The sequence below is a fragment of the Sphaerisporangium flaviroseum genome, from assembly GCF_039537005.1.
Lineage (GTDB): Bacteria > Actinomycetota > Actinomycetes > Streptosporangiales > Streptosporangiaceae > Sphaerisporangium > Sphaerisporangium flaviroseum.
On the sequence record NZ_BAAAZR010000043.1, the window covers coordinates 56,469 to 113,604 of the forward strand.

Here is a 57,136-nt window from a genome sequence, read left to right on the forward strand (position 1 = left end):
GCGTCGCCGGGTACGCCATCTCCAACGACGTCTCCGAGCGGGAGTTCCAGCTGGAGCGCGGCGGCCAGTGGGACAAGGGCAAGTCGTGTGAAACGTTCAACCCGCTCGGTCCGTGGCTCGTCACCGCGGACGAGGTGCCCGACCCGCAGAACCTCGGCCTCAGGCTCTGGGTCAACGGCGAGCTCCGGCAGAACGGCGACACCAAGAACATGATCTTCGGAGTCGTGGAGGTCGTGCGGTACCTGAGCCAGTTCATGGTCCTCGAACCCGGTGACCTCATCAACACCGGCACGCCCGCGGGCGTGGCCCTCGGCATGCCCGGCCAGCCGTACCTGCGGCACGGCGACGTGCTGGAGCTGGAGATCGACGGCCTGGGACGGCAGTGCCAGACCGTGGGACAGGCATGAGCCGCCGGCCACTGATCACCGCGCTGGAGACCCACGACATCCGGTTCCCCACCTCCAGGGAGCTCGACGGGTCCGACGCGATGAACCCCGACCCCGACTACTCCGCCGCGTACGTGATCCTGCGGACCGACGCCGCGATCGAGGGGCACGGATTCGCGTTCACCATCGGCCGGGGCAACGACGTCCAGACGGCGGCGATCAAGGCACTCGCCCCGTTCGTCGTGGGCCGGCGGCTGGACGACCTCGGCGCGCTCTACAAGGAGATGGTCCACGACTCCCAGCTCCGCTGGCTCGGCCCGGAGAAGGGCGTCATGCACATGGCGATCTCCGCGGTGGTCAACGCGCTGTGGGACCTCAAGGCCAAGATCGAGGGCAAACCTCTCTGGCTGCTCCTGGGCGAGATGGCCCCCGAGGAGATCGTCTCGCTCGTCGACTTCCGCTACCTCAGCGACGCGATCACTCAGCGAGAGGCGCTCGACATCCTGCGGCGGGCCGAGCCGGGGCGCGCGGAGCGGATCGCCCGCCTCAGGTCCGGCGGCTACGCCGCCTACACCACCTCGCCCGGCTGGCTCGGTTACGACGACGACAAGCTGCGCCGCCTGTGCAAGGAGGCCATGGATCTGGGGTTCACCCAGATCAAGCTGAAGGTCGGAGCCGACCTGCGGGACGACAGGCGCCGGATGCGCATCGCCCGGGAGGTCTGCGGGCCGGGCTTCCGCATCGCGATCGACGCCAACCAGCGCTGGGACGTCGGTTCGGCCATCGAGTGGGTCAACGAGCTCAAGGAGTTCGAACCGTACTGGGTCGAGGAGCCGACCAGCCCCGACGACGTGCTCGGCCACGCGGTCATCGCCCGGGCGCTCGCGCCGATCAAGGTGGCGACCGGCGAGCACGTCCAGAACCGCGTGGTGTTCAAGCAGATGCTGCAGGCGGGCTCGCTGTCGATCCTCCAGATCGACTCCGCCCGCGTCGGCGGCGTCAACGAGAACATCGCGATCCTGCTGCTCGCCGCCAAGTTCGGCGTGCCGGTCTGCCCGCACGCGGGCGGCGTCGGCCTGTGCGAGCTGGTGCAGCACCTGGCGATGTTCGACTACGTCGCGGTCAGCGGCAGCGCCCAGGACCGGGTGATCGAGTACGTCGACCACCTGCACGAGCACTTCGTCGACCCGGTGGTGATCGAGAACGGCCGCTACCAGGCCCCGGAGGCACCCGGTTTCAGCGCCGCCATGCGGCCCGAGTCGATCGCCGAGTACGCCTATCCCGGCGGCCCCGTCTGGCTCGGCGCCGGCAGCGAAGCGCTGGAGTCGCTGTGAAGCCGGGGAAAGAGATGGGAGAAGGACATGGGTGAGTTCGACGGCCTCGCCGCGCTGGTCACCGGCGGCGGGTCCGGCATCGGCCTCGCGACCGCCACACTGCTCGCCGGGCGCGGCGCCAGGGTGGCGTGCCTGGACCTCAACCCCCCGGGCGACCCCTTCTTCGGCGTTAAGGCCGACGTCACCGACGACGGCGCGGTCCGTACGGCCGTCGCCGCGGCGGCGGAGCGCCTGGGCGGCATCGACATCCTGGTGAACAACGCCGGCATCGGCGCCGCGGGCACGATCGAGCAGAACGCCGACGAGGAATGGTTCCGCGTCCTGGACGTCAACCTGCTGGGCATGGTCCGGGTCGCGCGGGCGGCCCTGCCGTACCTGCGCGCGTCCGGCCACGCGGCCATCGTCAACACCGGCTCGATCGCGGCCACGGCGGGCCTGCCCAACCGTGCGCTCTACAGCGCGTCCAAGGGTGCGATCGTGTCGCTCACGCTGGCCATGGCGATCGACCACGTCGCCGAGGGGATCCGGGTCAACTGCGTCAGCCCCGGCACCGCCGACACCCCCTGGGTCCAGCGGTTGCTCGCCGCCGCGCCGGACCCCGACGCCGAACGTCACGCGCTGGAACGGCGCCAGCCCATGGGCCGGCTCGTGAGCGCCGAGGAGGTCGCCGCCGCCATCGCCTACCTGGCGAGCCCTCTGTCCGCGAGCACGACGGGCACCGTGCTGGCCGTCGACGGAGGCATGCACGGCCTCCGCCCGCGCCCTGAGTCCTAGGGCACGCGGCTCGGCAGACGAGACACAGCCGGACGCTCGAACGAGCGTCCACCACCCCCCGAATATCCGTTGAATTGAGGCGACACATGAAAATAGGTTCCTCGGCCACCTGCGTGGCCCTGGTCGCGGTGACCCTGACGCTTTCCGCCTGTGGGTCCTCCACGTCGACGACCCCCTCGGCCTCGGCCGGAGGCTCCTCGGCTCCCGCGGCCGGAGGCGGCAAGGTCGGCATCGACTTCCCCCGCGCCGACTCCGACTTCTGGAACTCCTACAACAAGTACGTGCCGCAGTTCGCAGGCGAGCTGGGCATCGACCTGATGCCGCCGACCAACTCCCAGAACGACGTCGCGAGGCTGGTGTCCAACACCCAGGCGCTGGTGAGCCAGGGCGCCAAGGCCATCGTCATGGCCCCGCAGGACACCGGGGCCATCGCGACCACCCTGGACCAGTTCGCGAGCAAGAACATCCCCGTCGTGACCGTGGACACCCGGCCCGACAAGGGCAAGACGTTCATGGTGGTCCGCGCGGACAACCGGGCGTACGGCGAGAAGGCCTGCAAGTTCCTCGGCGACAAGCTGAAGGGCAAGGGCAAGGTCGTCGAGTTCCAGGGGTCGCTGTCGTCGGTCAACGGCCGGGACCGCTCGGAGGCGTTCGCCGAGTGCATGAAGGCGAACTATCCGGGGATCACGGTCTTCGCCGAGCCGACCGAGTGGGAGGGCACCAAGGCCTCCGCCGCGCTCCAGACCCGGCTCACCCAGCACCCGGACATCAACGGCATCTACATGCAGGCGGGCGGCGTGTTCCTGGCGCCCACCATCCAGCTGCTGAAGTCCAAGAACCTCCTGGTACCGCCGACCGACCCCAAGCACATCTTCATCGTCTCCAACGACGGCATCCCGCAGGAGTTCCAGGCCATCCGTGACGGCCAGATCGACGCCACGGTGTCCCAGCCCGCCGACCTGTACGCGAAGTGGGCGCTGTCGTACGCCAAGGCGGCACTGGAGGGCAAGACCTTCGCCCCCGGCAAGACCGACCACGACAGCACCATCGTGGACGTCGGCGGCGGACGCCTTGAGGACCAGCTCGCCGCGCCGCTGGTGACCAAGGAGAACGTCGACGACCCCAACCTCTGGGGCAACCAGGTCAAGTGATGCCCGAATCCGCCACCCCGGCCGTCGAGGCCCGGAGCGTCACCAAACGCTTCGGGCCCACGACGGCGCTCGACGACGCGGGGATCGTCATCAGTGAGGGCGAGACGCACGCGCTGGTCGGCCGCAACGGGGCAGGGAAGTCGACGCTGGTGTCGATCCTCACCGGCCTCCAGCGCCCCGACCAGGGCGAGGTGCTCTTCGCGGGCCGTCCCGCGCCCTCGGTCGCCGACCGCGACGGCTGGCGGCGGCAGGTCGCCTGCGTCTACCAGAAGTCCACGATCATCCCGGCGCTCACCGTCGCGGAGAACCTGTTCCTCAACCGCCAATCGGGCCACGGCCCGATCAACTGGCGCTCGCTGCGGGCACGCGCCCGCGACGTGCTCGACCAGTACGGCGTGGACGTCGACGCGGGCCGCCTCGCCGGCGACCTGGACGTCGAGCAGCGCCAGCTCCTGGAGATCGCCCGGGCGCTGTCGTTCGGCGCGCGGTTCATCATCCTCGACGAGCCGACCGCCCGGCTGGACGGCCCGGCCATCGAGCGGCTCTTCGAACGGATGCGGGCGCTGCGGTCCCAGGGGGTGACGATGATGTTCATCTCGCACCACCTGGAGGAGGTGTACCAGGTGTGCCAGTCCGTCACGGTCTTCCGCGACGCCCGGCACATCCTCACCAGCGCGGTCGAGGACCTGCCGCACGAGGAACTGGTCTCGGCCATGACCGGGGAGGCCGCCGCGGGCTACCAGGCCCGGTCCCGCACGACCGCCACGGACGCGGCGGTCGTGCTGAGCGCGGAGAACCTCTCCCTGGCCGGCCGCTACCAGGACGTGGACCTCGCCGTCCGCGCCGGGGAGATCGTCGGGCTCGCCGGGTCGGGCAGCAGCGGCAAGATCGGTCTTGCGGAGACCCTGGTCGGCCTGCACGCCGCCGACAGCGGCACGGTGCGCGTGAACGGCGACCGGCCCCGACCCGGCGACGTCTCCTCGGCGCTGCGCGCGGGCCTGGGCTTCGTGCCACAGGACCGGCACAAGGAGGGCTTCGTCCCACTGCTGTCGGTCGCCGAGAACGCGACCCTGCCGATCGCCCACAAGCTGGGCCGGTTCGGCGCGGTGTCCCCGGTCTTGCGGCGCGCGAGAGCCGAGCGGATGATCGAGGACCTGGCCATCAAGACCACCGGACCGTCCCAGCCCGTGGGGGACCTGTCCGGCGGGAACGCGCAGAAGGTCGTCATGGCGCGCGCGCTCGCCGACGATCCCACGGCGCTCGTCGTGATCAACCCGACCTCGGGAGTGGATGTGCGAGCCAAGCAGGCGCTGCTCGGTGCGGTCGAGGACGCCGCCGAACGCGGCGCCGGAGCCGTGCTCGTCTCCGACGAGCTGGACGATCTACGCATCTGCGACCGGGTCGTCGTGATGTTCCACGGCCGGATCGTCAAGGAAGTGCCACGCGGCTGGGCGGACGCCGAGCTCGTGGCGGTCATGGAAGGTGTCGACGCACGATGACGGAAACGACCGTGGCCTCCCCGGGCACCCCGGGCGGCTCGCCCGGCCCCCGGGACACGACGCGGGGGGAGGGCTCCGGCCTCCGGCTCGCGCGGTTCCGCGACCTCGCCCTGGTCCCGGCCATCCTCCTGCTGATGGTCGTGGGCGCGCTGCTCGAACCGGCCTTCCTCAGCGGTGACAACCTGACCAACGTCCTCCAGCAGCAGACCGAGCTGTCGCTGCTGGTGCTGGCCGAGGCGATGATCCTGATCGCGGGGAAGTTCGACCTGTCACTGGAGTCGACCGTGGGGCTCGCCCCCGCGCTGGGTGTCGGCCTGGTCATCCCGATCGCCTCCAACGGCATCGGCACCGACCTGCCCGTGGCGCTGGGCATCCCGATCTGCCTGCTGATCGGCGTGATGATCGGAGCGTTCAACGGGCTGCTGATCCTGCGGTTCAAGCTGTCGGCGTTCATCGTGACGCTGGGCATGCTGATCGTGCTGCGCGGCCTGCAGATCGGCTTCACCGGCGGCCAGAACCTGTTCGCGCTGCCCGAGTCGTTCCTCTACCTGGGCAACGCCCGCTGGCTGGGGCTGCCCGCCTCCATCTGGATCTGCGCCGTCGCGTACGCGGCGGGCATCGTCGTCCTCGGGTACTTCCGGCACGGCCGGTCGATCTACGCGATCGGCGGCAACGTCGACGCGGCCCGTGCGGCCGGTGTGCGCACCGACCGCGTCGTGTGGGCGGTGTTCATGATCGGTGGGTTCCTCGCCGCGCTGGCGGGGCTGCTGATGACCGGCCGGCTCGGCTCGGTGGCGGCGGCCCAGGGCGATGGCATGATCTTCACGGTGTTCGCGGCGGCGGTCATCGGCGGGGTCAGCCTCGACGGCGGCAAGGGCACGCTGTTCGGCGCGCTCTGCGGCGTGCTGGTGCTCGGCCTGATCAACAACATCCTCACGCTGGCCGGTGTGTCCGCGCAGTGGATCCAGGCCATCTACGGAGGCATCATCCTCATCGCGCTCATGCTCGCCCGGGTCACCAGCGGGAAGGCGCAGGACTAGCGGCCGTACCGGCCTTCGAGCAAGGATGCGAGGCACCACCTGATGCAGCGGATCGCCCTGCGCACCCGGCTGAGGCCGGGGGCCGAGGAGACCTACGACAAGGAGCACGCGGTCATCCCCGCCGACCTGGAGGCCGAGATGCGCGAGGCCGGGGTCCACACCTGGAAGATCTGGCGCGACGGCCTCGACCTGTTCCACTACGTCGAGGTGGACGACTACGCCGCCCTTCAGGACAGGCTGAGGGGCAGCGCCGCCAACCAGGCGTGGCAGCTCCAGATGAACCGTCTCCTCGACGGGGACTTCGATCCGGCCGCCACCGGCCTGCGTATGGTCTGGGAGATGGGCGACCCCGGCCAGGGGCGAGCTCCGACGACGAAGGAGAAGTGAGTGCAGAACGGGATCGTGGGGCGGGGCGCGCGGGTGACCGGGTTCGGATTCGGCGCCGCGCCGATCGGCAACCTGTTCTCGGCGATCACCGATGAGCAGGCGGCAGAGACGGTTGAGGCGGCGTGGGCGGCCGGGATCCGCTACTTCGACACCGCCCCGCACTACGGCCTCGGGCTCTCCGAACGCCGGCTCGGCGCCGTGCTCCGCGACCGGCCCCGTGACTCCTACACCCTGTCCACCAAGGTGGGCCGGCTGCTGGTGCCCTCTTCCGGAGGCGGGCGTGACGACCAGGGCTTCGACGTGCCCGCGTCCACCCGCAGGGTCTGGGACTTCTCCCGGGACGGGGTGCGCCGCTCGATCGAGGAGAGCCTCGAACGTCTGGGGCTGGAGTCGGTCGACATCGTCCTGATCCACGACCCCGACGACCACTGGGCGGAGGCGGCCGGCGAGGCGTATCCGGCGCTGGCCGAGCTCCGCGACCAGGGAGTTGTCAAGGCGGTCGGCGTCGGCATGAACCAGTGGGAGATGCTCGCCGGCTTCGTCAAGGAGACCGACGTGGACCTGGTGATGCTCGCCGGGCGCTACACCCTGCTCGACCAGTCGGGCGCGGCCGAGTTGCTTCCCCTCTGCGCCGAGCGTGGCGTGTCGGTGTTCGCGGCAGGAGTGTTCAACAGCGGGCTGCTCGCCACGCATGACGCGACCGGAACGTACAACTACGGCCCCGCTCCCGAGCCTCTGGTCGAACGGGCGCGGCGTATCGCGGCGGTGTGCGAGCGGTACGGCGTCACGCTCCCGCAGGCGGCGCTGGCCTTCCCCGCGCGGCACCCGGCCGTGGTGTCCGTGGTCGCAGGCGCCCGATCCGCCGGGGAGGTCGAGCGCAACGCCGCGCTGGCCGCGGCCCCGGTGCCCGGCGAGCTCTGGACGGCCCTCGCCGACGAGTCTTTGATCGTCTCCGGCTGATCGCCGCCCCGACGTACTCGCCGATTCCGATTCCGACACCGAGCTGGAGAGTCCTCGATGATCGATGCGCATCACCACCTGTGGGACCTGTCGCGCCGGGAGTACCCGTGGATGGCGGGAGAGGCGCTGGCGCCGCTGCGCAGGCCGTATGGAGTCGAGGACCTGCGACGGGAGACGGCGGCAGCGGGCGTCGAGCGCACGGTGCTGGTCCAGACGGTGTGCTCGGTCGAGGAGACCGAGGAGTTCCTCGCGACCGCGGCCGCCTCTGACGGGCTGGTGGCGGGGGTCGTCGGATGGGTCGATCTCACCGCCGCCGACGTGGCGGACGAGATCCTGCGGCTGCGCACCATGCCGGGCGGAGAGCTGCTGGTGGGCATCCGGCACCCGGTGCAGGACGAGGCGGACCCGGAGTGGCTCTCCCGGCCGGACGTGCGGCACGGCGTCCGCGCCGTCGGCCAGGCCGGCCTCGCCTTCGACCTGCTGGTCCTCACGCCCCAGCTTCCGGCGGCGCGCAAGCTGGCCGGGGACCTGACGGGCGTGCGCTTCGTCCTGGACCACGCGGCCAAGCCCCCGATCGCCTCGGACGTCGTCGAACCGTGGGCGAGCGAGATCACGGCCCTGTCCGAGTCGCCCAACGTGGTCTGCAAGCTCTCCGGCCTGGTCACCGAGGCGGTGTGGACGGACTGGGACGCGCCACGCATAGCGCCGTACGGGGACCACGTCCTCACCTGTTTCGGCGCGGAGCGGGTGATGTTCGGATCCGACTGGCCTGTATGCGAGCTGGCCGCCTCCTACGGCCAGGTGGTGGACCTCGCCCACCGGCTCACCTCGGGGCTCACCGAGTCGGAGCGCGAGCAGGTGTTCACCACCACCGCCCAGACGGCGTACGGCCTGAACACTCTTGCCCCCTGAGTCAGCTCATATCTGACATATACCTTTTGTGCACTCCAGCTGGGCGAGAATATCTTCTTCCCCGATATCGAGTGCCGCACCATCGCCTTTGGGAAATGATTGGCCAAGGAATTCGGCATTCTCTATGGGGATGGCGAACTGGCTGGTCGCTGCCTCGTTCCGGGTGTGCGACAAATCAGGCATTTGGCTGGTGATGGGCGTAAGTTGCGCACTCTTAGCGGCATATTGGCCGGATTCATCCCCGTGCCGGGTATATCCGCAAATGTTGGAAGAGGAGTTAATTCGTTGAAGGCAAGGGAGATGCCATGCTGGCGGTGCGCACAGGTCTGACGGCCATGCTCATGCCGTTCACACTGCTCCATCCGGGAGCCACGTCCACGACGCCGCTGTCCGTGCCGATCCGGCACGGCGCCGATCCGGTGCTCGCACTGGGGCGCTTCGTGAGCTACGTGCCCGGGCAGGCGGCCGTCACCTACGACCCGAAACTCGTCCCCGCCGGAGCCGCGGCCGCCGTCGCGTACCTTCCTGTCGGCGAGAAGCAGGCGAACGTACAGCTACGGGTGAGCGGGCTGCTGCCCAACCGCAAGTACGGCGCCCACGTGCACACCAACAGGTGCGGGCCCAAGCCGGAGGACGCGGGGCCGCACTACCAGCACCAGAAGGACCCCGTGACGCCCTCCACGAATCCCAAGTACGCCAATCCCCGCAACGAGGTCTGGCTCGACTTCACGACCGACGCTCGCGGCAACGGGTTCGCCCAGGCCACGCAGGACTGGAAGTTCGGCGACCGGCACCCGCACTCGGTGATCATCCACACCGAGCACACCCATACCGGAGAGGGCCACGCCGGCACCGCGGGCGCGCGGCTCGCCTGCGTCAACGTCGACTTCTAAGGCGGGCCGCCCGCGGCGCACTGGTCAGGAGGCTCGGGCCGCCGTGCCCGAGTACCGGGCCGTCCTGCCTTCGGACGCGGTGACCTGGAACTCCACCTGGTCGAAGCCGCGTGGGAAGAGCCACACCATGCCGGGGTGGCACTGGTCGCCGCGCACCTCGTCGAGCCGGAAGGTCAGCGTCGAGGGCTTCCCGGTCGTCACCTTGATCATCCGCGCCCTACAGTGCAGGTCCGCGCCCCACCTCATGGTGCCCGGTCCGGCGGTGTCGGCGAGGTGCATCTCCACGGGGAACACCCGCCCGGCGGTCGGGTGCTCCGCGGTGCCGGTCCATCTCCCGGCGTACGAGAACGCCGGGGAGGGGCTCTTCGGCGAGGGGTCGCCGGCCGAAGACCACCACAGCCCGGTGGCGACGGCTCCGGCGGTCAGGACGGCGACCCCGGCCACGACGGCGTGCCACCACCGGGACGACCGCCGTGCCGGTTGGGTCTCCACGTCATCCTGTGCGCCTCGGGCGGCATTGGGCGAGGTGACGGTGGCCACGCCGCCACGATCCTGCGTGTCCGGAGTGAAGGTGAGCGTCGAGGGTCCGTCCTCGTCGTCCTCGTCGTCGTCCTCGTCGTCGTCCGGGTCGAGAGTGAGCGTCGTGGGGTCGTCGTCGTGGTCGGCCGGTGGTCCGAAGGTGAGCGTCGACGGGCCGTGGTGCGGGTCGAGTGTCAGCGTCGTGGGGTCCTCGTGCTCGTGACCGGCTCGCGGTTCGAAGGTGAGCGTCGACGGGCCGTCGTCCTCGCCGGCCGGGGATCCGGCGGCCAGGGTGGCGCCGGTTTCCAGTACCTCGCCGGGCGAGGTCGCCGGAAGGGCCACCGCGCCCTGTCCGATGAGCCGCCGCAGCGCCTCCTCGGCGCTCGGCCTCTCCGCCGGGTCGTCGGCCAGGCAGGCCACCACGATGTCGCGCAGCAGCCCGGTGAGCCGGTCGAGATCGGCCTCGCCGAAAAGGATCCGGCCCAGGGTCGCCTCGAAGGACCCGGCGGCGTAGGCGTGCCGGCCGCTGGCGGCGAAGGCCACGGTCAGACCCCAGCCGAACATGTCAGCCGCCGGTCCGGCGCGCTCGCCCTTGAGCTGTTCGGGAGACAGATAGGCCGGTGTGCCCACGGGCACCCTGCCCGTGGTGGACGTGATGTCCATCATCCGGGAGATGCCGAAGTCGATGACGCGCGGACCGTCGGGCCCCAGCAGCACGTTGGCCGGCTTGAAGTCGCGGTGCACGACCCCCGCGCCGTGGATGGCCGCCAGCGCGGTGGCCGTCCCGACCGCGAGACGGTCGAGAGAGCCGCCCGTGCGGGGACCCTCCGTCGTGATGTGCTCCTGGAGCGAGACGCCCTCGACGTACTCGCTGACGATGTAGGGGCGGTCACCGTCGAGGTCGGCATCCAGCACCTGGGCGGTGCAGAAGGGCGCGACCCGCCGTACCGCCTCGACCTCCCCGACGAAACGGCGGCGAGCCCTCTCCTCGTCCAGCCGTGAGTGCATCAGCTTCACCGCGACGTGGGCGCCGGCGGGGGAGACGCCGAGGAACACCACTCCCTGACCGCCACGGCCCAGACGCCCGATCAGCCGATAGCCGCCGAGTTGCTCGGGGTCTTCGGCGCGAAGGGGTGCGGCGGCCGGGGGAGACATGTGCCCATCCCTACCATGACCGCGACCACTCTGTGGGACGGTCGCGAGTGCTGACGGCGGCGGCCCCGGGCGGTGGCTTCGCGTCAGACCGGTTGGTCATGCGGTGTTTCCGGCGCGGGGATGGGCGCCGCGGCGGCTCTCGTACGGGTACGCGTGGCCAGCGTCGCCAGGCCTACCAGGACGATCGCGCCTCCGAGCAGCTCGCCCGCGCTGGGAATCTCGCCGAGCCACACGCGCGCCGCGGCCATGCCGACGATGGGGACCAGCAGGGTGAAGGGCGCCACCGTGGAGGTGGGGTAGCGGCGCATTAACGCGTTCCACGCGCCGAAGCCCACGAATGTGGAGAGCACGACGACATACGCCAGCGCGGCCACCGACCCGGGGTGGAACGTCGTGAAAGCCGTGGCGATCCGGTCCTGGCCCTCGATCACGGCCGAGAGCGCCAGCAGCGGCAGCGGTGGCACCAGGCTGGACCACACCAGCAGGCCGAGGCCGCCCGGCGCCTGCGCCCGCCGGATGCAGACGTTCGCCACGCCCCAGGAGGCCGCGGCGCCGATGGCGAGCAGCAGGGGGAACAGCGGCACCTGCGACCCCCGGCCCATGGCGATCACCAGGATCCCGGCCGAGGCGACGGCGACGCCGAGGACCTGGCGGCGGCCCGGCCGCTCGCCGAGCGCCACGGCGGCGATGCCCAGCGTGAAGATCACCTGAGCCTGCAGCACCAGGGAGCTCAGCCCGGCCGGCATTCCGAGGTGCATCGCGGTGAAGAGCAGGCCGAACTGCCCGGCGCCGAGGAACAGCCCCACCGCGATGATCCATCGGGCCGGTATCGCCGGACGGGGGACCAGGAACACCGCGGGAAGGGCGACGAGCGTGAAACGCAACGCCGCGAACAGCAGCGGGGGAAAGTGCTGGAGCCCGATCTCGATGACGACGAAGTTGACGCCCCATATGACGGCGACGGCCAGGGCGATGAACGAATGCAGGGGACGCACGGGTCCGAGTCTTGACGAACCCCGATCTTACAGTCCAGCTATTTCTTCTAACCGGTACTTGTTAGCTGTGCTACATCCTGTTCACGTCGTCTCCTTGCTCATCATGTCCGGCTTGCCCGACGCATGGCGTCGGTCTGTCGTGATCGACGGAACATCCAGCCTGAGCCAGAGTGATGCCATTCTGAGCCAATATGGCTTGCCGATGGCATCACCGTGTGCCAGAGTGATGCCATGGAACTGACCCCATATGTGGCTTCCCTCGGTCGCGAGCTGCTGACCGCCGTCGAGACCGGTGATGGTGACGCCAGTGCGCTGATCGAGCGGTTGACCGTGTCGATGGAGTCGGCGATCCGGCTCACCCTGCTCGAGGCGTTGTCGGCGGCCGCCGACGAGATCACCCGAGAGCTGGCTCCCGGTTCGGTCCAGGTGCACCTGCGCGGACGTGACCCGAGCTTCGTCGTGACGGTTCGCCAGGCGGAGCAGCCAATCGAGGACACCCCGGAGCCGGGCGCGGTGTCGGCCGATGACGCCGTGGCGAGCTTCGAGGACGGCCCGGTGGCACGGATCAACGTCCGCCTCCCGGAACAGCTCAAGGCCGCGATCGAGGAGGCGGCGGGCAAGGAAGGTCGCTCGCTCAACGCCTGGCTGGTGCGGGCCGCCTCGACCGCGCTGCGTGCCCCGGAGCGCGACCAGGGCTCCGACCGGCGCGGCAAGCGCAGCGCGCAGCGTTACACCGGCTGGGCCCGCTAGCCCACGCCGACACCCGGAACCACCTTCTTCTTTGATCTCCGACCAGCGGAGATGATCTTCTGACCCATTCTGAGGGGATAGCCATGCCGGTTTTCGCCACGCCTGAACTGATTTCCGCCACTATCGAGCTCGCCGTCGGGGACGTGCAGATCATCGCGAGCGACCGGACCGACACCGTCGTCGAGGTGCGGCCGAGCGACGAGTCCGACGAGTCCGATGTGGAAGCCGCGCAGAAGACGCGCGTCGAGTACGCCAACGGCACGTTGACGGTCCGTGGGCCGAAGGCCCGCCTACTCGACCTCTCCAAGAAGTCCAGGTCGGTCGACGTGCTGATCGAACTTCCCACCGGCTCGCACGTGCACGCGGACCTGTCGGTGGCGGACCTGCGCGGCGTCGGCACGCTGGGGGAGTGCCGGATCAAGGCATCGGTCGGGCATTTCCGCCTTGACCAGACAGGACCGCTTCGACTCGGCACCTCCGGTGGTGACATCACCGTCGAAACGGTCGCGGGCAACGCCGACGTCTCCACCGGCACCGGGCGCGTGCGCATCGGCGAGATCGGCGGCGCCGCCGTCATCAAGAACTCCAACGGCACCACCGATATCGGCACCGTCACCGGTGAATTGCAGGTGCGCTCGGCCAACGGCGACATCTCCATCGACCGGGCCGACGCCTTGGTGGACGCCAAGACCTCCAACGGAACCATTCGCGTCGGCCAGGTCACGCGCGACACCGCCACGCTGCACACCTCGACCGGCCACCTCGAAATCGGTGTCGCCGCCGGCACCGCCGCATGGCTCGACCTGAACACCTTGCACGGGCGGGTGGCGAACTCGCTGGAGGGTCTCGGCGAAGCACCGGAGAAGTCCGAGCCCACCGTCAAGATCCACGCGCACACGTCGTTCGGCGACATCACCGTCCGCCGGTCCTGACCAGCTCTCGAAGGGTTCTCATGACCATGTCATCCACATCTGCGATCACGGCCACCGGGCTGCGCCGGTCGTACGGCGACCACGTCGTGCTCGACGGCATCGACCTGGACGTCCCGCGTGGCACCGTCTTCTCGTTGCTCGGTGCCAACGGCGCCGGCAAGACCACCACAGTCAAGATCTTGTCCACCCTGATCCGCGCCGACGGGGGCAGCGCGCGCATCGCGGGTCATGACCTGTCCGCCGAGCCGGACGCGGTGCGTGCCGCGATCGGCGTCACCGGCCAGTTCTCGGCGGTCGACAACCTGCTGACCGGTCAGGAGAACCTGACCCTGATGGCCGATCTGCACCACCTCGGCCGCAAGGCAGGCAGGCGCAGGGCCGTCCAGCTGCTCGAACAGTTCGACCTCGCCGATGCGGCCGGCAAGACGGCGGCGACCTACTCCGGCGGGATGCGGCGGCGGCTCGACCTCGCGATGACGCTGGTCGGCTCACCGCAGGTGATCTTCCTCGACGAGCCGACCACCGGGCTGGACCCGCGCAGCCGCCGCGCCATGTGGCAGATCGTGCGGGAGCTCGTGGCGGGTGGCGTCACCATCTTCCTCACCACCCAGTACCTGGAGGAGGCCGACGAGCTCGCCGACCGGATCGCGGTGCTCGACCACGGGAAGATCGTCGCCGAGGGCACCGCGGACGAGCTCAAGCGGCGCATCCCCGGCGGCCACGTCCTGCTGCGGTTCGCCGACGAGCGCGCCCTCGAATCCGCCGCGCGCGCCGTGGGCCAGCTGTCCCGAGACAGCGACACGCTCGCCCTGCGCATACCGCACGACGGCAGCATCAGGTCGCTCAAGGCGCTGCTCGACCGGCTTGACCAGAACGCGGTCGAGGTCGACTCGCTGACCTTGCACACCCCCGACCTCGACGACGTCTTCCTCGCTCTCACCGGCAACAAGGAGAAGGTGACCGCACGATGAGCACTGTTTCGTACGCCCTGACCGACTCGGCGACGATGCTTCGCCGCAACCTCAAGCGCATGGTGCGCTACCCGTCCATGACAGTGCTGCTCATCGGCATGCCGATCGTCTTCCTGCTGCTGTTCGTCTACGTCTTCGGCGGCACGCTCGGCGCCGGGCTCGGCGGCGTCTCCGGCGGACGTGCGGAGTACGTCAACTACGTCACCCCCGCGATCATCCTGATGACGATCACCTCCGCGGTCCAGGGCACCACCATCGCGATCGCCATGGACATGACCGAGGGCATCGTCGACCGGTTCCGCACCATGGCCATCGCCCGCGTGTCCGTCCTGACCGGACACGTCATCGGCAGCCTCATCCAGACGATGCTCAGCATCGCCGCGGTCATCGGCGTCGCGCTGCTCATCGGCTTCCGGCCGTCGGCGGGGCCCGGCGAGTGGCTCGCCCTCATCGGTGTCCTGGTCATGATGGCCTTCGCCTTCATCTGGCTGTCGGTATCGTTCGGCCTGGCCAGCAAGACCGTCGAGTCGTCGAGCAACATCGGTATGCCGTTGCTGCTGCTCCCGTTCCTGGGCAGCGGGTTCGTCCCGACCGACTCGATGCCGACCGTGCTGCGCTGGTTCGCCGAGTACCAGCCGTTCACGCCGCTCATCGAGACCCTGCGCGGCCTGCTGATGGGCACGCCGATCGGGAACAACGCCGTCATCGCGACCGGCTGGTGCGTCGCCATCGCGCTCGGCGGCTACCTCTGGTCGAAGAAGCTGTTCAACCGCGAGTCCACCCGCTAAGCCGCCCTTGAGCCAAGGAGAAGCGATGCAGCACCAGCAGTTCTCGCCGGTCGGCTCGCTGCCCACCACCCGCCCCGAGGGCCGTCCGTTCGATCCGCCACAGGAACTGGACCGGATCCGTGAGGCGAGCCCGATCACCAGGATGACCTACCCCGACGGGCACGTCGGCTGGCTGGTCACCGGCCACGCCCTGACCCGCGCGGTCCTGGCCGACACCCGGTTCAGCTCCCGGTACGAGCTCATGCACTTCCCGCTGCCGATGCCGGGCCTCACCGAGTTGCCGCCCGCGCCGGTCGGCGATCTCACCGGGATCGACGCGCCCGAGCACACCCGCTACCGCAAGCTGCTCACCGGCAGGTTCACCGTTCGCCGGATGCGGGTGCTCACCGAACGCCTCGAGCAGATCACCGCCGAGCACCTGGGCGCAATGGAAGACCACGGCCCGTCCGTGGATCTGGTCGAGGCGTTCGCCCACCCCGTCCCGGCGATGATGATCTGCGAACTGCTCGGTGTGCCGTACGAGGACCGCGCGACCTTCACCCGGCACGCGAAGGCGCTGACCTCCTCGGGTACGTCCGAGGAGGGGATGTACGCGGCCTGGAACGCGCTGCAGGAGTACGTGCATGGCCTGGTGCGGGCCAAACGCGCGAACCCCACCGACGACGTGCTCAGCGAGCTGACCGCGAGCGACCTGAGCGACGAGGAGGTCGCCGGCCTCGGCGCGTTCCTGCTCGCCGCCGGGCTCGACACCACCGCCAACATGATCGCGCTCGGCACCTTCGCCCTGCTGAACCACCCGGACCAGCTCGCCGCACTGCGTGCCGACCCGAGCGGCGTCGACCGGGCGGTGGAGGAACTGCTGCGCTACCTGACCATCACGCACACCAACGCCCGGGCGGCGTTGGAGGACGTCGAGCTGGACGGGCACCTGATCAGGGCGGGCGAGACGGTCACCCTCGCCGTCCAGACCGCCAACCGCGACCCGGAGAAGTTCCCCGACCCGGACACCCTCGACCTGAGCAGGCAGGCCACCGGGCACCTGGCCTTCGGTCATGGCATCCACCAGTGCCTCGGCCAGCAGCTCGCCCGGGTCGAGATGCGGGTCGCGCTGCCCGCGCTGTTCAACCGGTTCCCGACCCTCCGCCTGGCCGTCCCGGCCGACGACGTTCCGCTGCGCCACAACATGAACATCTATGGCGTGCACCGGCTCGAGGTCACCTGGGGCCGGCGATAGCCGTCATGTCAGGCTCCGGCTGACATGACGGCTCCGCCGGACGCGGGGGCATCCGGCGGAGCGGGTGGCGCGGTCACGCGGGTCAGCTGAAGACGACGTCGCTGCAGATGTAGTACGCCTGGTCCATGTGCGAGGCCTGCCAGATCGTGTACACGACGGCACGGCCGGAGCGGCTGCCGGCGTTCACGTTGATCGAGTAGTTCTGGGTCTGCGGGTAGCGGCCGGTGGTGGTCACCAGCTGCAGGTCGCTCCAGTTCAGCTGCGAGGTGACGGGGTTGAAGCCTGGACGGGTGACGTAGACGCGGAAGTAGTCCGCACCGTGGCTCGCCTGGTCGTACAGCTGGATGGTGAAGTTGCTGCTGATGGTCGTGGTCTTCCAGTCGCCCACGGCGTCCATGGCGTTGTAACGACCACCCTCGGTGCGGCCGCCGCTGCACAGCTGCCCGTTCGGGACCGCCGCCTGGTGGTTGCCACCGACGCCGTTGCGGTAGAGCCCGTTCCAGTTCCACATGGCGTTGGCGTTGGCCCGCCACGCCTGCCAGCACATGGGGTCCTGCTGCTGCATGGCGGGGTTCAGGTGGTCGTTGCCCCAGCGCTGGTGACAGCCGTAGACGCGGGACGCCGGGTTGATGACCGACCCGTGCGCGGACGCGGCGTCGGCCCAGGGGACCAGGAAGAGCATGGCTGTGGACATCAGGGCCAAGGCGCGAAGCGCCCAGCGGGGCCTTCTTGCGTGATCATGACGATGCATTGTGCGGTCTCCGTGTTCCGGGCAGAGGATTCCGGTCGATGGGAGCGCTCCCAAGTTAGGGGGATATTAACTGACGCCTCTTGGTTGGAAAACCTGACGGAACACGGTCGAAACTTTCGGGTCGTCCCCAGAACCGGTTCATGGCTGTGACGAGGGTGAAGGTCCTTTCCCGCGAAGCCGCTGATCGGTGAATGTTTCATGTCGGCTCAGCCCGGTCGCGCGCCCGAGGGCTGTCGAACCTGGAGATCGCGCGCGTCCTGGTGGTGAGCCTCTCCACCGTCAAGACCCACGTGGCCGGGCGTCCTTGCCAAGATCGGCCGCCGTGACCGCGTCCAAGCGGTCATCTACGCCTGCGAGCACGGCGTCGTCGAACCGGGCGACGGCAGGTGAGGGCGTCCGTCAGAGTGCCGAGCGGAGCCACTGCTCCACGCCGGCCACGTGGACGGTGGCCCAGGCGCGGGCGACGTCCGGCTGGCGCGAGGCGATGGCCTCGTAGATCGCCAGGTGCTGCTCCTGGGTCTTGACGGTGGCCCCCTCCTGGGTGAGGCCACGCCAGATCCGGGCGCGGGTGGTGGGGCCGGAGAGGCTCTCGATCAGCGAGGAGAGCACGGTGTTGCCGGACCCCTTGGCGATGCGCTGGTGGAATTCCAGGTCGTTGGCCACGAGCTGCTCGACGCTGGGGTCGTCGGGGAGGGCGTCGAGGATGCCACGCAGATCCTCGATGTCGTCCGGGCCCATGTTGACCGCCGCCATAGCCGTCGCCGACGGCTCCAGGATGCGCCGGACCTGGAAGAACTCCAGCACGGTGTCGTCGCGGTGGAAGTCGACCACGAAGGAGAGGGCGTCGAGCAGAAGCCGTGGCTCCAGGCTGGTGACGTACGTGCCGTCGCCCTGCCGCACGTCGAGGACGTTGATCAGGGCCAGTGCCCGCACGGCCTCGCGCAACGAGTTGCGGGAGAGGCCGAGCCGCTCTGCCAGGTCGGCCTCCTTCGGCAGCCTCGCGCCGGGGGCGAGCTCACCCGAGACGATCATGTCCTTGATCTTGTCGATCGCAGCGTCCGTGACCGCCACGGAGTCACCACCCCTAATGTTTCACAGTTCACGCCAGACATCGGATGTCTATGAGTGTATGCGGTCAGCGTGACGCGGCTGTGAACCGTACTGGATCACCGGGAGCCCCAGGTACGCGACGGATTGTCCCGCGGACCTCCAATGTTCGCAGGTGCGCGGCGGCCTCGCCCGCCGCCATCCCCCGCTGCATCGGGCCGAGATCGGTCCAGGGCCGGTTCCAGACCATCTGCTCGGCGACGTCCCAGATCGTCAGGGCGTCCGGGGAGAGCGCGGTGATCTGGTCGAGCAGCCGTTCCAGCTTCTCCTCGTGGTGGACGCGGATCTCGGCGGTGCGGGCGGCCACGTCCGGGAAGGTCCATTCGTGGGCGGGAAGGGCGTCGAGGTCGCCGAGGTCCGCCACGCGGTCCAGGGACCCGAGGAAGTCGCCCAGCGGATCCACGTCGTCCCTGTCGTACGGATAAAGCCCGATATGAGGGGTAATGCCTGGCAGAACGTGGTCACCGGTGAAGAGGCGGCCGGCGTCCTCCAGGTGCAGGCAGACGTGCCCCGGAGTGTGCCCGGGAGTCCACACCGTGCGCAGCCTGCGGCCCGGCAGGTCGATCAGATCCCCGTCCCGGAGTTCCAGGTCGGGCAGCGCGGGGGGATCGGGACGGCTGGACGAGGCGACCGCGTCCGCGTCCACTCCGGCGCCCGCCCGGCGCATCATGTCGGCCTGGAAGTTCCGGTGCAGGTCGCCGGCCATGCCGCGGATCAGCCGTACGAGCGCGACGTCCGCCTCGTGCATGGCGATCCAGCCACCCGACTCCTCCCGCACCCGCCCGGCCAGCCCCGCGTGGTCGGGATGGTGGTGCGTGACGACCACCCCGCGCACCGTACGGACGTCGATGCCGACCGCGGCGAGCCCGTCGCGAAGCGCCAGCCAGGCGTCCTGGTGGTTCCACCCGGCGTCCACGAGCACCGGCCCGGCCGGGGACTCCACGGCGTACACCAGCGTGTAGCCGAGAGGATTGCCGGGAATCGGCACCGGGACGCTCCACACTCCGCCACCGAGGTCCTCGGGCCGCTGCGCACTGTACGGCCTGCGACGCGTTTTCACACCCGCTCGAGAATCGTGGCGGTGGCGAGGGCGCCTCCGGCGCACATCGTGACCAGGGCGGTCGAGGAGTCAGACCTCTCCAGCTCGTGGAGGGCCGTGGTGATCAGGCGCGAGCCCGTCGCGCCGACAGGATGGCCGAGCGCGATGGCCCCACCGCTCACGTTGACCTTCTCCATCTCCGGTTGGTGCGCCGTCGCCCAGGACAGCACGACGGCGGCGAACGCCTCGTTCACCTCGAACCTGTCGATGTCGTCCATCTTCATGCCCGACATGGCCAGCACCTTGGCGGTGGCGTCCACGGGACCGTCCAGGTGGTAGTACGGCTCGGCGCCCACCAGCGTCTGGGCCAGGATGCGGGCGCGCGGGCGCAGCCCCTGCCTGGCGGCGGCCTCCTCGCTCATCAGCAGCACGGCCGCCGCGCCGTCGGAGATCTGGGAGGAGGTGCCCGCCGTGTGCAGGGCGTCCTCGCCGAGCACGGGCTTCAGCCTGGCCAGCCCTTCGAGGGTCGTGTCCCGCAGGCCCTGGTCTTTGGTGACGGTACGGCTCTCACCTGACGGCTGCCCGTCGTCGCCGAGGACGGGCACGGTGACCGGAATGATCTCGCGCTGGAACCGGCCGTCGGCCCACGCCTTGGCCGCGAGTCGCTGGGAACGCGCGCCGAACCAGTCGAGCCGCCCACGCGTGAGCCCGCGGCGCCTGGCGATGCGCTCGGCGGAGGTGAACTGGTCCGGCAGGTCCACGGACCAGTCGTCCGGCCGGGGGTTGGCGGGGCGCACGTTGCTGCCGAGCGGCTGGCGGCTCATCATCTCGACGCCGCAGGCGATGCCCGCGTCGATCACCCCCGCCTGTATCAGCGCCGCGACGAGGTGCACCGCCTGCTGGGACGAGCCGCACTGGGCGTCCACGGTCGTCACCCCCGTCTGGTACGGCAGGCCGGCGTAGAGCCAGGCGTACCGCCCGACGTGCCCGCCCTGCTCGCCCGCCTGGGTCACGCATCCCGCGAACGCCTGGCCGATGGTCGAGGGGTCGACGCCGGACTTCTCGACCACGCCCTTCATCGCCGCCGCGAGCAGCGCCTGGGGTTTCAGCCCGGCCAGCCAGCCGTTGCGCTTGCCGATCGGGGTGCGTACGGCCTCGACGATCACCGGCGTGCCCATGCGGGCCTCCTCAAGGTTCGAACATAGTTCTAGCCGAGACTGTAACCGGTTCTATTTTGGGACGGAAGACCCGCCCGTGGCCTGCGACGACTCCGGCGTTCTCAGTCTCCGAAGTCGGCGAGCAGGCGCACGGCGGCGATTTCGATGCGGCGCTGGATCTGCTCATAGGTGCGCCGGCCGCGCAGCATTTCGAGCAGTTCGTGCACCCACACGCTGGCCAGCGAGCCCGCCAGGGCGAATTCCTCCTCGGTCGCCGACTGCGCGGTGAGGCCGTCGCCCGAGACACGCAGGAGCAGGCCCGCCATGCGGTCGCCGAAGGGGGTGTCGACCTCGGCCATGATGAGGGAGCGGATCAGGGCGTCGGCGAGCTCAGGTTCGCGCATGAGGCCGCGGGTGGCCCGCATCAGCACGTCGACGGCCCGGCCGGCCGGGGACTCCGCGCTCGGGGGCCGGCGCTCGATGCTGCTCTCGAGGAGGTCGATCTCCTCGCCCACGACGGCGACGACCAGATCCATCTTGGAGGGGAAGTAGCGGTAGAGGGTGCCGAGGGCGACTCCGGCGCGCTCGGCGACGGTCCTCATCTGCATGGCCTCGACGCCACCTCGTGAGGCGAGGGCGGCGGCGGCCTGGACGATGCGCTTGCGCCGCTGGTGCTGGCTGCGCGTGCGGACGCCGGAGGAGACCGGGGCCGCCGGGGGCGGGTGCACCACGTGATCGTCGCCGTCGGCGCCGGTGGGAACCGGGACGGCTGTGGTGCCGGCATGCGGGGTACGCATAAGAACACGTTACCGGATTACTCGCAGGTAGGGCTTGTTACTCGCCAGTCACAAAGAATGCCGGTCTTGCATGACGTTTGTGTTGCGAGGAGATATCTGGCCGCTGCTCGAGAAATGACCCTGGACACAGATTAGAATCTGTTCTAGTTTGCGGCTGACCAGGCTCATGGGAGGCGTCATGTCGGCGGACACGCTCGCGGGGCTGCTCCGGGCGCGGGCTGGGGACGACCGTCCTGGCCTGCTGTTCGAGGAGCAAGCATGGACCTGGCGCGCGTACGTCGCCGGATGCCGCGACCGCGCCGCCTGGCTCGACGCCGCCCACCGCGCCCGGCACGACGCCGCCGCCCACCGCGGCTCGCCGGAGCGGGCGAGTGGCCAGACCTCCGGCCCGGACGGCGCCACCGAGCCGTCGCACGTCGGGGTCCTGTTCGACAACGTGCCGGAACTGCTGCTCCTGCTGGGCGGCGCCGCCCTGTCCGGGCACGTCATCGTGGCCCTGAACACCACCAGGAGCGTGGAGGAGCTGGCGCGAGACGCGCGGGCGACGCACGTCGCCGTGATCGTCCACGAGGCCTCGTACGCCGGGATCGCCACGGCCCTCGCCGGAAGGCTGGAGGTCGAGGCGGTCTGCGTGGATCCGCGGGGCGGCGGCGACCCGCCCGCGCCCGCCGCGGTGGAATCGGGCGCCGTTCCCCGCCAGAGCGGGGATCCGGCGCCGGAAGACCTGGTGATGCTGATCTTCACGTCCGGCACCTCCGGGCAGCCCCGCGCGGTCAGGGTGACGCAACGCAAGATCGCGCTGCCGGGCGTGAGCCTCGCGGCGATGCTGACGCCGCAGGACGTCGTCTACTGCTCGATGCCGCTCTTCCATTCGGGTGCGATCATGGCCGCCTACGCGCCCGCCGTCGCCTCGGGCGCCGCACTGGTCCTGCGCAGGCGCTTCTCCGCCTCCGGCGTGCTGCCCGACGTGCGGCGGTACGGCTGCACCTACCTGCACTACGTCGGCAAGGCCCTGTCGTACGTCCTCGCCACGCCCGAGGAGCCGGACGACGCGCGCAACACGCTCAAGATCGCATTCGGCAACGAGGGGAGCGCGACCGCGGTCAGGCGGTTCGGGCAGCGGTTCGGCTGCCGCGTCATCGACGCGTTCGGCTCGACGGAGACCGCCATCGCGATCACCCCCGACCCCGCGGGGCCGCCCGGATGCCTGGGACGCCTGCCCGAAGGCGTGGAGATCCGAGATCCGCTCACCGGCCGCCCGTGCCCGCCCGCGATCATCGAGGGCGGCCGGTTGCTGAACGCGTACGAGGCCATCGGCGAGCTGGTCAACACGCGAGGGCTCGGCCTGTTCGACGGCTACTACAACGACCCGCAGGCCGACGGCGAGCGCGTACGGAAGGGCGAGTTCTGGAGCGGGGACATGGCGTACGCGGACGCCGACGGCTACGTGTTCTTCTCCGGGCGCGGTACCGAGCGCCTGCGGGTGGACGGCGAGAACCTGGCCGTCGCCCCGATCGAGGGCGTGATCCGCGAGTTCCCCGGGGTCATCGAGGCGGCGGTCTATCCGGTGCCCGACGCGGCGGCCGGTGACCAGGTGATGGCCGCGCTGGTGCTCGAAGGGGACTTCGACCCGCAGGCGTTCGCCGCCTTCCTCGCGGGCCGCGGCGATCTGAGCGGCAAGGCGCTGCCCCGCTACGTGCGCGTGGCCAAGGAGCTTCCGCAGACCCCCTCGCACAAGGTGGTCAAGCGCCTGCTGGCCGCGCAGGCATGGCGGGCCGGCGATCCGGTCTGGTGGCGCTCCCCGGCGGCACCGGCGACCTTCAGGCAGATCACGCCGCTGGACCTGGCGGCGATCGAGGACGAGTTCACCCGGCACGGACGGCACCACCTTCTGGAGCGCTGATGGATTTCACCCTGGACGAGACACAGGCGGAGCTGAAGGAGCTGGCCGCGGGCGTGTTCGGCCGCGAGGCCACCCCCGAACGCCTCGCGGACCACGAGAAGAGCGGCAGGCCGTACGACGCCGCGCTCTGGAAGGCGGTGGCCCAGGCGGGGCTGATCGGGGTGTGCCTGCCCGAGGACGTGGGAGGCGCGGGGCTTGGCGCGGTGGAGATGGCCGTGATCCTGCGCGAGGCCGGGGCCCGCGTGACGCCCGTCCCGATCCAGGACGGCCTGGTCGCGGCGATGGTCATCGGGCGATACGGCTCGGCCGCGCAGCGGGCGAGCCTGACCCGCCTGGCCGAGGGAGAGACCGTGCTGAGCGTGGCGCTCCTGGAGCCGGGCCGGGATCTGGGCACGACGCCCACGACGACGGCACGGCGATCGGGCGACGGGGATGGATGGCTGCTTTCCGGGCGCAAGACCATGGTCTCCTACGCCGCCGAGTCCGAGGCGATCCTCGTGCCCGCACGAACCGAGCAGGGCACCGGGGTCTTCCTGGTGAGTCCGGAGGCGGCGTCCGTACACGCCGTTCCGGCCTCCACGGGGGAGCCCGCCGCGGCCCTCGGCCTGGACGACACCCCCGGCGAGCTGGTCGGCGACCTCGACGGCGCGGCCTTCGGCACGCTGCGGCTGCTCTCCCTGGTCGCGATCACCGCCGGCGCGTCGGGCGTGCTCGCCGGGGCGCTGCGGCTGACCACGGAGTACATCAGGACCCGCAGGCAGTTCGACCGCGCGCTCGCCGAGTTCCAGGCGGTCACGGTGCAGATCGCCGACGTCTACATCGCCGGCCGCGCGCTCGACGTGGCGGTCTGGTCGGGCGCCTGGCGGGTCGACGAAGGGCTCGACGAGGAGGCCGAACTTGACCTGGCCGTCGCCGCGCACACGGCCACCGACGCCGCGCTCGTCGCCCTCTACACCTGCCAGCACCTGCACGGCGGCATCGGCCTCGACGTGACCTACCCGCTGCACCGCTACTTCGCCTGGGGCAAGCACCGAGCCCACCTCCTCGGTGGCGTCGAGGCCAGGCTCGACACGATAGGAGCGCTCGTCTGATGCTGATCGACCTCACCCCCGAGCAGAAGCGGCTCCGCGACGAGCTGCGCGAATACTTCACCGCCTGCCTGTCCGACGAGGACCGCAAGAAGATCGCCGAGGACCCGTTCGGCGAGGCGTACATCGAGCACTGCCGCAGGCTCGGCCGAGACGGCAAGCTCGGCCTCGGCTGGCCCAAGGAGTTCGGCGGGGGCGGCCTCGGGCCCCTGGAGCAGCAGATCTTCGCCAACGAGATCGCCCGTGCCGAGGTGCCGTACCCGATCATCACGCTGCAGACCGTCGGCCCGACCCTGATGCAGTACGGCACGCCGGAGCAGAAGGAGTTCTTCCTGCCCCGGATCCTCGCCGGTGACTGCCACTTCGCCATCGGGTACAGCGAGCCCGGAGCCGGCACGGACCTGGCCTCCCTGCGGACCACCGCCGTCAAGGACGGCGACCACTACGTCGTCAACGGGCAGAAGATCTTCACCTCCGGCGCGCACTACTCCCAGTACATCTGGCTGGCGGCGCGTACGGACCCCGGCGCCAAGAAGCACCGCGGCATCTCGATGATGATCGTCGACACGACGGACCCGGGATTCTCCTGGACGCCGATCATCACGATGGACGGGCGGCACCACACCAACTCGACGTACTACTCAGACGTCCGCGTGCCGGTGAACATGCTGGTCGGCGAGGAGAACAAGGGCTGGGACCTCATCGTCAACCAGCTCAACCACGAGCGGGTCACGCTCGGCCCTGCGGGCAACATCGCCCGCGTGTACGACCGCTTCGCCGCGTGGGCGCGGCGGACCGGGGCCATCGAGGAGCCCGCGGTGCGGCGGGCCATCGGGCGCGTCTACGCCTACTTCCGCACCAACGAACTGCTGAACTGGCAGGTCGCCGCCAACATGGGCCTCGGCTGGCTCGGAGCGCCCGACGCGTCCGCCACCAAGATCTACGGATCGGAGCGCATGCAGGACGTGGGCAGGATCGTGGGGGAGACGCTGGCGCGGTACGGCGATCCTTCCGACCCCGAGACCGCGGCCTTCGTCGGCTCGCTGGACCACGGGGTCAAGGGCGCGGTCGTGCTGACCTTCGGAGGCGGGGTCAACGAGGTCCAGCGCGAGCTCATCGCGATGCTCGGCCTCCAGCTTCCGCGGCCCCCTCGATGAGGCCCGCTCGCGACCGCCTCGCCGGACCACCCGATGTACCACCCGGCACCGTGCCGGGGAGCGCTGAGGAGAGAGATTGACCACGACGGCTGAAACGAGCATCCACGAACGGCTCGCCGTCCTCGCGGAGCGGCAGATCGCGGTGGGTGAGGTACGGGGGGTCGCCGCCACGGACCCGGTCAACCTGCCGATGATCCACCACTGGACCGACGCGATGGGGGACGCCAACCCGGTCTACACCGACGAGGCGTTCGCCGCCGCGAGCGTGCACGGGGAGATCGTCGCCCCGCCGGCGATGGTCCAGGTGTGGACGATGCCGGGGCTGAAGCGTGACAAGGGCGCGCCGGGTCCGGTGGACGAGGTGCTGGCCACCCTCGACGAGGCCGGCTTCACCGGGGTGGTCGCCACCAACTGCGAGCAGACCCACCACCGGTACCTGCGGCTGGGAGAGCGGCTCGTGCCGGCCACGCGGATGACAGGTCTCTCCGGACCGAAGACCACGGCGCTCGGCGTGGGATATTTCGTGACCTGGCTGGTCACTTGGTACTCCGAGCACGAACCAGTCGCGGAAATGATGTTCCGGGTATTGAAGTTTCGTCCCCGGGAGAAGAAAGCAGCGCCCGAAGAGCGGCGGCCGTACCCCATGAAACCGGCCGTCAACAGGGACACCGCGTTCTTCTGGGAGGGTGTAAGGGAAGGCGAGCTCCGGATCCAGAAATGCGGCGACTGCGGTGAGCTGCGTCATCCACCGGGACCGATCTGCCCGTCATGCCGGTCGGTGAACCGGACGTACACGGTGGCCGGCGGGCTCGGTGAGGTCTACAGCTTCGTCGTGCACCACAATCCGCCGGTGCCGGGAATCAAGACGCCTTTTGTGGTGGCGGTAGTGGAATTACCGGAAGGCGTGCGCATTGTCGGCAATGTCATGGAATGCCCGCCAGAGAAGGTGGGTATCGGTATGCCGGTGCGGGTGACATACCAAGAGATGGACGACGAACTTATCCTGCCGATGTGGGTACCCCGGGAGTCGTGATGCGCACACTGACCGAAGACGAGATCGAGCGCGGCACCGTGCTCCCCCCGCTGCGCATCGAACTGACCCCGACGACGGTCATCTCGACGGCACTGGCCACCATGGACTTCACCCCGGTGCACCACGATGTCGAGCGTGCGACCGCTCAGGGCTCCAAGGACATCTTTCTGAACATCCTGACGACCATGGGGCTGGTGGAGCGCTACGTCACCGACTGGGTCGGGCCGGAGGCCTTGATCCGTGGCATCAACGTCAGGCTGGGGGTCCCCGCGTACGCCGGAGACACGCTGACCTTCAGCGGCACCGTCCTGTCGCGCGAGGGCGGCGAGGTGACCGTCGAGGTGCGCGGCGCCGTCAGCCTGGGCGACCACGCCACCGGCACCGTCCGCTTCTGCCTCCCCGGCTGAAGCCGGCCGTCATCTGAGCCGTCATCTGAAAGGCACACCACGTGTACTCGCTTTCCGGTCGTACGGCCGTCGTGGGCATCGGCGCCACCGAGTTCTCCAAGGACTCCGGTCGCTCGGAGCTCCAACTGGCCGCCGAGGCCGTCTTCGCCGCGCTCGACGACGCCGGGCTGTCGCCGTCCGAGGTGGACGGCCTCGTCACCTACACGCAGGACGGCAACCAGGAGATCGCCGTCGCGCGTGAGGTGGGCATCGGCGACCTGTCCTTCTTCTCGCGGGTTCACTACGGGGGAGGGGCCGCCTGCGGCACGGTGCTGCACGCCGCCATGGCGGTCGCCACCGGGGCCGCGTCGACCGTCGTCTGCTACCGGGCCTTCAACGAGCGGTCCGGGCGCAGGTTCGGCCAGCCGGACGCCCGCCTCGGCGGCGAGCCCTCGTCGCAGGGCATCGAGATGAGCTGGCACGTGCCGTACGGGCTGATGACGCCGGCCGCCTGGGTCGCGATGTTCGCCCGGCGGTACATGCACACCTACGGCGCGACCTCGGAGGACTTCGGCCGGGTCGCCGTGGCCATGCGCCGCCACGCGGCCGCGAACCCGGCGGCGTGGTTCTACCAGCGGCCGATCACGCTGGAGCAGCACCAGCAGTCCAAGTGGATCGTGGAACCGCTGCACCTGCTGGACTGCTGCCAGGAGAGCGACGGCGCCGTGGCACTGGTCGTCACCTCGGCCGAGCGGGCGAGGGACCTGAGGAGATCCCCGGCGATCCTCACCGCGGCCGCGCAGGGCTCGGGCGCGGGGCAGATGATGATGACGAGCTACTACCGCGATGACATGTCGGGACTGCCGGAGATGGGCGTGGTAGGGCGTGGTTTATGGGAAATGTCGGGAATGTCGCCACAAGATATGCAGGCGGCGATTCTCTACGACCACTTCACGCCTTTTGTGCTGAGTCAGCTGGAGGAGCTGGGATTCTGCGGCAGGGGTGAGGCCAAGGACTTCATCGCCGGCGGCGGGATCGAGATCGACGGGCACCTGCCGGTCAATCCGCACGGCGGGCAGCTTGGCGAGGCGTACATCCACGGCATGAACGGCATCGCCGAGGCCGTGCGCCAGATCAGGGGAACGTCCGTCAACCAGGTGGCCGATGTGCACAACGTCCTGGTCACGGCCGGCACCGGCGTCCCGACCAGCGGCCTCATCCTCTCCCAGGACTGACCTGCCGGCTCGCCTTGGGCCGACCCGCCGCCCCTCCTTGGGCCTTGGGCCGACCTGCCCGCCCTCCTTGGGCCTTGGGCCGACCTGTCAGCCCTCCTCAGGGTGTGACGATCGTGGGAACGGCGAAGAAGACGATCATCGCGATCGCGATGCAGACGATGAGCCCGCCCAGTTCCCACAGCCAGTCGTAGTGGTGCTCGCCCAGCTTGATCGGCTTGGGCCGCTCGTGCCTGTGAGGCCGCGCCGCCCGCGCCACCGCCGTCGGCGGGTCATCGGCAGGAGTCGCCGCGTCCGCGGCGGGCGTCGTGGCCTGCGCGGCGGGTGTGGTGGCCTGTGCGGCGGGTGTGGTGACCTGCGTGGTGGGCGTCGTGGCCTGTTCCGTGGGTGTCGCGACCTGTACTGGAGGGGTAGCGGTCCGCTGGGACGTTTCCGGCGTCCTGTCGGCGGCGGGCGCCACCTTCCTGTCGGTGAGGATCTCCGGCTCGGCGAGGGGCGCTGCCGCCTCCGGCTTCACCGGGGTCGCCGGGCCTGAGGAAGGCGCCTGCTCGGCCGGCGTCCGTGTGAGGGCGGCCCTGACCGCGGCGAGAAGCGCGGTGACGGCCTTGACGGCCTTGCCGGAGATGCCTTCCGCGGGCTCTCCGGCACCCTCTGCCGCCGCCTTCGCCTCAGGGCCTTCGGTGACCGGGGCCGGCTCCGAGGACGGGAACGGGTTCGGGACCGTGGACCGGGCCGGGACGTGGAACGAGACCGGGGCGGGCAACGAGGCCGGGGCGGGGAACGAGGCCGGGGCGGGGAACGAGACCGGGGCGGGCAACGAGCCGGACGCCCTGGTCACGTCCGTGGGGGCGGGGCTGGGCGGCGCATCGGTGGAGGGGCCGTCGGCCACGGAGGACGGGCGGCCTCGGGTGAAGGTCCGCCGCAGGTTGGGCCGTTTGCCGCTGGCCAGCGTCCTGCTGAAGGACGACGCCCTTTCGGTGGACGCCTCGCGCTCGGCGGCAGAGCGACCGTCCACGGCCGGGGAGCCGCCGGTGGCGGAAGCCATCGGCCAGACGGGAGTGCCCGGCATGTCCGGCATGTTCGGTGTAGCGGGTGTGGCCGGTGTGGCCGGTGTGGCCGGTGTGGCCAGTGCCGGCGGTGTGCCCGCGCCGATCCGAGGGATCGGCCCGGTCGGCGCGTCCTCCGACGCCAGTGCGTCGCGGAAGGGCCCGGAGGCGTCCTTCGAGGGCGCGGGGGTGGTGCGGGAGGGTGCCGGGGTGGTGCGGGACGGTGCGGGGGTGACGAGCACGTCCGGGGGGACCGGGGCCGACGCGGGCCTGCGCCGGGGACGGGCGAACCGACCTGAGGCCGCGTGGCCGGGCGCTCCGGGGCCGGACGCCTGCACCTTGGGCATCGGCTCGGTGGTGGCCTCGTGCCGGGACCTGACACCGGGCTCAGGAGGCGTCAGCTCCTTGGCGGGGAAGACGCCGGTGTTGGTGATGGGATTGGGCTCGGCCAGAGGCAGCGGCCACCTGGGCGTGGTGGGCCAGAGGCGCTTGCTCCCCGTTCGCGTGGCGGTGGCCGTGGTCGCGTTCTCGGGGATCGCGCTGAGGATCCGCACGCGCAGGCTTCCTGGCGGCAGGCGCCAGGGCAGGCGCGCCAGAGCGCTCTCGGCGGAGGAGACCGCGAGGTCGGCGTACGCCTCGGCCGCCTGCGTGGGCACGAGCGCGGCGGACCGCGCGGAGGCGACGGCGGTGGCGAGGGAGTGGGTGAAGCGGTGGCGAGCGCTGATGACGAGCTGCTCGGCGGTGTCGGCCGCGACGTCGAGGACCCAGGCCAACTCGACGGTGTCCAGCCCGCACACGGCCGAGAGCAGCAGGACCTCGCGCTGGTGCGGGCGGACCTCACGTACCACCTGCTCGACCAGCGCGGTGGCGGGGTCGACGCGGGGGTCGACGGAGGGGAAGACGTAGGCGACGTCGCGCCGGTAGATCTCGCGGCGGGCGAGCGCGTACAGCGCGGCGCGCGGAGGCTCTACGGCCGGGACGTTGGTGAGAACGGCCACCAGGGCGTCAGCGGCGGAGGCGGTGTCGCCGAGCTGATCGTGGCAGTACGCGAACAGCCCGGCGGCGTGACGGTCGTAGAGCTCGGCGATCAGCTCGCCCTGCGGGCGGCCATCGATGAGCGATTGGGTCACGGCCGGTTCCTCTGGAATTCTCGAGCGGGCTGGTGGGTTTGGCCTGACTGAGGAGGAGAGAGGGAAGCTCGGGACCCAATCATGCCTGGGGTGCGCCAGGGACCGCACTAATCGATGCCACTTTGATAGATATCGCGAAAGTACCAGGGAGAAGCGGTCGGACAGCGAGCATTCGCTCATTTCTGAAATGCTGACAAGTCAGTATGACGGGTGTCCTGGGACAGTTCGGCGGAGATCACCTAGGCTGTGACCGGGGAGATCAAGTAGACCTGCGGTCGGGCCGTCACCTACCGTGGGGGCTGCCGAGCGGGGTGGGAGCTGTGCGCAGCCGACTCGACGATTCCGGGCACCAGTGGCCCGGCCGAGAAGCACGAGGTCGTGCGTGATCACATTTGAAGGCGTCACCAAGCGCTATGGCGATGGAACCGTGGCCGTCGACAATCTCACCCTCGAGGTGCCGACCGGGGCGATCACCGTGTTCGTCGGGCCATCTGGATGTGGCAAGACCACATCGCTACGGATGATCAATCGCATGATCGATGCGACCGAGGGACGCATCCTCCTCGACGAGCAGGACATCCGGAAGATCGACCCTCCGACCTTGCGCCGGGGCATCGGCTACGTGATCCAGCAGTCCGGGCTGTTCCCGCACCGCAAGATCGTCGACAACGTCGCCACCGTGCCGTACCTCCTCGGGTGGGACAAGAAGAAGGCGCGCGCGCGTGCGATGGAGTTGCTGGAGCGCGTCGGGCTCGACCCCAAGCTGGCCGGGCGCTATCCCTTCCAGCTCTCCGGTGGCCAGCAGCAGCGCGTCGGCGTGGCGAGGGCCCTCGCCGCCGACCCGCCGGTGCTGCTCATGGACGAGCCGTTCAGCGCCGTCGACCCCGTGGTACGCATGAGCCTGCAGGACGAGCTGCTCAGGCTCCAGAGCGACCTGCGGAAGACCATCGTCTTCGTGACCCACGACATCGACGAGGCGATCAAACTGGGCGACACCGTCGCCGTGCTGCGCGTCGGGGGTCACCTGGCGCAGATCGCCGACCCCCCGACCCTGCTCGCCGAGCCCGCCGACGACTTCGTCGAGGGCTTCCTGGGCAAGGACCGCGGCATCCGGCGGCTGTCGTTCGTCCCGGCCAGGGGCATCAAGGTGCGGTCCGAGCCCGGCGTGGAAGGCTGGTCGGTGGTCCTCGACGAGGACGACCGGCCGCTCGGATGGCGCGCGGACGGCTCCGGCGGCACGGACGGCGCCGGAACCGCGGGCGCGGGCGCCGCCGAGGGCCGAGCCGTGAGTGCGGACGGCGCCGGGCGAGGCGACCGGGCCGGCGGGCTCCATCCCTTCGGCACGTTCGAGCTCGAGAAGGACTCGCTGCGCGCCGCGCTGGACGCGGCGCTGCTGGCGCCGTCGGGCTGCGCGATCGCGGTGGACGGCGACGGCAGGTTCGCCGGGGTCGTCACCAGGGACGCGCTGGACGACGCCCTCGTCCGGGCTACGGGGGTGGGGTCCGGTGGGTGACGGCGAGCCGCTGGTCCGCTGGGACTGGATCGGCCGCAACTGGCCCGCCATCCAGACGCTGCTCGTGGACCACGTGATCATGGCCCTGCTGCCCGTCGTGCTCGGCCTGCTCATCGCCCTGCCGCTGGGCCTGGCAAGCGTGCGCTGGCGGCTGCTCTACCAGCCCACGGTGAGCCTGATGAACATCGTCTACTCCCTGCCGTCGCTGGCGGTCTTCATCGTGCTGATCCCGCTGACCGGCCTGGCCGAGCGGGCCACGGTGATCATTCCCCTGACGTTCTACTCCCTGGCGGTCCTGATCCCGGCGGTGGTGGACGGGCTGGGGGCGGTGCCCGACCACGTCCGCCAGTCGGCCGTCGCCATGGGCTTCGGGCCGATGCGGCGGCTGCTCCAGGTCGACCTGCCCATCGCGGTGCCCGTCGTCCTGGCCGGCCTGCGGGTGGCCACGGTGTCCAGCATCAGCCTCGTCAGCGTCGGCGCGCTGATCGGCCGTGGCGGGCTCGGCTACCTGTTCATCGACGGGTGGCAGCGGCAGTTCTACACGCCGATCGTCGTCGGCATCGTGCTGGTCGTGGCGCTCGCCGTGCTCGCGGACGGACTGCTCGTCCTCGCGCAACGCCTGCTGACGCCCTGGGCCCGTGCCAGGAGGACCGCATGAACTGGCTGATCGACTTCTTCGGTAATGCGGCGAACTGGTCGGGCACCGGCGGCATCCCGGCCAGGCTCCTGGAGCATGTGCAGCTCTCGCTGGTCGCCCTCGCCTTCTCGATGCTCATCGCCATCCCGCTCGGCCTGCTGATCGGGCACACCCGCCGGGGCGCCGTGCTCGTGGTCGTCGCCGCCAACGCGGCCCGCGCGCTGCCCACACTCGGCCTCGTGGTGCTGATCGTGCTGCTCGTCGGGGTGGGCACGACCTGGCCCGTGCTGATACCGCTGGTCGCCCTCGCGATCCCGCCGATCCTCGTCAACACCTACGAGGGCATCCGCGGAGTCGACGAGGACCTGCGCGACGCCGCGTACGGCATGGGCCTGCGCGGTGGCCAGGTGCTGATGAAGGTGCTGGTCCCGGTGGCGATGCCGCTGATCCTGCTCGGCCTGCGCATCGCGGCGATCCAGGTGGTCGCGACGGCCACCGTCGCCGCGTACGTCGGCCTCGGCGGGCTCGGCCGCTACATCATCGACGGGCTGGCGACCAAGGACTTCCCCAGCACGATCGGGGGCGCGGTGCTCGTCGCCGCACTGGCGTTGATCGTGCAGCTCGGATTCTCGCTGCTGCAGCGCGTGGTGGTCTCGCCGGGGGTGAGCCAGCGCGTCAAGGTCCGCTAGTCTCTTTTACCCCCCGATTTAGAAGGGAATGCACGATGAAGCGAATTCTAAGCACCGCGGCGGTCGCCCTGACCGCGGTGTTGACCTTAGGCGCGTGTGGTGGTGGCGGAGATCCGCTCAGCGACACCGGCGCCAGCGCGGCCCCCAGCGCGTCGGGCTCCGGCGGTGGTTCCAAGGTCGTGATCGGCTCGGCGAACTTCCCGGAGAACGTCCTGCTCGCCTCGATCTACTCCCAGGCTCTCAAGGCCAAGGGGGTGCAGGTGGAGGAGAAGTTCAACATCGGCAGCCGTGAGGTCATCTACGACCAGGTCAAGGCCGGCGCTCTGACGGTGCTTCCCGAGTACAACGGGGGTCTGCTCAGCTTCGTCGACCCCAAGAGCACCGCCGCGAGCAAGGAGGATGTCAACACCGAGCTCAAGTCCAAGCTCCCCTCGGAGCTTGAGCTCCTCGAGTCGTCCCCCGCGGAGGACAAGGACTCGCTGACGGTCTCGAAGGAGACCGCCACCAAGAACGCCCTGACGTCCATCGAGGATCTGGCCAAGGTCGCCAAGGACTTCGTGGTCGGCGGCCCGCCTGAGTTCAAGAAGCGTCGTGAGGCCCAGTTCAAGGACGTGTACGGCATCACGTTCAAGGACTGGAAGCCGACCGGCGAGACCACGGCCGACGCCATCAAGAGCGGCACGATCCAGGTGGGCAACGTCTTCACGACCGACCCCAAGATCCTGATCAACGGCCTGGTGCCGCTGCAGGACCCGAAGAACGTCTTCAGCGCCCAGAACGTCACCCCCCTGGTCAACAAGGCGGCGGTCGACGAGACCGTGCGCACGACGCTGAACTCGGTCTCCGCCAAGCTGGACACCACCATGCTGACGGACATGATGAAGCGCGTCGCCGTCGACAAGGACGACCCGCCAGTGGTCGCCAAGGACTGGCTGACCCAGAACGGCCTGGCCTAGCCCGCGGGCCGGTCACCCGTCCTAGGACGGCCGCCGGCTCGATCGTCGAAAGGTCCTTCCCGGACTCCCCGGGGAGGACCTTTCGTGTTGTGACGAGAACCCTGCTCGCCGGATGGTGTGAGATCCCACACCGGGATCCTCCAAGACGGGTAGGGTCTCTTTCATGCTGTATTCTTCCCCCTGAACCTCTCGATAGGGAAGTTTAAGGAGGAGGTCGGCCATGTCCCAGCAGCCGTACTCGGTCGAGCAGGTGGCGAACCTGCTCGGCCTCCATGTGAAGACGGTGCGCGGCTACGTGCGGGACGGCCGGCTGAAGGCGGTCCGCATCGGCAAGCAGTACCGGATCGCCCGCGAGGACCTGGATGCCTTCACCGGCCATCCGGTCGCGCCGCCCGCCGCCGAGACGGCCAGACGCCGGCGCCACGTCGAGGTGTCCAGCGTCGTGCAGATCGACGCGATCGGCTTCGAGGCGATGAGCCGCTTGAGCAACACGCTGACGGCCGCCGTCGCGGGCCGTACGGGCGACGACGCGCGCCTGCGCATCGAGACGATCTACGACGAGGAGAGAGCCGGTCTGAAGATCATCATCATCGGCGGGCTGGACGACAGTGCGGAACTGTTCAAGATCATCGACATGCTGGCGAAGGAGAGGCCGTGAGCGGCGGATGGGCGGACGCGGCCACCTGGCCGGATGATTTCCTCGTGTACGCCGTCGACATGATCGGCGAGCCGGGTCCGAGCGCGCCGTCACGGTCACCACTCCATGGCTGACCGCCTTCAGCGCGTCAACGGCACGGCGGTGCTGATATGTGCGCCCGACGGTGCGAAGCTCAGCGGCGAACGCGACGCCCTGGACATCATCGGCGAGGCCGGCTACCAGGGCGCCGACTGGGTCGCCATCCCGGTGAGCCGGTTCGACGATGACTTCTTCCGGTTGCGCACCCGCATCGCCGGAGAGATCATCCAGAAGTTCGCCAACTACCGCCTGGGTGTCGCCGTCGTCGGCGACATCTCGCGGCACACGGCCGCCGGCTCCGCCCTGCGGGACTTCGTCCGCGAGGCCAATCAGGGCACACAGGTCTGGTTCGTCTCGACGCTCGAAGACCTCTACGACCGGCTCGGCGGAGGGCGGCGGGCCGGCTCGGGGCCCGGGGTCGACTGACCGGGTCGGTGGGCGGGAGATCGGTGGTAGGAGTGAGGGTCATGAACGAGTTCACGGAGGCGATGAGGCAGCTCGTCGCGGGGGTGGCCGTGGTCACCGTGCGCGATGACCGAGATGACATCGGCACGACCGTCACCACCTTCACGTCTCTGTCGGCCGATCCGCCGATGGTGCTGCTGAGCCTCACCTCCTCCGGTTACCTCTGCGAGGTCCTGCTGCGCCAGGACCTGTGGGCGGTGACCCTCCTGTCGGGCGACCAGGCCGTGATCGCCAGCAGGTTCGCCTCGCCCGGGCGTCCGAGTGCCCGCCTGCTGGTCGCCGGGACGCCGCATCACCGTGGCCCCCGCACCGAGGCGTTCGTCATCGACGGCGGTGTCGCCGCGCTGGAGGCCGAGACCGCCCGGGTGATCCCGGGCGGAGACCACACCCTGTTCCTCGCCCAGGTCCTCCACGTCGACTACGTGAACCCCTCGCTTCCTCCGCTGGTACGGATGCGTGGCCGCTACCGCGCCGTCACCTGATGGCGTCCGTCGACCGGCACCTATCCTGGACGTGTAATATCTAGGTTCGTGCGGATGGGTGAGGGTGTCGAGTGGGCGATGCACTGCTGCTTGACGCTGGCGTGGCTGGGTCACGAGCGGCCGGTGCCGACCGCGAAGCTCGCGGCGGGGTTCGAGCTGCCTCCGGCGTACCTGAACAAGCAACTGCAGGCTCTGGTGCGAGCCGGCATCCTGGCGTCGACGCCAGGGGCGCGAGGCGGCTTCCAGCTGGCGCGGCCCCTCGACAAGATCACACTCATGGACGTGGTCACCGCGATCGAGGGCCCTGACGAGGCCTTCAAGTGCATGGAGATCCGGCAGCGCGGAGCCGGTGCGGAGGCGCCGCAGAGCCGGTTCCGCGCGCCGTGTGCGATCTCGACCGCGATGCGCAAGGCCGAGCTGGCGTGGCGGCGGGCGCTGACCGAGCAGACCCTGGCCGACGTCCGGGCGGCGGTGGAGCGCCAGGCGCCACGGGCCGGCGATAGCGTCCGGGACTGGTACGCGCGCGGCTGATCATCTTCGGACGGTGAGGACCGGCAGGGGAGACGTGGAAGGAGAAACTGGATGTCAGATATCTAGATTTGTGATCGATGGCCGGTGTGCCGCAGCCGGATGACCGTCATCACGTTCGGGCCCCGATGCGGAGAGAACAGCAGACGGCGATCGCCGTCACAGGATGAGCTGGAGGATGCGATGCAGTCACGGATGGAGAACCTCAACAAGGTCGCTGCCGAGGGAATGCAGGGCATGTACGCGGTAGAGGCCTACTTGAGGGGGAGCGACGTCCCGCACAGGACGCTGGAGCTCGTCAAGATACGGGTCAGCCAGATCAACGGGTGCGGGTTCTGCCTTGATATGCACAACCACGACGCCAAGCAGGCGGGTGAGACCGACGAGCGGCTCTTCGTGGTGGCGGGGTGGCGCGAGGCGCCGTACTTCACCCCCGAAGAGCGGGCCGCCCTGGCGCTGGCCGAGGCGGCGACCAGGATCGCCGACAACGGGCAGGGCGTGCCCGACGACGTCTGGGACGAGGCCGCCGACCACTACGACGAGAAGGCGCTCGCCGCGCTGGTGATGGCGATCGCCCAGATCAACGCCTGGAACCGCATCAGCGTCACCAACCGCTCGGTGGCCGGCTCCCACCGCCGCGCCACCCGGGCCTGACCGGCCCCTGTCGTACGGCCCGTGCCGCCGTGACGTCGGCGCGGGCCGTGCCCGGCATGGCGTCGATCGGTCCTGTACGGCCCGTCCGGCATGGCGTCGATCGGTCCTGTACGGCCCGTCCGGCATGGCGTCGGCGCGGGCCGTCATTGGTAGCCGCCGAACCAGCCGGGCACGTCGAGGCGGAAGAGGTCGGGTGGGGTGACCAGGCGGAGGTCTGACTCCAGGGCGCGGAGGCGGTCCTCGCCCAGCGTCTTGGCCCAGCCGGCCCGGAGGTCCTCGAAGATGCGGGCCGACCGTACGAGGCTGTCGGTACCCCGCTCGGTGAGCCGCACGATCTTGCGCCGGGCGTCGCCCGGGTCGGTGCCGCGCTCGACGTACCCGATGCGTTCGAGCGCGTCGATCGTCTTGCCTGCGGCCTGCTTGGATACTCCCAGCCGCCGGCCCAGCTCGGCGGCCGTCGTGCCGCGCGTGCCGATGGCCTGCATGACGAATCCGTGCATCGGCCGTACGTCGGGATGCCCCTGGCGGGCGAGTTCGGCGTGCAGCTCGTCGATGAGGGTGCGGAACCCGAGGAAGAGACGCAGCGGCAGTTCGAAGCCGGGAGGGTCGGCCGGCGGTCCCGCTCCGGGCGTGGCCGCCGGCGGCTTGGGGGCAGAGGAGTCAGTTGACACGATGGACAACCTCGTTCACTATATAGACAACCATATTGTCGATATTAGGAGATGCTCGTCATGTCCATCATTCGCCATGCCGCGACCCGCAGGACAGAGACGCCTAACGCCGTCATGACCACCTTCGCCTCACCCACGCAGGGCGGCGCCGGGCTGTCCATGTGGCACGTGGAGATGAGAGCCGGTCAGTCGGGCCCCGCGCACGCCTTCGACGTCGAGCAGGTGTGGACGTTCCTCTCCGGGGGCGCGACCGTCGAACTCGGCGGGGAAAGGCTCGCGATCGAGCCGGGGGACACCGTGGTGATGCCCCCCGACGTGCGCCGCCGGATCTTCTCGGGCGACGACGGCATGACCGCCATCGTGGCCGCGCCGGCGGGCGGCCGGGCGTACACGGTCGACGGCCCCATCGACGTCTCACCTGCCTGCGCCCGACCCGACGGCGACAAACTCGTCCCCGCCTGGGTCGTATGACAGGGGCGCGACCAACCACCCCGCCCACCGGCCGGCGGGCAACCACCGAACCCACCGGCCACCCGCCGCAAACGGCGCCGTATTCACCGCCCCCATCCTCGCCGTACCGGCGCCGGTGAAACTCCCGTCCTAGGCCGGTGAGAACCGGCCCTCCCGGGCGGGCCGGTACAACCCCGCCGTGCCGGGCCGAATTCGTCCGTCCCGGGCCGGTACAACCTCGCCGTGCCGGGCCGAATTCGTCCGTCCCGGGCCGGTACAACCCCGGCGTGCCGGGCCGGATTCGTCCGTCCTAGGCCGGTGAGAACCGGCCATGCCGGGCTGGGCCGAATTGTCCGTCCCGGGCCGGTACAACCTCGCCGTGCCGGGCCGGATTCGTCCGTCCTAGGCCGGTGAGAACCGGCCGTCCCGGGCTGGGACGAATTCGTCCGTCCCGGGCCGGTACAACACCGCCGTGCCGGGCCGGGCCTGATCCGGCCGTCCTGGGACGGAGTGGTTGGTAGACGTCTAGGTGGTGGGGTGGTTAGTGGATTGTCCAGGTGCCGGGGAGTACTAGGGGGCCGTAGGTGGGGAGGCCGAGTTCGGCGGCTACTCGGGTGAGGGGGCCCCAGGCCTCCAGGCGTACCTGGCTGACGGCGGCGGCCTTGTCCTCGCTGGACTCCGCGGGCCGGAGCCGCTCCAGTGGGTGCATCCGCGGATAGGTGCGCACCGGGGCGTCCTTGGGGAGGTTCACCCTGCTTCGCGCGAGCGTCAGAGCGTCCTCGAGGCCGCCCAGCTCGTCGACCAGGCCCCCGCTGAACGCGTCGGCGCCCGTCCACACCCGGCCGCGCGCGAGCTCGTGAGCACGATCGCGGTCGATGCCCCTGCCCTCGGCGACCTTGCCCACGAAGTCGTCGTAGATGCGGTCGAGCCAGGCGTTGACCCGCGCCCACTGCGGCTCCGAATAGGCCCGGCTCGGGGAGAACATCCCCGAGTTGGCGCCCACGTCGACCGACTCGGAGGTGACGCCGATGCGGCCGAGGAACCCGGCGACCGAGGGCTTGCCGCCGAAGACGCCGATCGACCCGGTCAGCGTGCCGGGCTGGGCCACGATCACGTCGGCGGCCATCGAGACGAAGTAGCCGCCCGACGCGGCCAGGTCGCCCATCGAGATGATCACCGGCTTGCCGGCCTTGCGAGCCAGCACGACCTCCCGCCAGATGGCGTCCGAGGCGACGTACGACCCGCCGGGGCTGTCGACGCGGAAGACGATCGCCTTGACGTTGTCGTCACGGCGGGCGGCCCGGAACGCCGCACAGATGGTGTCGGAGCCCATGGCGCCGCCGCCGCCGAGCGGGCTGCGCCCGCTGCGGCCGAGGCGGATCATGCCGTGCCCGTTGATCTGCGCGATGACCCGCTCACCGGGATGCGGCAGCTTCTTGGCGATGGCGGCGCCCTTGGCGTACCGCGAGACGAACAGCAGCAGGTCGCCCTCGTCGCGGACCTCGTCGTACACCTCGTCGCGGTAGGCCAGCCGGTCGACCAGCCCCGCCTCGACCGCCTCCTCGCCGATGAACGGGCCCTGGTCAATGAGCTCGCGCACGCGCTCAGGGGCCAGGCCGCGGCCCTGGGCGATGCCGGAGACGACCTGCTCGATGACGGACTCGGCGATGCGGGCGGCCGACTCGCGATGCGCGTCGGTCATGTGGTCCTGGGTGAACATGTTGGCCGCGGTCTTGTACTCGTGCCGCTGGCCGATCTGGTAGTCGACGCCGATCTTGCCGAGCGCGTTCTTCACGAAACGCTGTTCCAGCGAGATGCCGGTCAGCCCGACGTCGCCCGACGGCTGCAGGTAGACCTTCTCGAAGGCGCTGGCCAGGTAGTAGGGCACGGTGCCCGCGCCGAACTCGCCGAACGTCTCGGCGAAGGCCACGGTCAGTTTCCCCGCGGCCCGGAGCTGGACGACGGCCGTGCGCAGCTCCTGCACCATGGCCAGCCCCATGGGCCGGCCGCCGATCTTCACGACCAGGCCCTTGACCCGGGGATCCCTGCGGGCCCGGCGCAGCCCTTCGAGCACGTCGGCGAGACGGGTTTTGCGCATGGACAGGATCGCGCTGAGCGGATCGGCGGGCGGCCCCTCCGAGAGCCCATCGGTGAGATCGAGCTCCAGGACCAGAGGGGCGTTGCGCCGCTGCCGGAACCGGTCGACCGTATCCATGATCGCCTTAGTCGCGTCCATAGCGACACCCTAGGCGACGTTTTCCTGTGGGAGGCACCGGGATTACCGTCTGGTTCCCTCAGGTTGCGTCGTGGCCGCCGTTCCGGGGCTCCCCGGCCGGAGGAACCGCGTCGTCGGTCACCGGATGTACGGTCTCCGCCTCTACGTCCGTCAGCGCCGGCGCTTCCGCGGCGGGAGACCCGGCATAGCGCAGCCAGAGGGCGCCCAGCGGCGGCACCACGAGCCGGGCAGAGTACGGCTGGCCGTGCCAGGGCTCGTCGACGGCCTCGACCGAGCCCAGGTTGCCGACCCCGCTGCCGTAGTAGTTGTAGGCGTCGGTGTTGATCACCTCGTCCCACCGTCCCGCGGCGGGCAGGCCGACGACGTAGTTCCCGTGCTGTTGTCCCGAGAAGTTCGCCACGCAGGCCACCATCGAACCGTCGTCGCCCAGGCGCAGGAACGAGAAGACGTTGCCCGGGGCGTCGTCGGCGTCGATCCAGGAGAAGCCCTTGGACGAGTGGTCCTGGGAGTGCAGGGCCCGTGTCTCGGTGTACACCCGGTTCAGGTCGCGGACGAGCTGCTGGACGCCTTGGTGCGGTTCGAAGTCCAGGACCCACCAGTCGAGGCCCCGCTCCTCCGACCACTCGGAGCCCTGGCCGAACTCGCTGCCCATGAACAGCAGCTTCTTGCCGGGATGGGCCCACATGAACGCGAACAGGGCGCGCAGGTTGGCGAAGCGCTGCCATTCGTCGCCGGGCATCTTGCCGATCAGCGAACCCTTGCCGTGCACCACCTCGTCGTGCGAGAGGGGCAGCACGAAGTTCTCGGAGTACGCGTACATCAGCGAGAACGTCATCTGGTGGTGGTGGTACTGCCGGAACACCGGCTCGTGGTGCAGGTAGGCGAGGGTGTCGTGCATCCAGCCCATGTTCCACTTGAACCCGAAGCCGAGCCCGCCCAGGTGCACCGGCCGGGTGACGCCGGGCCACGCGGTCGACTCCTCCGCGATCGTGACGATGCCGGGCGCCTCGCGGTAGGCGACGGAGTTCATCTCCTTGAGGAACTCCACGGCGTCGAGGTTCTCGCGCCCGCCGTAGATGTTGGGCGTCCACTCGCCCTCGCGCCGGGAGTAGTCGAGGTAGAGCATCGAGGCGACCGCGTCCACGCGCAGGCCGTCGATGTGGAACTCCTTGAGCCAGTAGACGGCGTTCGCGACCAGGAAGTTACGCACCTCGCGGCGGCCGAAGTCGAAGATGTAGGTGCCCCACTCGGGATGCTCACCCCGTCTGGGGTCGGCGTGCTCGTACAGGGGCGTGCCGTCGAACCGGGCCAGCGCCCACTCGTCCATGGGGAAGTGGGCGGGCACCCAGTCGAGGAGCACGCCGATGCCCGCCTCGTGCAGCCGGTCGACGAGGTGCCGGAACTCGTCGGGGCTGCCGAAACGCGAGGTGGGCGCGTAGTAGGAGGTCACCTGGTAGCCCCAGGAGCCGCCGAAGGGATGCTCGGCGACCGGCAGCAGTTCCACGTGCGTGAAGCCCATGTGCTGGACGTACTCGACGAGCTGTGACGCCATCTCCTCGTACGTCAGCCCGGGTCGCCACGAGCCGAGGTGCACCTCGTAGGCGCTCATCGGCGAGGTCATCGGGTTCTGCTCGGCCCGCCGGCGCATCCACTCGTCGTCGCGCCAGGTGTAGGTGGAGGAGTCCACGATCGACGCGGTGCCCGGCGCCCGCTCGGCGCGGCGGGCCATCGGGTCGGCCTTGGACCGCCAGACGGCGTCGGCGCCGAGGATCGAGAACTTGTAGTGCTCGCCCGGTCCGACGCCCGGGATGAACAGCTCCCACACCCCCGACCGGCCGAGTGACCGCATCGGATGGCCGGAGCCGTTCCAGTGGTTGAACCCGCCCTCCACGCGGACGCCGAGCGCGTTCGGCGCCCAGACGGCGAAGGCGGTGCCATCCTCGTCGTCGTGCCGTGTCGCACGGGCTCCGAGGACCTCCCACAGGCGCTCGTGACGGCCCTCGCCGATCAGGTGCAGGTCGACCTCGCCCAGGGTGGGCCAGTGGCGGTACGGATCACCCGTCTCGTACGGCTCGCCGCCCGGGTAGGTGACCCGCACCCGGTAGGCGGGGATCTTGTCCACCCCCGGCAGCGTCACGCCGAACACCCCGTAGGCCTCGTGGGGCATCTCGTGGGTGCCGTCGTCCAGCACCAGCTCGACCTTCTCGGCCAGCGGCTTGAGCGCCCGTACGGTCAAACCGTCGGGTGAGAGGTGCGCGCCCAGGATCGAGTGTGGATCGTGGTGCGCGCCGCCGGCCAGCCGGTTCAGGTCCAGGTCCGCGTTCATCAGATCGCTCACCGCTCCTCGGCACCGTGTTCGCTGTGATGAGCTAACCCTGCCCCACATCTGGGCGCCAACCCATGATGTCGCCCGGATCACACCAAGACGCCGGGATTCGCGTCTGACGGCGGTGCCTCAGACCGTCACACCTTGAAGACGTCAATGGTGGCTGGAATGGGCGAGGCGGGACGTCCACGGCGGATCACCACCGCAGGACCCGAACGCCTCCAGAGGACATGTCGACGACGATCCGGCCGATGTCGAGCGCCTCGCCGTTGGGGAACCACACGAAAAGCTGCAGGCAGCGGCGGGTCTCGCAGCCGAACCGCCGGAAGATCAGGGACCGTACCCTCAGGTCGGCGGCCGACGACAGCGTCCTGTGCGCCGCCTCGGCGTAGGCCTTCCGCACGATCTTCGCGAGCGGGGGGTCGGCGAGCAGCAACCGCGTCGCCCGGTCCTCCTCCGCTCGGGTGGGAGCCGGTGGCAGGCCACCGTCACGTGGATCGCCGGGGGCGTTCGCGGAGGGCGGGGCCCCGGTCCGCTCACCGTGACGGGCGCGGCTCTCGCGGCTGCGGGCACTGGACTCGTCCTCGTACCCCGGATCGGCCTGTCCCGGGTGCCCCGAAGGGGTCCCGCCGGGGTGCGCGGCGCCGGTCTCCCACCGGCGCTGCGCCCTCTCGTCCCTGCCCGTCAAGATCAGAGTCACCGCAACGCCCGTGCCCAGCACCACGGCGAGGATGGCGGCGCCCACGAGGATGATCGCCGACCGTCGTCGCGCCATCCGTACCACCACCTTCACGCTCCGCATGCCATCGGCTACGGATCGTATCGGAGAGGGTGGCGGTCAAGGCAGGCGAACGAGGTGTCAGCTGACGGCGTTCCTGAAGGCCGAGAGCGGGATGGGGAGCCAGGTGGGCCGGTTGCGGGACTCGTACTCGACCTCGTAGGCGGCCTTGCTCAGCTCCAGCGCCCGCAGCAGCACGGCGTCATCGCCGTGGATGCGCCCGCCGCCCGCCGAGTACCCCGCGATGAAGGCGGCTCGGTTGCGCTGGGCCCACTGGGCCGCCCGCTGTTCCAGGGCTTCGGCGTCGGGGTGGTCGGAGAGCAGATGGCGGGCCGCGTAGTCGAATGATCGCAGCATGCCCGCCACGTCCCTGAGCGGTGAGTCCAGCGCCCGCCGCTCGTGGAGCGGCTGGCCCGGCTCGCCCTCGAAATCGAGCACGACCCACTCACTAGGGGTGCGCATGACCTGGCCAAGGTGGTAGTCGCCGTGGACCCGTTGCACGATGATCGGCCGGCGGATGTCGGCCAGCCGGTCGAACGTCTCGTGGGCGACTCCGGCGTGCTCGGCGAGCGGGGGCACCTCGCCGATGGCCGCTTCGAGCCGCCGTCTGAAGCCTTCGACCATCCGCTTGACCTCGGGCGCCTCCACCGTGTTCGTGGGGAAGGCGGCGGCCAGCTCCTTGTGCAGATGGGCGGTCGCCACGCCGAGGCGGTGCGACTCGGCGGCGAAGTCGCCTCCGGCGTCGGCGGCGGTGGTGCCGGGCAGCGACCCGTACAGGTCGCGCACGCTGGTGAGGGCCAGTGCCCACCCGTCGCTGGCGGTGGGCAGGAACTCCTGCGTGAACGCGAGCGTGGTGTTCTGGCCGTCGACGTCGGCCTCGATCCAGCCGTACGGCCGGGCGATGTTGGGCGAGCCGCGCTCGGCCAGCGCCGACACCACTTCGAGCTCGGGGTTCACGCCGGGGATGATCTTACGGAAGAGCTTGCAGATGTAGGCGTCGCCGAACACCAGCGAGGTGTTGGACTGCTCGCCGCCGAGTACGAGGCTCCGCGGCGAGGTGTCGATCTGGGTGCCCGGCATGTGGCGGAAGCGGAGCCCGCCGAGGTCGGCGTCCTTGGCGATGGACGACAGCAGGACCCCGGTGACGTCGGCGTCGTGGACGGCGTCGTAGGCGAAGCCGTCCGGGGTCTCACCGATCGCGACGTGCTGGAGACGCTGGGGAAGCCGGGGGCGGAACCCCAGAAGCAGCTGGTAGCGATCGGTGTGCGAGTCCTGCCTGACGGTGATGATCAGGTGGCGCAGGAGGATCTGTTCCTCGGCATGGGTTCTCGCCGAGGCGTCCGTGGTCCTGGAGGAACCCGCCACATCGCTGTGGAGGGATTCTGCAGGACCACGAAGGGCGAGCGGGGTGGTGACCTCCACGGCCAGCTCTGTGATCGCGCGGCCCTTGCCGGCGAACCACCGCTGATGGGTGATCCAGCCGGCAAGTAGCTCCTCGAGAGTATGTGTCACGTCTCCTCGGCTGCAGCGCTCGTGGGCGGAAGGGTGAACCAATAGAACCCATGCCCAGGCAGCGTCAAAAGATACGGAAGTTCGCCAATCGGTGGAAATGGAACTCCACCGGTGCACTCCACGGGAGTGACGTCCTCGAACCTTCGCAGGTCCAGCTCAACGGGCTGGGGGAAGCGGGAGAGGTTGTTGACGCACAGGACCCGGTCGTCGCCGAGCTCGCGCACGAACGCGAGCACGCTGGGGTTGGACGAGTTGAGCTCGGTGAACTCGCCCAGCCCGAAGACGGGGTGCCGCTTCCGGATCTCGATCATCTTCTTGGTGAAGTGGAGGAGCGAGCCGGGGTTCTTCTGCTGCGCCTCGACGTTGAGCGCCTGGTACCCGTAGATCGGGTCCATGATCACTGGCAGGTACAGGCGGCCGGGGTCGCAGTCGGAGAATCCCGCGTTGCGGTCGGGCGTCCACTGCATGGGGGTGCGGACGCCGTCACGGTCGCCCAGCCAGATGTTGTCGCCCATCCCGATCTCGTCGCCGTAGTAGAGCACGGGGCTCCCCGGCAGGCTCATGAGCAGGGCGGTGAACAACTCGATCTGGTTGCGGTCGTTCTCCAGCAGCGGGGCCAGGCGGCGGCGGATGCCGACGTTGGCCCGCATGCGCGGGTCCTTGGCGTACTCGGTGTACATGTAGTCGCGCTCTTCGTCGGTCACCATCTCGAGCGTCAGCTCGTCGTGGTTGCGCAGGAAGATGCCCCACTGGCAGTTCTCGGGGATCTTCGGCGTCTGCGCCATGATCTCCGAGATGGGATAGCGGGTCTCCCGGCGGACGGCCATGAAGATGCGCGGCATGAGCGGGAAGTGGAACGCCATGTGGCACTCGTCGCCGCCGGAGACCGTGTCGCCGAAGTACTCGACCACGTCGGCCGGCCACTGGTTCGCCTCCGCCAGCAGCACGCGGTCGGGATAGAGGCGGTCGACCTCTTTCCTGACCGACTTGAGGTAGGCGTGGGTCTGCGGGAGGTTCTCGCAGTTGGTGCCCTCCTGCTCGAACAGGTAGGGGATGGCGTCCATGCGGAACCCGTCGATGCCGAGGTCCAGCCAGAAGCGCAGGACCTCCAGCATGGCCTCCTGGACCGCCGGGTTCTCGTAGTTGAGGTCCGGCTGGTGGTGGAAGAACCGGTGCCAGTAGTACTCGCCGCGCACCGGGTCGTAGGTCCAGTTGGACGTCTCGGTGTCGATGAAGATGATCCGGGCGTCCTTGTACTGCTCGCCGTCCTGGGACCAGACGTAGAAGTCGCCGAACGGCCCGGTCGGGTCGTGACGGGACGCCTGGAACCACGGGTGCTGGTCGCTGGTGTGGTTCATGACCAGGTCGGCGATGACCCGCATGCCGCGCTTGTGTGCCTCGTCGACGAGCTTGATGAAGTCCCCGAGATCCCCGAAATCAGGGAGAATCTTCATAAAGTCGGAAATATCGTATCCGCCGTCTTTGAGGGGCGACTCGTACAGTGGCAGAAGCCACAGACAGTCGACACCAAGCCACTGGAGATAATCCAGCTTGTTGATGAGACCGCGGATATCTCCGGTTCCGTCCCCATTGGAATCTGCGAAGCCTCGGATGAGGACTTCGTAGAAAACAGCGCGTTTGTACCAGTATGGATCGCGCGGCTTCTCGTGTGTGAAGGTGTTCGGGACGGGCTGAGGCGTCAAGCTCACCTGTGGACTCCCCGCTGTGCTTATGCTCGCTTTTCCGCCGTCAGCATCGCCATATGTCTATGGCTGACCGGTCGGTGTCGCTCGCAGTGTGAGGACGTGTGCTGGATTGATGTGCGGATCGAGGCGGACGTAGTTGGCATGCCGCCAATGGTACGAATCGCCCGAAAGCTCATCGTCCACGACGAATTCGGCGTCCCAATCGAGGCCGAGGGCAGGCATGTCCAGCCGGACCGTCGCCTCATGTGTGGTGTGCGGATCGAGATTGACGACGACCACGACCACGTCGCCTAGGCCGTGCCGTCGTGTGGACGGGTCATAGGCGCCGGGCAGCCGCTTGGAGAAGCAGACCATGTCCGGGTGGTCGACGTTGTGGAATCGTAGGTTACGCAGTTCCTGAACCGCAGGGTGTGCTCTTCGGAACAAATTGAGAAGGGTGATGAACGGCGCCAGGCTCCGGCCCTCGCGTTCCGCGGCGGCCCAGTCGCGAGGACGCAGCTCGAACTTCTCGCTGTGGAGGTACTCCTCGCTGCCCGGTCGTACCGGGGTGTTCTCCGCGAGCTCGTAACCCGCGTAGACACCCCATGTGGGTGACGCCAGCGCCGCCAGGACCGCACGAATCTTGAACGCCGGCACGCCGCCGTTCTGCAGGTACTCGTGAAGAATGTCGGGCGTATTGACGAAGAAGTTGGGCCGCAGGTAATGCGACGTCTCGTGGGAGAGCTCGTGGAAATAGCCCTCGATGTCGGCCTTGGAGTTCTTCCACGTGAAGTACGTGTACGACTGGTGGAATCCGACCTTGGCCAGGCCGCGGAGCATCGGGGGGCGGGTGAACGCCTCCGACAGGAACAACACGTCCGGGTCGGTCAGGTTGATCTCGGCGAGCAGCCGCTCCCAGAATCCCACGGGCTTGGTGTGCGGGTTGTCCACCCGGAAGATCCGCACGCCGTGGTCCATCCAGAGCCGGACGACCCGCAGGACCTCGGCATAGATGCCCTCAGGGTCCTTGTCGAAGTTCAGTGGGTAGATGTCCTGGTACTTCTTCGGCGGGTTCTCGGCGTACGCGATGGTGCCGTCGGCCCGGATCGTGAACCACTCTGGATGCTCCTTGACCCACGGGTGGTCGGGGGAGCACTGCAGGGCGAGGTCGAGCGCGATCTCCAGGCCCAGGCCGCGCGCGCGCCGCACGAAGACGTCGAAGTCCTCGAAGGTGCCGAGGTCGGGATGGATGGCGTCGTGGCCACCGTCCTCGGAGCCGATCGCCCAGGGCGAGCCCGGGTCGTACGGCTCGGGATGCAGGGTGTTGTTGCGGCCCTTGCGGAAGGTCTCGCCGATCGGGTGGATCGGGGGCAGGTACACCACGTCGAACCCCATGCCTGCCACGGCCGGCAGCCGTTCGGCGGCGGTCCGGAAGGTGCCGGACGTGGGACTGGCGCCCTCTTCGAGGATCGCCCCCTCCGACCGGGGGAAGAACTCGTACCAGGAGCCGAACAGCGCCCGCCTGCGGTCGACCCTGATGCGGTACCTCGGCCCTCGGGTCACCAGGTCGCGCAGCGGGTGGGCGGCGAGGGCGCCCGCCGTCTCCGGGAGCTGTGCCAAGGCGAGCCTGGCGCGGGGATCGAGCTCGTCGTCCCGCAGCCGGTCGGCCACGTTCTGGAGGGCCGCGCGATGCCCGCACCTGTCGCAGCCGGCCAGGCGCACCGCCCTCGCCGCACGCTCGAAGAGGCGCGCGCCCTCCTCGCACATCAGATCGGAGTCGATGCCACGCGGGATCTTGATGCTGGCGTCGTGCAGCCAGGTGCCGATGGGGTCGCCCCAGGCCTCGACGCGGAACTGCCAGTTACCCTCCGTGGGCAAAGTGACGGCCACGGCCCACAGATCGGTGCCGGGCGTCGTCTCGCGCATGGGGAGCAGCCGCCCGCGCCTGCCCTCGGGGTCGATCAGCACGACTCCGGCCGCCACCGCGTCGTGTCCCTCGCGGAACACGGTGGCGCTGATCTCGAAGGTCTCACCCGCCGCCGCCTTCGCGGGCCACCGCCCGCACTCGACAACAGGGAATATGTCCTGTATTGGGATTCGTCCGATCATCGCGTCTCAAGGTAGCGGCGACGCACCGGGCGCCGCCGGGGTTTGGGCAAGAGGTGATCTTTGCTTTCAAGTAGGTCGCGGCTCGATGCCGTCGTTGGGCGGGCGCGTTCGTACTCGTCCCCAGAGTGACGGTTGTCGCTCCGGGGATCGGAGGGTCTGGCTGAGACTCTTACATGGGACTGCCCCCATAGTCCCTCTTCAAGCCTGCCGGAGGGAAGTTAGGGGTGCCCCGAGGAGCTTTTGTCCCTGACAGTTGCCATAGAAGGGGTGGGTCTACATGATCAAGTTGAGATCACAGTGACCAGTCCGCTTTAGTGAGGTTTGAGCTGGTTTGGTAGTGGTGAGAGCGAATCGCATGAGATCTGGTAGGCGCACAAGAGTGTTTCGGTCGCGCGTCGTGGCGCTGAGTAACTAGGGTCTGGCCCCGTGAGAGCAATCCGCAGGTTCACTGTCCGTACCGTCCTTCCCGTGGAGCTTGCCGCCCTGGGCGAGCTCGTACAAAATCTGCGCTGGTCATGGCACCCGGAGACCATGGACCTGTTCGCCGAGGTGGATCCCTATACGTGGGAACGGGTTGGGCACGACCCCGTCGCGCTGCTCGGAGCGGTGGAGGCCGACCGCCTTGCCGAGCTTGCCCGTGACCGCAGGTTCCTTCGCAGGCTCGCCGACGCCGCGGACGACTTGCGCGAGTATATGACCGCGCCTCGCTGGTACCAGACGCTGCCGGACGCGCCGGCCGCCGTCGGCTACTTCTCGCCCGAGTACGGCATCGCCGCCGCCCTCCCGCAGTACTCCGGAGGGCTCGGCATCCTCGCCGGCGACCACCTGAAGGCGGCCAGCGACCTCGGCGTGCCGATCCTCGCGGTCGGGCTCCTTTACCGGCACGGCTACTTCAGCCAGTCCCTGTCGGCCGAGGGCTGGCAGCAGGAGCACTATCCGAGCCTCGACCCCGGCGGCCTGCCCCTGAGCCTCCTGAAGGAGGACGACGGCACGCCCGCCCGCGTCGCGATCCCGCTGCCCGGCGACCGCACGCTGCACGCGCAGATCTGGGTGGCGCAGGCAGGCCGGGTCCCGCTGCTGCTGCTCGACTCCGACGTGGCCGAGAACGACAACGCCGCGCGCGACGTCACCGACCGGCTCTACGGCGGGGGCACCGACCACCGGCTCATGCAGGAGCTCCTGCTCGGCATCGGCGGGGTGCGGGCACTCCGCGCCTACTGCCGCATCACCGGGCACGCCGAGCCCGAGGTGTTCCACACCAACGAGGGCCACGCCGGCTTCCTCGGGCTCGAGCGCATCCGCGAGCTCACCGAGCACCGGCTGTCCTTCGACGAGGCTTTGGAGGCCGTGCGGGCCGGCACGGTGTTCACCACGCACACCCCGGTGCCCGCGGGCATCGACCGGTTCCCCTCCGAGATGATCGAGAAGCAGTTCGGCGGCGGCAACGCCTGGCCGACCGTGCCCGTCGAGCGCATCCTCGCGCTGGGGGCCGAGCCCGAGGGCCCCGAGGGCGGCGCCGACACGGCGGTGTTCAACATGGCCGTCATGGGCATGCGGCTGGCCCAGCGGGTCAACGGCGTCTCGGAGCTGCACGGCGAGGTCAGCCGCGGGATGTTCCAGGGCCTGTGGCCGGGGTTCGACCTCGACGAGGTCCCGATCGGGTCGATCACCAACGGCGTCCACGCCCCGAGCTGGGTCGCCCGCGAGGTGATGGAGCTCGCGGGCCAGGAGCTTCCTTCGCTGATCGAGAAGGCCCAGGGCTGGGAGGGGGTCCAGAAGCTCTCCGACGAGGACATCTGGGCCATCCGTGGCAGGCTGCGCCGTCAGCTCGTCGACGCGGCGCGTGACCGGCTGCGCGCCTCCTGGCGCGCCCGTGGCGCCTCGACCGCGGAGCTGGGCTGGATCGACGAGACCCTCGACCCCGAGGTCCTCACGATCGGGTTCGCGCGGCGGGTGCCCTCGTACAAGCGGCTCACGCTCATGCTCAAGGACCCCGACCGGCTCAAGGAGTTGCTGCTCGACCCGGACAAGCCCGTCCAGATCGTCATCGCCGGCAAGGCCCACCCGGCCGACGAGGGCGGCAAGAGGCTGATCCAGCAGATCGTGAAGTTCGCCGACCGGGAGGACGTGCGGCACCGCATCGTCTTCCTGCCCGACTACGACATGAACCTCGGCCAGCTCATGGTGCAGGGCTGTGACGTGTGGATGAACAATCCGCTGCGCCCGCTGGAGGCCTGCGGCACCTCCGGCATGAAGGCGGCACTCAACGGCGGGCTGAACCTGTCGATCAGGGACGGCTGGTGGGACGAGTGGTACGACGGCAACAACGGCTGGGCCATCCCGACGGCCGACGGTGTCGAGGACGTCGACCGGCGTGACGAGCTCGAGGCCGGCGCGCTGTACGACCTGATCGAGCGCGAGGTCGCCGACCGGTTCTACGACCGTACGGGCGGCGCGCTTCCCCGGCGCTGGCTCGACATGGTCAAGCACACGCTCAGCTCGCTGGGGCCGAAGGTCCTCGCCGGCCGCATGCTGCGCGACTACGTCGTGGACCTGTACACCCCGGCCGCCGGGTCGGCGCGCGAGCTGTCCAAGGCCGACCACGCCAAGGCCCGGGAGTTCGCGGCGTGGAAACTGCGGGTCACCCGCGCCTGGCCGGGTGTGCGGGTCGAGCACATCGAGGCGTCGGGCATCGGGGACACCCCCGAGCTCGGGGCGTCGATGGAGGTGCGGGCGGCGGTCGCGCTGGGCGAGCTGTCCCCGGACGACCTCAGCGTCCAGGCCGCGTACGGCAAGGTGGGGGTGCACGACGAGCTGATCCGGCCGTCCTACGTCACGCTCTCGGTCGACACGGTCGGCGACGACGGGAAGGCGATCTACACCGGCGTCGTGCCGCTCGACCGCACGGGCGCGTTCGGGTACACCGTCCGGGTGGTGCCCGCGCACGCGCTGATGTCGTCTCCGGCCGAGCTGGGCCTGATCACCGTCCCCGAGGAGCCGGTCGGCATGACCAACGGCACGCTTCGCTGATCGACCCGCGCACCGGCCGGTGCCCACGGGGACGGCTCATACCGTCCTCGGTGGGCACCGGCCTCTGGCAAAACACCTAAAAAGGTCGAAACCCGGCATAAATCTCGAATGCATCGGGTGCCCGCTGGGCAGGGCTGACGGAAGCAACGCGATTCCATCGTGAAGGACGTGATCCGTCGTGGAAGCCTGGACCTTCGGTGGGCAGCCAGGGGCGCTGGGGGACACCACCACCACGCTGGTCGAGGGCGGCTCCTTCTGCGTCTGCGAGCAGAACGGTGACATCCTGCCGGGCGGCGCCCAGGGCCTTTACTACGCCGACACCCGCCTGGTGTCCCGCTGGGAACTCCGCGTCGACGACGCTCCCTTGGAGAGGCTGAAGGTCCTGCCGGCGGAGCCCTATCACTCCGCCTTCCTCGGCCGGATCCCTCCCCGGCCGGGGAGGGCCGACAGCACGATGCTGGTGATCAGGGACCGGTACGTGGGAGGCGGCCTCCGCGAGGACGTCACGCTTCGCAACCTCGCGGAGGAGGCCGCGGGATGCCTGGTGACGCTCGTGGTGGCCTCCGACGTCGCCGATCTGTTCGAGGTCAAGGCACACCGCATCCAGTACGCGGCCGACATCGAGACGATCGTGGACAGCACCGGGCTGAAGATCTTCTCGACGAGCCGGTCCCGCGGTGCCCGGGTGATCGCGGAGTCCGAGGGGGCGGAGTTCCACGCGATCCCGGGGCTGCTGACCTTCAAAACCGTCGTGCCCGCGAGGAGCGAGTGGCGGGTGACCCTCCAGGTCGACCCGATCCTCGACGGCGAGGAGGTGCCCGCCTGGTTCTCCGCGCGCAATCCCGTCGAGCGTGCCGAGCCCGCCATGCGCCTGGCCGCGTGGGTGCGCACCAGCCCGACGATCAGCACCACGAACGTGTCCCTGGCACAAGCCCTGCGCAGAGCCAGGACCGACCTCGGCAGCCTGCGCCTGTTCGAGAAGAACCGCCCGAACGACCTTCCCACGATCGCGGCCGGCGCGCCGTGGTTCATGACGCTCTTCGGCAGGGACTCCTTGCTGACCTCCTGGATGGCGCTGCCGCTCGATCAGAGCATGGCCCTCGGCACGCTGCGCCGCCTCGCCGAGCTACAGGGCACCAAGATCAACCTGCTCACCGAGGAGGAGCCCGGCAAGATCCTGCACGAGCTGCGGTACGGCGTCGAGCCCGGAGCGCCCGCATCCACCGGCGGCCAGCCCTACTACGGGTCGGTCGACGCCACCCCGCTGTTCGTCATGCTCCTCGGCGAGCTGCGCCGCTGGGGCCTGCATGCCGAGGAGGTGCGCCGGCTCCTCCCGCACGCCGACGCGGCGCTGGGCTGGGTCGAGAATTACGGCATGCGTGACGGTTTCCTGTGGTACCGGCGCAAGACCGACCGCGGCCTGATCAACCAGGGGTGGAAGGACTCCTTCGACGGGATCAACTACGCCGACGGCAGCCTGGCCCGGGCCCCCATCGCCCTGGCCGAGGCGCAGGGCTACGTCTACGCCGCCTACATCGCGCGCGCCAACCTCGCCCACGAGGTGGGGGACTTCGAGACCGAGCGAAGATGCGAGAAGCAGGCCGCGATCCTGCGTGAGGCGTTCAACTACCGGTTCTGGATGCCGGACCGCGGCTACTTCGCGATCGGGCTGGACGCGGACGGACGGCTGATCGACTCCCTCGCCTCCAACATGGGCCACTGCCTGTGGACGGGGATCGTGGACGACGACAAGGCGCCGCTGGTGGCCCGGCACCTGCTCTCGCCCGAGATGTTCAGCGGGTACGGCGTGCGAACCCTCGCCACCGGCATGGGCGCCTACAACCCGATGAGTTACCACAACGGGTCGGTGTGGCCGCACGACAACGCGCTGGTCGCGGCCGGGCTGATGCGGTACGGCTTCGTCACCGAGGCCCAGCGCATCGCCGAGGGCCTGCTGGACGCGGCCCAGGCCTGCGCCGGGCGGCTGCCCGAGCTCTTCTGCGGCTTCGGGCGCGACGAGTTCCCGACGCCGATCCCGTATCCGACCTCGTGTGCCCCCCAGGCCTGGGCCGCCGCCTCGCCCATTCATCTCGTACGGACGCTGCTGCGGTTCGACCCATGGGTTCCGTACGGGAAGGTCTGGCTGGCACCGGCCCTGCCGAAGGGGTTCGGCCTGCTCCAGGTGTCCAATCTTCCCCTCGCCGAGTCAAGGCTCATGGTGAAGGTGCAGGAAGACGATGTTTCCGCGACCGTTTGCGGTCTTCCCGCGGGGGTCAAACTGATCAGTGAGCCTCGCCCGCCGACGCTGATCTCGGTACCGGACTCCGACTGATCGCGGACGGGTTCGGCGAGGGCTTGACACACCGGAGAGGCCGGAGGGAGGCGCTGGAGATGACCACGTCGTTCGGCGTCTCCCGGCTGGGACGCCCACTGAGGCACGCCGCGGACTCCCGCCGCCTGCGCATCGCGATGGTGGCACCCCCGTGGTCGGAAGTGCCGCCCCGCGGTTACGGCGGCATCGAGTCGATGATCTTCGATCTGGTCGGGGGCCTGATGCGGCTCGGCCACGACGTCACGCTCATCGGGGCGGGCAGGACCACGTCCAAGGCCTCCTTCCTGCGGACCTACCGCCGGGCGCCGTCCGAGCGCATCGGCGAGAGCATGCCGGAGGTGCTGCACACGGCCATGGCGTCCCGGATACTGTCCCGGCTCGACGTCGACATCGTGCACGACCACACGCTGGCGGGGCCGCTCACCGCCGAGGGCAGGGCCACCCCGACCGTCGTGACCTGCCATGGGACGGTCGACGGCGAGCTTGGGGAGTACTACAGGACCCTGGGCGACGGCATCTTCCTGGTGTCCATCTCCGTGGCCCAGCGGACCTTCGCCCCCGATCTGAACTGGGTCGGGCAGGTGTACAACGCCGTGGACACCCGGATGTACCCGTTCACCGAGCGCAAAGAGGACTGGGTGCTCTGGATCGGGAGGTTCGCCGGTGACAAGGGCGCGCATCTGGCCATCGACGCCGCCCGGGCGGCCGGGCGGCGCATCGTGCTCGCGGGGAAGCTCGTGGAGCCCACCGAGCATGCCTACTTCGACGAGCACATCCGCCCGAGGCTCGGGCCGGACGCCCGGTACGACGGTGAGGCGAACGTCGTGCGCAAGCGCCAGCTCATGGCGGCGGCGCGCTGCCTGATGTTCCCCATCACCTGGCAGGAGCCCTTCGGCCTTGTGATGATCGAGGCGATGGCATGCGGGACGCCGGTGGTCGCCCTCGGCCTCGGATCGGTGCCCGAGGTGGTCGTGGACGGGGTCACCGGGTTCATCCGGCACTCGCCGAACGAGTTGCCCGCCGCCATCGAGGCCGTCGGCGAGCTCCGGCCCCGTGACAGCCGCAGCCACGTCGAGCGTGAATTCGACGTCACCACCATGGCCGCCGGCTACGAGCGCGTCTACCACGACGTGGTGGCCCATTCCACCGCGCTGCCCGGCTCGCACACCTACTGACCCACCGACGCCCCTCGCGATGGTCCGCCGGTCCGGTGATCGTGCCCGCCCGTATCGTGGTGGTACGGCACCCCGGGATCGGGTGCCGTCCGACTGAGGAGGGCGTCATGGCGGAATTCGTACGTGTCGAGACCGGCGGCAGGGTCGCGACCATCCGGCTGGACCGGCCGAAGATGAACGCCCTCAACGGCCAGATGCAGGAAGAGCTCGGCGCGTGCGCCCGCCAGGTCGACGCCGATCCCGACGTGGACGCCGTGGTGATCTACGGCGGGGAGCGGGTGTTCGCCGCCGGGGTGGACATCAAGGAAATGGCCGGCATGACCTACGCGGACATGGCCGCCCATTCCGGTGAGCTGCAGGCCTGTTTCACCGCCGTGGCGAAGATCGGCAAGCCGGTCGTCGCCGCGATCACGGGATACGCCCTGGGAGGCGGCTGCGAGCTGGCGCTGTGCGCCGACTTCCGGATCGCGGGAGAGGGCGCGAGGCTGGGCCAGCCGGAGATCTCGCTCGGCATCATCCCGGGCGCCGGCGGCACGCAACGGCTGCCCCGCCTGATCGGCCCCGCGCGGGCCAAGGACCTCATCTTCACCGGCCGGCACGTGGACGCGGCCGAGGCGCTCGCCATCGGCCTGGTCGACAAGGTCGTCCTCGACGCCGACGTGTACGCCCAGGCGGTGGCCCTCGCGGAGCGCTTCGCGGGTGGCCCGTCGCTCGCGCTGCGCGCGGCCAAGCTCGCCGTGGACCACGGCCTCGAGGTCGACCTGACCACCGGCCTGGATATCGAGCGCCTGCACTTCTCGGCCCTGTTCGCCACCGAGGACGCCCACGCCGGCCTCCGCGCGTTCACCGAGAAGACCAAGCCCGAGTTCACCGGCCGCTGACCCCTTCGGCCGGCACCGGTTCCCGCTGGGAGCGGGTGCCGGCCGTACGCCGCCAGGGCGCGGCCGGGATGGCGGGAACCGGGAGCGTTCCTCAACCTGCGAGCCCGTGAAATGTGACATAACGGTACTTGGTGCAATTCCGAGAGATCATGTTTTCCCGCTAAGGTGACCGGTCATGGCGCGGTTTGTAATGCGTGTCCTGGCACCCCTGCGGGTCCGGCGCGCCGTACTCGGCCGGTTCGACTCTCGCTACGTCACGCGGGCCGATCACCGGCAGGACGTCCGGGATTCGCTGTGGGAGGTCCAGGCGCTCAAACGCGAGCTCACGGCGCTGCGCCGCGAAGTCGAGCAACTCCGTCAGCGGGTCGCGGTCGCGAGCAAGGCCACGGCCTCCACCGATCCCGCGCTCGCGGCCAGGGTCGAGGACGCGCACCGGCTCGCCACCGAGACGGCGTCCGCCGTGGACCACGTGCTCCAGGCCGAGGTCCTGCTCTGGCAGGCCGTCGACGCCCTGCGCGAGGGGAACGAGGGCGGCGGGAACGCCGCCGGTGGGCGGGAGAAAGCGGCTCCATGAGGGTGACCTGGACGTCCGAGGGAGACGTCTGGCGGCTGCGCCTCCGGCTTGATCCGGATGAGGGGGTCACGGGCACCGTCACCGACGGCCAGCGCGTGGAACTCGCCACCGACACCTGCCATGTACGGCTGCCGCGCTCCTCGTCCGTCCATCCCGATCTGCTCGCGCTCGCCGCGTGGACGGTCGTCGCGCCGTGGACGCGAGGCAGGAT

52 protein-coding genes (2 of these 52 only partly in view) are annotated in these 57,136 nt (G+C 69.7%); 37 read left to right on the forward strand and 15 right to left on the reverse strand.

Annotated elements, in window-relative coordinates:
• The 10 genes from ABD810_RS35115 to ABD810_RS35160 form a co-directional block, all read left to right on the forward strand.
• Positions 1-407 carry the end of a fumarylacetoacetate hydrolase family protein gene (locus ABD810_RS35115; RefSeq protein WP_344951040.1) on the forward strand. 460 nt of this gene lie to the left of the window's left edge, so only the last 407 of its 867 coding nucleotides appear in the window; the start codon falls outside the window, past its left edge; it ends in the stop codon at positions 405-407.
• Entirely contained in the window at positions 404-1,720 is a 1,317-nt protein-coding gene (locus ABD810_RS35120; RefSeq protein WP_344951043.1) for an enolase C-terminal domain-like protein, read from the forward strand. The genes ABD810_RS35115 and ABD810_RS35120 overlap by 4 nt, the downstream gene beginning before the upstream one ends.
• Before the next feature lie 27 nt (positions 1,721-1,747).
• Positions 1,748-2,494, forward strand: coding sequence for an SDR family NAD(P)-dependent oxidoreductase (locus ABD810_RS35125; protein WP_344951046.1), 747 nt, complete (start codon positions 1,748-1,750; stop codon positions 2,492-2,494).
• A gap of 86 nt (positions 2,495-2,580) precedes the next feature.
• On the forward strand, positions 2,581-3,645 hold the full coding sequence (locus ABD810_RS35130; protein ID WP_344951049.1) for a sugar ABC transporter substrate-binding protein: 1,065 nt from the start codon (positions 2,581-2,583) through the stop codon (positions 3,643-3,645).
• On the forward strand, positions 3,645-5,144 hold the full coding sequence (locus ABD810_RS35135) for a sugar ABC transporter ATP-binding protein (protein ID WP_344951052.1): 1,500 nt from the start codon (positions 3,645-3,647) through the stop codon (positions 5,142-5,144). The genes ABD810_RS35130 and ABD810_RS35135 overlap by 1 nt, the downstream gene beginning before the upstream one ends.
• A complete protein-coding gene (locus tag ABD810_RS35140) occupies positions 5,141-6,184 on the forward strand; it encodes an ABC transporter permease (RefSeq protein ID WP_344951055.1) in 1,044 nt (347 codons plus the stop codon). The genes ABD810_RS35135 and ABD810_RS35140 overlap by 4 nt, the downstream gene beginning before the upstream one ends.
• Before the next feature lie 42 nt (positions 6,185-6,226).
• Complete coding sequence (locus ABD810_RS35145; RefSeq protein ID WP_344951058.1) at positions 6,227-6,571, forward strand: L-rhamnose mutarotase; 345 nt, start codon at positions 6,227-6,229, stop codon at positions 6,569-6,571.
• Positions 6,572-7,531: an aldo/keto reductase gene (locus ABD810_RS35150; RefSeq protein WP_344951061.1), complete on the forward strand. Its 960-nt coding sequence runs from the start codon at positions 6,572-6,574 to the stop codon at positions 7,529-7,531.
• A 57-nt stretch (positions 7,532-7,588) separates the two neighbouring features.
• Positions 7,589-8,443 (forward strand): amidohydrolase family protein, encoded by an 855-nt coding sequence (locus ABD810_RS35155; protein WP_344951064.1) that lies wholly within the window; start codon positions 7,589-7,591, stop codon positions 8,441-8,443.
• Positions 8,444-8,748: 305 nt separating this feature from the next.
• Positions 8,749-9,336, forward strand: coding sequence for a superoxide dismutase family protein (locus tag ABD810_RS35160; protein WP_344951067.1), 588 nt, complete (start codon positions 8,749-8,751; stop codon positions 9,334-9,336).
• A gap of 24 nt (positions 9,337-9,360) precedes the next feature.
• Here ABD810_RS35160 and ABD810_RS35165 read toward each other — a convergent pair whose 3' ends face one another.
• Both ABD810_RS35165 and ABD810_RS35170 read right to left on the reverse strand, forming a co-directional pair.
• A complete protein-coding gene (locus ABD810_RS35165) occupies positions 9,361-11,010 on the reverse strand; it encodes a protein kinase domain-containing protein (protein ID WP_344951071.1) in 1,650 nt (549 codons plus the stop codon).
• A gap of 83 nt (positions 11,011-11,093) precedes the next feature.
• The gene (locus ABD810_RS35170) at positions 11,094-12,005 is read right to left on the reverse strand and encodes an EamA family transporter (protein WP_344951074.1); all 912 of its coding nucleotides are present in this window, start codon (positions 12,003-12,005) and stop codon (positions 11,094-11,096) included.
• A 231-nt stretch (positions 12,006-12,236) separates the two neighbouring features.
• Here ABD810_RS35170 and ABD810_RS35175 point away from each other — a divergent pair, with 231 nt between their 5' ends.
• From ABD810_RS35175 to ABD810_RS35195, 5 genes are all read left to right on the forward strand, one after another.
• The gene (locus ABD810_RS35175; protein ID WP_344951076.1) at positions 12,237-12,755 is read left to right on the forward strand and encodes a toxin-antitoxin system HicB family antitoxin; all 519 of its coding nucleotides are present in this window, start codon (positions 12,237-12,239) and stop codon (positions 12,753-12,755) included.
• 83 nt (positions 12,756-12,838) lie between these two features.
• On the forward strand, positions 12,839-13,687 hold the full coding sequence (locus tag ABD810_RS35180) for a DUF4097 family beta strand repeat-containing protein (protein ID WP_344951078.1): 849 nt from the start codon (positions 12,839-12,841) through the stop codon (positions 13,685-13,687).
• 26 nt (positions 13,688-13,713) lie between these two features.
• Positions 13,714-14,658 (forward strand): ATP-binding cassette domain-containing protein, encoded by a 945-nt coding sequence (locus tag ABD810_RS35185; RefSeq protein ID WP_344951081.1) that lies wholly within the window; start codon positions 13,714-13,716, stop codon positions 14,656-14,658.
• Positions 14,655-15,446 (forward strand): ABC transporter permease, encoded by a 792-nt coding sequence (locus ABD810_RS35190; RefSeq protein WP_344951084.1) that lies wholly within the window; start codon positions 14,655-14,657, stop codon positions 15,444-15,446. The genes ABD810_RS35185 and ABD810_RS35190 overlap by 4 nt, the downstream gene beginning before the upstream one ends.
• Before the next feature lie 25 nt (positions 15,447-15,471).
• Positions 15,472-16,680: a cytochrome P450 gene (locus ABD810_RS35195; RefSeq protein ID WP_344951087.1), complete on the forward strand. Its 1,209-nt coding sequence runs from the start codon at positions 15,472-15,474 to the stop codon at positions 16,678-16,680.
• Between the two features lie 82 nt (positions 16,681-16,762).
• Here the strand turns inward: ABD810_RS35195 and ABD810_RS35200 are convergent, their stop codons facing one another.
• The 5 genes from ABD810_RS35200 to ABD810_RS35225 all read right to left on the reverse strand — a co-directional run bounded on the left by ABD810_RS35200 (position 16,763) and on the right by ABD810_RS35225 (position 21,531).
• Complete coding sequence (locus ABD810_RS35200) at positions 16,763-17,362, reverse strand: lytic polysaccharide monooxygenase auxiliary activity family 9 protein (RefSeq protein ID WP_344951090.1); 600 nt, start codon at positions 17,360-17,362, stop codon at positions 16,763-16,765.
• A 468-nt stretch (positions 17,363-17,830) separates the two neighbouring features.
• On the reverse strand, positions 17,831-18,502 hold the full coding sequence (locus ABD810_RS35210) for a FadR/GntR family transcriptional regulator (protein WP_344951093.1): 672 nt from the start codon (positions 18,500-18,502) through the stop codon (positions 17,831-17,833).
• A gap of 64 nt (positions 18,503-18,566) precedes the next feature.
• Positions 18,567-19,598, reverse strand: coding sequence for an MBL fold metallo-hydrolase (locus tag ABD810_RS35215; protein ID WP_344951096.1), 1,032 nt, complete (start codon positions 19,596-19,598; stop codon positions 18,567-18,569).
• On the reverse strand, positions 19,595-20,755 hold the full coding sequence (locus ABD810_RS35220; RefSeq protein ID WP_344951099.1) for a steroid 3-ketoacyl-CoA thiolase: 1,161 nt from the start codon (positions 20,753-20,755) through the stop codon (positions 19,595-19,597). The genes ABD810_RS35215 and ABD810_RS35220 overlap by 4 nt, the downstream gene beginning before the upstream one ends.
• 101 nt (positions 20,756-20,856) lie before the next feature.
• A complete protein-coding gene (locus ABD810_RS35225; RefSeq protein ID WP_344951102.1) occupies positions 20,857-21,531 on the reverse strand; it encodes a TetR family transcriptional regulator in 675 nt (224 codons plus the stop codon).
• Positions 21,532-21,709: 178 nt separating this feature from the next.
• Here ABD810_RS35225 and ABD810_RS35230 point away from each other — a divergent pair, with 178 nt between their 5' ends.
• The 6 genes from ABD810_RS35230 to ABD810_RS35255 all read left to right on the forward strand — a co-directional run bounded on the left by ABD810_RS35230 (position 21,710) and on the right by ABD810_RS35255 (position 28,333).
• The gene (locus ABD810_RS35230; protein ID WP_344951105.1) at positions 21,710-23,434 is read left to right on the forward strand and encodes an AMP-binding protein; all 1,725 of its coding nucleotides are present in this window, start codon (positions 21,710-21,712) and stop codon (positions 23,432-23,434) included.
• Entirely contained in the window at positions 23,434-24,525 is a 1,092-nt protein-coding gene (locus ABD810_RS35235) for an acyl-CoA dehydrogenase family protein (RefSeq protein ID WP_344951108.1), read from the forward strand. Before ABD810_RS35230 ends, ABD810_RS35235 begins: the two co-directional genes overlap by 1 nt.
• Complete coding sequence (locus ABD810_RS35240; protein WP_344951111.1) at positions 24,525-25,679, forward strand: acyl-CoA dehydrogenase family protein; 1,155 nt, start codon at positions 24,525-24,527, stop codon at positions 25,677-25,679. Before ABD810_RS35235 ends, ABD810_RS35240 begins: the two co-directional genes overlap by 1 nt.
• Before the next feature lie 190 nt (positions 25,680-25,869).
• A complete protein-coding gene (locus ABD810_RS35245; RefSeq protein ID WP_344951114.1) occupies positions 25,870-26,712 on the forward strand; it encodes a bifunctional MaoC family dehydratase N-terminal/OB-fold nucleic acid binding domain-containing protein in 843 nt (280 codons plus the stop codon).
• The gene (locus tag ABD810_RS35250; protein WP_344951117.1) at positions 26,712-27,119 is read left to right on the forward strand and encodes a MaoC/PaaZ C-terminal domain-containing protein; all 408 of its coding nucleotides are present in this window, start codon (positions 26,712-26,714) and stop codon (positions 27,117-27,119) included. Before ABD810_RS35245 ends, ABD810_RS35250 begins: the two co-directional genes overlap by 1 nt.
• Positions 27,120-27,160: 41 nt before the next feature.
• Positions 27,161-28,333, forward strand: a complete 1,173-nt coding sequence (locus ABD810_RS35255; RefSeq protein ID WP_344951120.1) for a lipid-transfer protein — start codon at positions 27,161-27,163, stop codon at positions 28,331-28,333.
• A gap of 97 nt (positions 28,334-28,430) precedes the next feature.
• On the opposite strand, the gene ABD810_RS35260 is transcribed toward ABD810_RS35255, so the two are convergent.
• The gene (locus ABD810_RS35260) at positions 28,431-30,506 is read right to left on the reverse strand and encodes an RNA polymerase sigma factor (protein ID WP_344951122.1); all 2,076 of its coding nucleotides are present in this window, start codon (positions 30,504-30,506) and stop codon (positions 28,431-28,433) included.
• Between the two features lie 382 nt (positions 30,507-30,888).
• On the opposite strand from ABD810_RS35260, the gene ABD810_RS35265 reads away from it, so the two are divergent.
• From ABD810_RS35265 to ABD810_RS35305, 9 genes are all read left to right on the forward strand, one after another.
• Positions 30,889-32,019: an ABC transporter ATP-binding protein gene (locus ABD810_RS35265; protein WP_344951124.1), complete on the forward strand. Its 1,131-nt coding sequence runs from the start codon at positions 30,889-30,891 to the stop codon at positions 32,017-32,019.
• A complete protein-coding gene (locus ABD810_RS35270) occupies positions 32,012-32,677 on the forward strand; it encodes an ABC transporter permease (RefSeq protein ID WP_344951126.1) in 666 nt (221 codons plus the stop codon). Before ABD810_RS35265 ends, ABD810_RS35270 begins: the two co-directional genes overlap by 8 nt.
• Positions 32,674-33,345: an ABC transporter permease gene (locus ABD810_RS35275; RefSeq protein WP_344951128.1), complete on the forward strand. Its 672-nt coding sequence runs from the start codon at positions 32,674-32,676 to the stop codon at positions 33,343-33,345. Before ABD810_RS35270 ends, ABD810_RS35275 begins: the two co-directional genes overlap by 4 nt.
• A 35-nt stretch (positions 33,346-33,380) precedes the next feature.
• Positions 33,381-34,301 (forward strand): ABC transporter substrate-binding protein, encoded by a 921-nt coding sequence (locus ABD810_RS35280; RefSeq protein ID WP_344951131.1) that lies wholly within the window; start codon positions 33,381-33,383, stop codon positions 34,299-34,301.
• 220 nt (positions 34,302-34,521) lie between these two features.
• Entirely contained in the window at positions 34,522-34,959 is a 438-nt protein-coding gene (locus ABD810_RS35285) for a helix-turn-helix domain-containing protein (protein ID WP_344951134.1), read from the forward strand.
• A 105-nt stretch (positions 34,960-35,064) separates the two neighbouring features.
• Complete coding sequence (locus tag ABD810_RS35290) at positions 35,065-35,463, forward strand: DUF4180 domain-containing protein (RefSeq protein WP_344951137.1); 399 nt, start codon at positions 35,065-35,067, stop codon at positions 35,461-35,463.
• A gap of 41 nt (positions 35,464-35,504) precedes the next feature.
• Positions 35,505-35,984 carry a flavin reductase family protein gene (locus ABD810_RS35295; protein ID WP_344951140.1) on the forward strand — a complete coding sequence of 160 codons (480 nt, stop codon included), beginning with the start codon at positions 35,505-35,507 and terminating at the stop codon, positions 35,982-35,984.
• 54 nt (positions 35,985-36,038) lie between these two features.
• Complete coding sequence (locus ABD810_RS35300; RefSeq protein WP_344951143.1) at positions 36,039-36,515, forward strand: RrF2 family transcriptional regulator; 477 nt, start codon at positions 36,039-36,041, stop codon at positions 36,513-36,515.
• 180 nt (positions 36,516-36,695) lie between these two features.
• Complete coding sequence (locus tag ABD810_RS35305; RefSeq protein WP_344951146.1) at positions 36,696-37,166, forward strand: carboxymuconolactone decarboxylase family protein; 471 nt, start codon at positions 36,696-36,698, stop codon at positions 37,164-37,166.
• Positions 37,167-37,309: 143 nt separating this feature from the next.
• Here ABD810_RS35305 and ABD810_RS35310 read toward each other — a convergent pair whose 3' ends face one another.
• On the reverse strand, positions 37,310-37,837 hold the full coding sequence (locus ABD810_RS35310; protein ID WP_344951149.1) for a MarR family winged helix-turn-helix transcriptional regulator: 528 nt from the start codon (positions 37,835-37,837) through the stop codon (positions 37,310-37,312).
• 60 nt (positions 37,838-37,897) lie between these two features.
• On the opposite strand from ABD810_RS35310, the gene ABD810_RS35315 reads away from it, so the two are divergent.
• On the forward strand, positions 37,898-38,308 hold the full coding sequence (locus tag ABD810_RS35315; RefSeq protein ID WP_344951152.1) for a cupin domain-containing protein: 411 nt from the start codon (positions 37,898-37,900) through the stop codon (positions 38,306-38,308).
• Positions 38,309-38,828: 520 nt separating this feature from the next.
• Here the strand turns inward: ABD810_RS35315 and ABD810_RS35320 are convergent.
• The 6 genes from ABD810_RS35320 to ABD810_RS35345 form a co-directional block, all read right to left on the reverse strand.
• On the reverse strand, positions 38,829-40,523 hold the full coding sequence (locus tag ABD810_RS35320; protein WP_344951155.1) for a S49 family peptidase: 1,695 nt from the start codon (positions 40,521-40,523) through the stop codon (positions 38,829-38,831).
• Between the two features lie 58 nt (positions 40,524-40,581).
• The gene (gene glgB, locus ABD810_RS35325) at positions 40,582-42,849 is read right to left on the reverse strand and encodes a 1,4-alpha-glucan branching protein GlgB (protein ID WP_344951664.1); all 2,268 of its coding nucleotides are present in this window, start codon (positions 42,847-42,849) and stop codon (positions 40,582-40,584) included.
• Between the two features lie 196 nt (positions 42,850-43,045).
• Positions 43,046-43,624 carry a hypothetical protein gene (locus ABD810_RS35330; protein WP_344951158.1) on the reverse strand — a complete coding sequence of 193 codons (579 nt, stop codon included), beginning with the start codon at positions 43,622-43,624 and terminating at the stop codon, positions 43,046-43,048.
• Positions 43,625-43,708: 84 nt separating this feature from the next.
• On the reverse strand, positions 43,709-45,139 hold the full coding sequence (locus tag ABD810_RS35335) for a maltokinase N-terminal cap-like domain-containing protein (RefSeq protein WP_344951161.1): 1,431 nt from the start codon (positions 45,137-45,139) through the stop codon (positions 43,709-43,711).
• Positions 45,136-46,848 carry a maltose alpha-D-glucosyltransferase gene (gene treS / locus ABD810_RS35340; RefSeq protein WP_344951164.1) on the reverse strand — a complete coding sequence of 571 codons (1,713 nt, stop codon included), beginning with the start codon at positions 46,846-46,848 and terminating at the stop codon, positions 45,136-45,138. Before treS ends, ABD810_RS35335 begins: the two co-directional genes overlap by 4 nt.
• A gap of 57 nt (positions 46,849-46,905) precedes the next feature.
• Positions 46,906-48,933: an alpha-1,4-glucan--maltose-1-phosphate maltosyltransferase gene (locus tag ABD810_RS35345; protein WP_344951167.1), complete on the reverse strand. Its 2,028-nt coding sequence runs from the start codon at positions 48,931-48,933 to the stop codon at positions 46,906-46,908.
• Positions 48,934-49,359: 426 nt separating this feature from the next.
• Here ABD810_RS35345 and glgP point away from each other — a divergent pair, with 426 nt between their 5' ends.
• The 6 genes from glgP to ABD810_RS35375 form a co-directional block, all read left to right on the forward strand.
• Entirely contained in the window at positions 49,360-51,963 is a 2,604-nt protein-coding gene (glgP, locus tag ABD810_RS35350) for an alpha-glucan family phosphorylase (RefSeq protein WP_344951170.1), read from the forward strand.
• A gap of 178 nt (positions 51,964-52,141) precedes the next feature.
• Positions 52,142-54,295, forward strand: coding sequence for an amylo-alpha-1,6-glucosidase (locus ABD810_RS35355; RefSeq protein ID WP_344951173.1), 2,154 nt, complete (start codon positions 52,142-52,144; stop codon positions 54,293-54,295).
• 59 nt (positions 54,296-54,354) lie between these two features.
• Positions 54,355-55,470: a glycosyltransferase family 4 protein gene (locus tag ABD810_RS35360; protein ID WP_344951177.1), complete on the forward strand. Its 1,116-nt coding sequence runs from the start codon at positions 54,355-54,357 to the stop codon at positions 55,468-55,470.
• A gap of 107 nt (positions 55,471-55,577) precedes the next feature.
• A complete protein-coding gene (locus ABD810_RS35365) occupies positions 55,578-56,351 on the forward strand; it encodes an enoyl-CoA hydratase/isomerase family protein (RefSeq protein WP_344951180.1) in 774 nt (257 codons plus the stop codon).
• A gap of 175 nt (positions 56,352-56,526) precedes the next feature.
• On the forward strand, positions 56,527-56,925 hold the full coding sequence (locus ABD810_RS35370; protein ID WP_344951186.1) for a hypothetical protein: 399 nt from the start codon (positions 56,527-56,529) through the stop codon (positions 56,923-56,925).
• On the forward strand, positions 56,922-57,136 hold the beginning of the coding sequence (locus tag ABD810_RS35375; protein WP_344951189.1) for a DUF6395 domain-containing protein. 1,006 nt of this gene lie beyond the right edge of the window; only the first 215 of its 1,221 coding nucleotides appear in the window; it begins with the start codon at positions 56,922-56,924; its stop codon lies off the right edge, out of view. Before ABD810_RS35370 ends, ABD810_RS35375 begins: the two co-directional genes overlap by 4 nt.

What these genes read in the sequence shown, in the direction of transcription:
- ABD810_RS35120 (WP_344951043.1), top strand. Translation starts at nt 404, where the DNA reads ATGAGCCGCCGGCCACTGATCACCGCGCTGGAGACCCACGACATCCGG.
- ABD810_RS35125 (WP_344951046.1), top strand. Translation starts at nt 1,748, where the DNA reads ATGGGTGAGTTCGACGGCCTCGCCGCGCTGGTCACCGGCGGCGGGTCC.
- ABD810_RS35130 (WP_344951049.1), top strand. Translation starts at nt 2,581, where the DNA reads ATGAAAATAGGTTCCTCGGCCACCTGCGTGGCCCTGGTCGCGGTGACC.
- ABD810_RS35135 (WP_344951052.1), top strand. Translation starts at nt 3,645, where the DNA reads ATGCCCGAATCCGCCACCCCGGCCGTCGAGGCCCGGAGCGTCACCAAA.
- ABD810_RS35140 (WP_344951055.1), top strand. Translation starts at nt 5,141, where the DNA reads ATGACGGAAACGACCGTGGCCTCCCCGGGCACCCCGGGCGGCTCGCCC.
- ABD810_RS35145 (WP_344951058.1), top strand. Translation starts at nt 6,227, where the DNA reads ATGCAGCGGATCGCCCTGCGCACCCGGCTGAGGCCGGGGGCCGAGGAG.
- ABD810_RS35155 (WP_344951064.1), top strand. Translation starts at nt 7,589, where the DNA reads ATGATCGATGCGCATCACCACCTGTGGGACCTGTCGCGCCGGGAGTAC.
- ABD810_RS35160 (WP_344951067.1), top strand. Translation starts at nt 8,749, where the DNA reads ATGCTGGCGGTGCGCACAGGTCTGACGGCCATGCTCATGCCGTTCACA.
- ABD810_RS35165 (WP_344951071.1), bottom strand. Translation starts at nt 11,010, where the DNA reads ATGTCTCCCCCGGCCGCCGCACCCCTTCGCGCCGAAGACCCCGAGCAA.
- ABD810_RS35175 (WP_344951076.1), top strand. Translation starts at nt 12,237, where the DNA reads ATGGAACTGACCCCATATGTGGCTTCCCTCGGTCGCGAGCTGCTGACC.
- ABD810_RS35180 (WP_344951078.1), top strand. Translation starts at nt 12,839, where the DNA reads ATGCCGGTTTTCGCCACGCCTGAACTGATTTCCGCCACTATCGAGCTC.
- ABD810_RS35185 (WP_344951081.1), top strand. Translation starts at nt 13,714, where the DNA reads ATGTCATCCACATCTGCGATCACGGCCACCGGGCTGCGCCGGTCGTAC.
- ABD810_RS35190 (WP_344951084.1), top strand. Translation starts at nt 14,655, where the DNA reads ATGAGCACTGTTTCGTACGCCCTGACCGACTCGGCGACGATGCTTCGC.
- ABD810_RS35195 (WP_344951087.1), top strand. Translation starts at nt 15,472, where the DNA reads ATGCAGCACCAGCAGTTCTCGCCGGTCGGCTCGCTGCCCACCACCCGC.
- ABD810_RS35200 (WP_344951090.1), bottom strand. Translation starts at nt 17,362, where the DNA reads ATGCTCTTCCTGGTCCCCTGGGCCGACGCCGCGTCCGCGCACGGGTCG.
- ABD810_RS35220 (WP_344951099.1), bottom strand. Translation starts at nt 20,755, where the DNA reads ATGGGCACGCCGGTGATCGTCGAGGCCGTACGCACCCCGATCGGCAAG.
- ABD810_RS35225 (WP_344951102.1), bottom strand. Translation starts at nt 21,531, where the DNA reads ATGCGTACCCCGCATGCCGGCACCACAGCCGTCCCGGTTCCCACCGGC.
- ABD810_RS35230 (WP_344951105.1), top strand. Translation starts at nt 21,710, where the DNA reads ATGTCGGCGGACACGCTCGCGGGGCTGCTCCGGGCGCGGGCTGGGGAC.
- ABD810_RS35235 (WP_344951108.1), top strand. Translation starts at nt 23,434, where the DNA reads ATGGATTTCACCCTGGACGAGACACAGGCGGAGCTGAAGGAGCTGGCC.
- ABD810_RS35240 (WP_344951111.1), top strand. Translation starts at nt 24,525, where the DNA reads ATGCTGATCGACCTCACCCCCGAGCAGAAGCGGCTCCGCGACGAGCTG.
- ABD810_RS35245 (WP_344951114.1), top strand. Translation starts at nt 25,870, where the DNA reads ATGATCCACCACTGGACCGACGCGATGGGGGACGCCAACCCGGTCTAC.
- ABD810_RS35250 (WP_344951117.1), top strand. Translation starts at nt 26,712, where the DNA reads ATGCGCACACTGACCGAAGACGAGATCGAGCGCGGCACCGTGCTCCCC.
- ABD810_RS35275 (WP_344951128.1), top strand. Translation starts at nt 32,674, where the DNA reads ATGAACTGGCTGATCGACTTCTTCGGTAATGCGGCGAACTGGTCGGGC.
- ABD810_RS35280 (WP_344951131.1), top strand. Translation starts at nt 33,381, where the DNA reads ATGAAGCGAATTCTAAGCACCGCGGCGGTCGCCCTGACCGCGGTGTTG.
- ABD810_RS35285 (WP_344951134.1), top strand. Translation starts at nt 34,522, where the DNA reads ATGTCCCAGCAGCCGTACTCGGTCGAGCAGGTGGCGAACCTGCTCGGC.
- ABD810_RS35290 (WP_344951137.1), top strand. Translation starts at nt 35,065, where the DNA reads ATGGCTGACCGCCTTCAGCGCGTCAACGGCACGGCGGTGCTGATATGT.
- ABD810_RS35295 (WP_344951140.1), top strand. Translation starts at nt 35,505, where the DNA reads ATGAACGAGTTCACGGAGGCGATGAGGCAGCTCGTCGCGGGGGTGGCC.
- ABD810_RS35300 (WP_344951143.1), top strand. Translation starts at nt 36,039, where the DNA reads ATGGGTGAGGGTGTCGAGTGGGCGATGCACTGCTGCTTGACGCTGGCG.
- ABD810_RS35305 (WP_344951146.1), top strand. Translation starts at nt 36,696, where the DNA reads ATGCAGTCACGGATGGAGAACCTCAACAAGGTCGCTGCCGAGGGAATG.
- ABD810_RS35315 (WP_344951152.1), top strand. Translation starts at nt 37,898, where the DNA reads ATGTCCATCATTCGCCATGCCGCGACCCGCAGGACAGAGACGCCTAAC.
- ABD810_RS35320 (WP_344951155.1), bottom strand. Translation starts at nt 40,523, where the DNA reads ATGGACGCGACTAAGGCGATCATGGATACGGTCGACCGGTTCCGGCAG.
- glgB (WP_344951664.1), bottom strand. Translation starts at nt 42,849, where the DNA reads ATGAACGCGGACCTGGACCTGAACCGGCTGGCCGGCGGCGCGCACCAC.
- ABD810_RS35330 (WP_344951158.1), bottom strand. Translation starts at nt 43,624, where the DNA reads ATGGCGCGACGACGGTCGGCGATCATCCTCGTGGGCGCCGCCATCCTC.
- ABD810_RS35345 (WP_344951167.1), bottom strand. Translation starts at nt 48,933, where the DNA reads ATGATCGGACGAATCCCAATACAGGACATATTCCCTGTTGTCGAGTGC.
- ABD810_RS35360 (WP_344951177.1), top strand. Translation starts at nt 54,355, where the DNA reads ATGACCACGTCGTTCGGCGTCTCCCGGCTGGGACGCCCACTGAGGCAC.
- ABD810_RS35365 (WP_344951180.1), top strand. Translation starts at nt 55,578, where the DNA reads ATGGCGGAATTCGTACGTGTCGAGACCGGCGGCAGGGTCGCGACCATC.
- ABD810_RS35370 (WP_344951186.1), top strand. Translation starts at nt 56,527, where the DNA reads ATGGCGCGGTTTGTAATGCGTGTCCTGGCACCCCTGCGGGTCCGGCGC.